The sequence below is a fragment of the Nostoc sp. genome (genome assembly GCF_036917635.1).
Taxonomy (GTDB): domain Bacteria; phylum Cyanobacteriota; class Cyanobacteriia; order Cyanobacteriales; family Nostocaceae; genus Nostoc.
This window is the reverse complement of record NZ_JBALCW010000042.1, coordinates 1-57,671: the sequence shown is the minus strand read 5'-3', so window position 1 is coordinate 57,671 and position 57,671 is coordinate 1. Positions and strand designations below refer to the sequence as shown.

Below are 57,671 nucleotides of genomic sequence, written 5' to 3'. Positions count from 1 at the left end.
AGCACCAATTCAAAGCCGTTTAGAACATTTACGCACTAAGGGATATATAGAATGGACTGAAGGCCAAGCGCGAACGATTCGGGTTTTGCGTACTGTGAAGCAAGGTGTACCAATTTTGGGGACGATCGCAGCTGGTGGTTTAATAGAACCATTTACTGATGCTGTAGATCATTTAGACTTTTCTAATTTCGAGTTACCTCCCCAAACTTATGCTTTGCGGGTAGCTGGCGATAGCATGATTGACGATTTAATTGCTGATGGCGATGTGGTATTTTTGCGTCCAGTGGCGGAACCTAATCATTTGAAAAATGGTACCATCGTCGCCGCCAGAGTAGATGGGTTTGGTACTACATTAAAACGTTTTTATCGCCAAGGCGATCGCGTTACCCTCAAACCAGCAAATCCTAAGTACAATCCCATTGAAGTCAGTGCTATGCAAATACAGGTGCAGGGTTCACTCATTGGTGTTTGGCGGGGTTACAACTGAATTTGGGCATTTGCCCAATGCTCAATGCCCATTTTTAACTGCTGTCCGTGGGTTTAAGCCCCCCGGCTCTAAAACCGGCAAGTTTTGTATTGGGGTTAAATCCCCATTACAAAACTTAATTACGAATTACGAATTACGAATTACGAATTACGAATTACGAATTATTTAATATGTACCTGACGAAAAATCCAGTGCAGCAACTGTCCACTTTCCGATTGAAATTACCAATTGCAAGGGAAATTTTGGGGAGTTATCACACGCAACCATTACCAGGATGCCCAAGAATGCCTCCATCTCTGCAATTGCGGCAATATCAGCAAAAAGCGATCGCTAGCTGGTTTACTAACAATGGTAGAGGGACGCTGAAAATGGCTACTGGTAGTGGTAAAACTATTACTGCATTAGCGATCGCTTGTGAATTATATCAGCAAATTAATTTACAAGTATTGGTGGTGGTGTGTCCCTACCGCCATCTTGTCACCCAATGGGCGCGAGAATGCGAAAAATTTAATTTGCAACCGATTTTAGCTTTTGAGAATCTACGCACTTGGCAAAGTCAACTTTCTACCCAAATTTATAATCTGCGTTCTGGTTCTCAACGGTTTGTGACTGTGATTACTACGAACTCTACTTTAATTGGAGATGGGTTTCAATCTCAACTCAAATATTTTCCCGCTAAAACTTTAATTATTGGAGATGAGGCGCATAATTTAGGCGCACCCAAGTTAGAAGAAAGTTTACCGCGCAATGTTGGATTGAGACTGGCTTTATCTGCCACGCCGGAGAGGTATTTTGATGATTTTGGGACGCAATCTCTATTTGATTATTTTGGCCCAGTTCTCCAACCAGAGTTTACATTAAGGGATGCGATCGCTCAAGGGGCTTTGGTACATTATCTCTATTATCCGGTATTGGTGGAGTTAACTGAAGCCGAAAGCATTGCCTATTTAAAGTTGACTAAAAGAATTGGGCGATCGCTATTATATAGAGATAGAGAAAATGGCGTAAATTTTGAAGACAATGAAGATTTAAAACCGTTATTGATGCAAAGGGCAAGATTAATTGGTGCAGCCGAAAATAAATTAACTGCTTTGCGGGATTTAATGGCAACTCGCCACGAAACTACTCACACTCTTTTTTATTGCAGCGATGGTTCACAAGATGCCGGACAACGTTCATCTCTACGCCAACTTAAAGCTGTTGCTAAAATTTTGGGTGTGGATTTGGGGTATAAGGTAAGCACCTATACGGCTCACACAACTTTACAAGAAAGGGAAATATTACGCCATCAATTTGAAAGTGGAGAGTTGCAAGGTTTAGTCGCAATTCGTTGTTTAGATGAAGGTGTCGATATTCCAGCAATTCAAACTGCTGTCATTTTATCAAGTTCTGGTAATCCCCGTCAATTTATCCAGCGACGGGGGCGAGTTTTACGTCCTCATCCGGGTAAGGAACGCGCCACTATATTTGACATGATTGTTTTACCACCAGATTTAGATCGAGAAACCATAGAAGTTGAGCGGAATTTGTTGAAAAAGGAATTACGCCGCTTTGTAGAGTTTGCTGATTTGGCTGATAACGCAGGTGTTGCAAGAATGAAGTTACTTGATTTACAAAAGCGGTATGGTTTATTAGATATTTGATGATTAAGGACTTCCAAATAAAAAATATCTCAAAACCAACACAAAAATCTTCTCTATTTCTCTTCTCTCTGTGTTCTCTGCGCCTCTGTGGTTCGTTAATTTGGATAATTTATTTCCTGCAAATCCCTTAACCAAAAGAATATTTGTATTTTTTTGTAAAAATTTTCGAGTTTTGAAAAAAGCGCCATTAAGTATGAAATAATATAATTATGAACTTGATCATAATGGGATGAAAGCTGCCTTAAAAATTTCATGACCATCCCATTATGATCTAGGTTGCTTAAAATTAATAATACCAGAAAACAATTAAATAATAAAGTGTTTTTTCAAAGAAAATTAGGATTTTAAAGATAAGGCAAATAATGGCTTTACCGAGGCAATTCTAGCACTAGAGAAAGTTAAAATATAGAAAAACTATATTTAAAAATCCCAGATGTCATCAGAGGCGAATATCGACGATGTGCAGGAGCCAATAACCAGCGCACCGCCGGAAGTCCGGCAAATTATTGAGCGGGTATGGAAGTTGGAAAAAGGCAGACTAGATAAAAAACTTAACAGCCATATAAACGATCATATCTTGGACATTATTAAGGAAGAGGTGCGATGAAGCTGACTTCAATTAAGCTTTGCAACTTTCGCTCCTTTTATGGTACGACACCAGAGATGATTATCGCTGGGGGAGATGCTCAGAATACGACAATTATTCATGGCAATAATGGCTCTGGTAAAACTAGCTTATTGAACGCCTTTACCTGGGTGTTGTATGATAAATTTAGTGCAGCGTTTGCATCGATAGAGCAGTTAGTAAATAAGCGAGCGATCGCCGAAACTCAAAAAGGTCAAGCTGTAGAATGTTGGGTAGAGATTGGCTGGGAACATGAAGGTAAACGCTATCGAGTTAAACGCGCCTGTCGGGGTTATAAAAACGAAGGAGATTTTGACGCTGGTAAAACTCAATTAACCATGTGGGTTGGTGGGGATGATGGGAAATGGAATATCCCAATTCAGCAACCAGACGATATAATTAATCAAATTTTACCGGCTACTTTACATCAATATTTTTTCTTTGACGGCGAACGAATTGAAGAAATAGTTCGTTCTGATAAAAAAGCTGAAATTGCCGAAGCCACAAAAATCTTCTTGGGTGTGGAAGTAATCAACCGTTCCATCAGACATTTAGGAGATGCTAAAAAAACTCTCGAAAATGACTTAAAAGCGATTGGTGATTCGGAAACGAAACAGTTATTACGACAGCAAGAAAAGATAGAACGAGAACGCGAACGCATTACCAAACGACAAACGGAAATTAAAGAAGAATTAGAATATCAACAAACTTTTAAAAAAGAGACAAGTAACCGTTTACGAGAATTGAGTGCTGCTAAGGAATTGCAAGAAAGATGGCAGAATTTAGAATCGCAGAAAACGGCGAATCAAGAAGAATATAAAAAAACCAAGGATGCGCTAAAAAAAGTTATTTCGGCGCGGGGTTATACCGTTTTACTCTCAGAAACTACATCCCAGTTTCGAGGAATTATCAATGATTTGAAGCAGCGAGGCGAGTTAACATCAGGAATTTCACGGGAATTTGTCAATGATTTACTCAATTCTCAACGCTGTATTTGTGGTGCAGAATTACACGAGGGTAATCATTCTCATACTCATGTGAGTACTTGGTTAAATAAAGCCGGTTCTTCGGCGGTGGAAGAAACTGCAATTCGCATGAGTACACAAGTAGATGAAATTGATAAACAAGCAATAGGATTTTGGGAAGAAGTTGATAGAGAACAAACTAGGATTAACCAGTTACGGCAAAGTATATCTCAAATTGAAGCCGATTTAGACAATATTCAAGAACGGTTGCGAAAAGATGCTAATGAAGAAATTAGCAGTTTGCAAAAACGGTTAGATGAAATTGAAAGTAAAATTGATGAATTAAATCGAGAACAGGGAGCAAATCAGCAACAAATTGCTCAATTGACAACTGAAATTGAAGGTTTGAATAAACAAATCGCCAAACAAAAGCTGAATGAAGATAAGCAAACTTTAGCACAGCGACGAATTAACGCTACTCAAGATGCAATTGAACGGTTAACGGAAGTTAGAAATCGTCAAGAACAACAATTTCGTCTGCAACTAGAAAAGCGAGTGCAAGAGATATTTACAGAGATTTCTGTGACTCCATATATTCCGAAAATTACTGATAAATATGAACTGATATTAGTAGAAAATACCACTGGTATAGAAGCACCAGTTGCAGCATCCACCGGGGAAAATCAAATTCTCAGTTTATCTTTTATAGCTAGCATCATTGATAAAGTACGAGAATGGAGTGAGAAGCGAAAAATGATGATGATTCCCGATAGTAGTACTTTCCCAATTGTCATGGATTCACCCTTTGGTAGTTTGGATGAGAATTCGCGGCGACACATTGCTAAGACAATTCCTAAATTGGCGAATCAGTTGATAGTTTTAGTTACTAAGACTCAGTGGCGGGGTGAAGTAGAAGCAGAAATGACAGAGAGAATTGGTAGAGAATATGTGCTTACATATTATTCATCTAAGCCGGATTGCGAACAAGATTATATTGAGTTGGGTAAAGAAAGATATCCTTTGGTGAAACAAAGTCCGAACGATTATGAATATACTGAAATTATCGCAGTTGAACGAAATGTTTAAAGGATAAATTTATGGTTGCGAGTCCAGACAGAAACTATATGTCCCCCCAGGAATATCTGGAATGGGAAGAAGGGCAAGAAATTAAATATGAATATATTGATGGTGAAGAGTTTTTAAGAAACGAACCGCAGAGGCGCAGAGGACACAGAGGGAAGAGAGGAGGGGGAGATTGAGATTATCTGTAACTAATTTAGAAGATGTTTTATGAGTATTAAAACTGAAGCGACTATTGAAGATTTGTACCAATTACCTGACAATTGTAAAGCAGAGATTGTCAATGGAAAATTGGTGCTGATGTCTCCAACTGGATTTTTACCAGGACGTGCTGGCGGTGAAATTTATGCGAGTCTACGGGATTATGAACGATTGACAAAAAGTGGTTATGCTTTACCTGATAATGTCGGTTTTATTGTCAATCTCCCTCATCGTCGTTCTTTAAGTCCTGATGCTGCATTTTATACTGGCAAACCTACAGGTGGGAAGTTCCTTAATGGTGCGCCTTTGTTTGCTGCTGAGGTGAGAAGTGAAAATGATTATGGTGATAAGGCTGAGAAAGATATGGCTAGCAAACGCCGTGATTATTTTGCGGCGGGGACTTTGGTAGTTTGGGATGTGGATGTACTCAAAGAGGAAGTTATCAGAGTATATCGCGCTAGTAATCCTGAAGAACCCCAAATTTATCGGCGTGGCGAGGTGGTTGAAGCTGAACCCGCGTTACCAGGATGGACTATGTTGGTGGATGATTTGTTTGTTTAGCGTTTGTTTAGCGATCGCTTCCCATTTAGTATTAAATAATACTTTAAAAATATTGAGATAAACATCACTTTTAGCTGTCGGTTAATATGGCAACACAGTATATATTAAAATAATGGCGGAAACTGGCAGAATCAGGGTTGCTAAAGATAAGGCTGAGTTGGTGAAAGGTTTAACATCTTCAGATGGTGGAACAGGGCCTTTTAATACTTTTGCTGATGTGATTGTGTTTGCAGCAGCTTTGGGTGCAAAGCATAAAAAACGTGTGCCTTTAGGGGAAATTTCCAAAAGGGAACCGTCACCAATCAGAATAGAATATTTTGCCTCAATGGGAAACGATATTTTAATAAAATTATTAGCAATTAATGAAACTAAAGATATAAAAACACTATCTCTTAATGAAGAAGAATATGAAAGACAACGCAATCATATATTTGAAGAATACGCTAACGGTGGACTGGAAATATTGCAAAATGAGTTGCGTGGGTCTGTAGATTACTCAGAGCGTATTTTATTATTTCTCAATTATGAGCGAACTAATATAGAGCAAGAAGATGAGGAATTTGATCTCACCAAATTCCTCTCTTGATTTTTAAGGGTTGCTTATAAGTGATGATTTATATCCATTCCAGTCGTATTTTTACTATCTTGACTGCATCTGTTACAGCATTTGCAGCAGTAGATAATTTATAAGGCTTATCTGGGTTTTTAGGTTTGGGATCTATTCTAACTACATTATCCTTCCAAACTTCGTTTTCCCTCGACCAATCTATTTGTGCTAATTGTAAAAGTTTTTCTTCATTAAAATAATTGTTTTCTGATTCGTGTATGTAGTGCAATAAACGCCCTAAAACTTCAAGCCCCACACTTACACCGAGAATACAGTCTTCTTTAAATGCAGTCACTTCATCTATTGTTAGTTCTTCAACACTTGTATCAGCAATATATTCAGTATTGCTACATTCGGAGAAAAATCGATTAAGACAAATAACTAAAGCATCAGATGCTTGATAAACATCATAATCTCGAAGTTGATTACTTGGATCGTTAGTAAAAACGCAACTTACAAACCTAGCTATAAAATTAGTTGTGTAAATCAGCTTTTGTTTAGTTGCAGGACTTGATTTAATCTTCTCTGTCTTACCGTGAAACATTGGTACTCGTTTTATTAATTCTTTAGTGATGCCAACTCGGCCAGAGAACTCACCAAATGATAATAACAATGATTTATCTAATTGCTTTGTTTGAGCCATATCTCTGAAATCTGCCTGACACTGTTGAAAATCACCCTCTAAAACTAGAGTAATTGCAAAATCATCATCACTGATTAAGTGGCTTTCAGTACTTTCTATCAATTCGTGAATTGCACGTTTACGATGTTGTCCATCAGTTATATCTAACTTTACTCCACGACGAATAACAACTAGACAAATGCCTCTACCCAGTTCAAGAATTGTTATGTCTTTTGGAGCTACGTTAGCAGTCAAAGTTCCTACAATCCAAGGTTTTTCTTTTCGGGAACGGTCAACAATATATTTTTGAATTTCATCAGCATGACCTTTAACCTCTGGGCGATTTTTACCAGAATCAGGATCATTGCCGGTGGATGGTTTGGCTTGGAGAAGACCAGAAAAGTCACTTGCAGGTACATTAATTTGTAGCATTGTCCGCTTTCCCTGCTGAAAAATCAGTCCTGGATAGCAGCGATCGCGATGATATTGTGAGAAAAATGGCTCAATAAAAGAACTAAACTGAGCTTTCATCTGAGGAGAAATGCTATTATTACCATCCTCAATTGGTTGAGACATATAAATACCTAATACATATTAGTAGATGTTAGCAAACATGATATGCAACCCTTGTAGACTCTAGCATCGGTAAAAACCACAGTGCAAAATACCTACTTAACCTTGCTAGTTCAAAATATGTGGAAGTCCTACCGCTTTCGGTTCAACAAACTCGCCATCAAAACTTATAGTTTTATCTTCCATAGTCCTAGCATCCGCCAAAGCCTTACGAAGTTCAGCACGTTCCATCTGTTCCTGAATTCCACCCAAGATGTAAACTAATAACTTCGTCGCTAAATCGCGTCCAGCAACCTGCACTCGCTTTTTATTTGGGTCATACAAAACCCCATACCAGAGAGATTGGGGATATTCCATACCACTAAAACCGCCTTGCTGGTCAAACTTCCGCAACTTCTTAAAAATATCTGCTAGGGAAAAACCTTTTTTAAAAACCAAAATTCCTAAAGCTTGCGCTAATGCAACTTGAGCAACCGGACGGAAAAGCATATTTCCTTCACCTCCATCCTTTTCAAAGCTGAAGCGCCGTAAAGTTGGTGTATCCTCGTGTTCTAAAATTTTATAACTGGAAAGACTAGCCAAATTATCAAATAGCTTGCTGAATTGCTCAATCCCCTGCTCAAGTTCTTCATCCTCTGGACGCATGGGAATTAGACCTTTCTCCAAGGGTTTCCAGTGGGGGAACTTTTGACCCAAATATCGCTCAGACATATCTTGTAGAGCTTGCAAAGTGGTTAAAACTGTAGAATTGGAGGCTACTGTTGCACTATTCCAATTAACACGGGGATTGCGTTCTTGTCGTTGTTCTAATAATGGATGTGTAACTGCAATTTTTCTAGCAACGATCGCAAAACCATCATCTTCATTCAACTGTGTTAGTTGCCCTTTAGTCAAGGGTGCAGCCATTAAGTTGACATGAACAAAAATCGATCTTACCCTCCGCCTCGCCTGGGTGCGAGTTTCCCCAGCCGCCACCGCACAGATGAACTCAATACCAATTTTTTCCTTGGGTAAATTTTGCAAGTGAGCAAGGTCTACTTGATACTTTTCTATCAAATCATTGACTGTAATAAAACTGTCATCAGCACCTTTATCTTTTTTATAACGCTGGAGTTTACGAGTTTTGATTAACTCCATCAACCCTTGAACCCCCATTAATCGATGTTGACCATCTAGTGCATAAATGGTTACATCATCCTCAGAAATATTTAGCAGACCTACCTTAGCGTCTTTATCGAGGGGTATAAAATCAGTCGTAGACTTCGTGGCGCGTCCTTCGCTATCCCACTCAGCAGCTTTAGGATTATCCACCCACGGCTGATTAATCACCACCAGCACCGGCGGAAACTTATGATTATCTCTAGCCGCCAAATACTGGACTAGCGGTGCTTGACGTGACCAATCAAGGGGACGTTGCTGAATTTCATCAATACTATCTGCGTCAATTTCGACATTATCAGTCTCAGGATTGTACTTTTTTTGAAACAGAGGTAAACCAGAAGCGAAGTGAACCCGACCCGCGAACCATTCCAAGGTAACAGAGCTAACATAAGCCTCAGTACCACCCATCTCGGTTTTTTGAACGAGAATCTGATCTTTTCTCCCTAAAAATTTCTCTAGAAGTAAAGCTAGTACCTCTTTTTCCTTGTTTTCCCGTTCCAGGTATTCTCTAGCGATGTCAGCAGTTGGGTCAGATGCACTATCTTTCATGTTAAATTTTAAAAACAGAATAGTATTATGTAGTTTAATTATCCAAAAAATTGGATATTAGTAGTAAAGTTTTTAAAAACTTTTCCAAAACCCAGGTCAGTGGGTTTTGGATGTGTAGCCGCGAATTATATTCGCCCTATTTTCCCAGATATTACGCCAGTGTTTCCAGAGATCAGGAGAAATGACTACAGCACAACAACCAGAAAATCAAGTTCAGCAAGGGAATACTGTAGCAGATTTAGTGGCAGATATCCAAGCTCTCACTACTGAAATTCAAGAATTGTATTGCTTAGATGAAATACCTTGGGTTGTGGGTTACTCAGGGGGAAAAGACAGCACCGCGATTTTGCAGCTTGTGTGGAATGCGATCGCAGCACTCCCACCTGAAAAGCAAACTAAAACAATCTACGTAATCACCACAGACACACTGGTAGAAAACCCTATCGTTGCTGCTTGGGTACGCAATTCTCTAAAACAGATGAAATCTGAAGCCCAAGCCCAAGGATTACCATTTGCACCCCATTTGCTACAGCCAGATTTTAAAGAGACATTTTGGGTAGGTTTGATTGGTAAAGGTTATCCAGCACCGCGAGGAAAATTTCGTTGGTGTACAGAACGCCTGAAAATTAATCCATCTAACCGCTTTATTCGTGATGTGATTCGAGCGAGTGGAGAAGCGATCGTTGTATTAGGGACTCGCAAAGCTGAAAGCACAAAACGTGCTAGCCGAATGAGAAAATTGGAAGCCCAACGGGTACGCGATCGCCTCAGTCCTAATATGAACTTGCCAAATTCTTTAGTTTATAGCCCTATTGAAGACTGGGAAAATGATGAAGTCTGGATTTATCTTATGCAGTGGGAAAACCCTTGGGGGTACAGCAATAAAGATTTATTCAGTATGTATCGAGGTGCTTCTGCTGATAATGAATGTCCTTTAGTTGTCGATACATCTACCCCTAGTTGTGGTAGCTCTCGTTTTGGTTGCTGGGTTTGCACGCTGGTTAGTCAAGATAAATCGCTGGCTGCGATGATTCAAAATGACGAAGAAAAAGAGTGGATGCAACCTTTACTTGATTTTCGTAAAGAATTGGATGCTGAAGAAACCCGTGATAAAAGAGATTTCCGACGTAGAAATGGTGGTGTCCAACTTTATGAACGTAACTTAGAAGATGGGATATCTATTGAACCTATCCCTGGCCCCTTTATTAAAGAAGCGCGGGAGGATTGGCTAAGAAAGTTGCTTACAGTTGAAAAAGAAATTCGTCAAACAGCGCCAGAAAATATGCGCGATATCACCCTAATTACTCTAGAAGAAATGAGCGAAATTCGCCGTATTTGGCTAGAAGAAAGACACGAATTTGATGATAGCTTACCCCGGATTTATCAAGAAGTGACTGGTGAAGAATTTCAAGATCCCCGTCCTGGTGCTGACTATAGCCTACTAGGTCGTGATGAATGGATAGTATTAGAAGAAATCTGTGAAGGTGATGCGATGCACTTGGAACTAATGGCGAAATTGTTAGACACAGAACGCCAGTATCGCAAAAAAACTCGTCGCGTGGGAATATACGATACCCTAGAAAAATGTTTTAATACGAGTTCCCGTTCGCCTGAAGATGCGATTAAAAATGCTCGTTTGAAGCGCGAATTAAGCGAAGCAGTTAGCCAAGGTGATGTTGCAAAAGTCAAGCAGATGACTTTGGGTGATGTTGCAGCAATCAATGAAGTAGATGAAGGTAAAATGGATGAACAGGTAAGTTGGGCAAGTATGAAATTTAAAAAGGAAAATTTAGAAGAATAGAAGACGGTAGTCAACAAACTACTTAAAGAACGCCTGACAGAGTTTGGTTATCTTAAAACAAGTGAGGTTCTATGATTCAAGCCATGCACAAATTAGTAACTTTTGAAGATTTTGCAGCTTGGCGGCCTGAAGGTGGAAGATACGAATTACATGATGGCGTAATTGTTGAAATGGCTCAACCAGTGGGAGATCATGAGGATGTTGTTGGTTTTTTTGCACTAGAAATATCTTCTGATATCAAGCGTCTAAATTTCCCTTATTACATTCCCAAAACTGTATTAGTCAAACCACTTGAAGGTGAATCAGCTTATTCACCAGACATATTAATAATCAATCGACAAAATCTAGTGAATGAGCCTTTATGGAAAAAACAATCAACTGTATCTCAAGCTGCATCTATTCCATTGGTTATTGAAGTTGTTAGTACTAATTGGCGGGATGATTACTACAAAAAATTAGCTGATTATGAAGCTATAGGTATTCCTGAATATTGGATTATAGATTACGCGGCTTATGGGGCTAGGAAGTTTATTGGCAATCCTAAACTGCCTACTATATCGATTTATCAATTAATTGATGGCGAGTACCAAGTTACTCAATTTAAAGGCGATACCCATATTGTCTCACCTACGTTCCCAGAATTGAATTTAACCGCCGAAGAAATTTTTCAAGCTGGAGGTGTGCAAATCTAGCTACGCTTACCAAGACAGATGGAATGGCATTTCTTAACAGCGATCGCTGTCGAACTCATGTTAATCTTAGGATGTTTTAAAAGTCGTGATTGATGTATCAAATATTTTTACCCCACCCTAACCCTCCCCTTATAAAGGGGAGGGAACTTGATTTTATTGTTTCCTCCCTTTATAAGGGGAGGGAACTTGATTTTATTGTTTCCCCCCTTTATAAGGGGAGGGAACTTGATTTTATTGTTTCCCCCCTTTATAAGGGGGGATTAAGGGGGGTAAAAAATCACACCGTATAACTTTTCAAGCACAATCTTAAAAATTAATGATATTTCTTGAACTCGTATTACAAAACTTTGGCCCCTACAGTGGGAAACAGGTAATCAATCTTAACCCAAAAATTGATGAGGAAAACTCACACCCAATTATCCTCTTAGGTGGGATGAATGGCGGCGGAAAAACTACCCTCATGGATGCCATTCGTCTCGCCCTTTACGGCCCCCGCGCCCAATGTTCTACCCGTGGTAATTTAAGTTATAGCGATTTTCTCAACCAATGTGTTAATAGCAAAACAAATCCAGTTGTAGACACCCGAATTGAATTACTTTTTGAACATATTGAAAACGATAAACCAATAAAATACCGTGTTGTCCGTAGTTGGACGAAAAACCCTAAAGACGGTAAAGATACATTAGGTATTTTAAGTGACAGTGATACATGGCCTGATGCTTTAGTTAATATCTGGGATGAATATATTGAAAATCTCCTACCTTTAGGTATTTCTAATTTATTTCTATTTGATGGTGAACAAGTTAAAGAACTTGCAGAACAGGAAACACCGCCACCAGTTGTAGTAGATGCAATTCGCGGACTTTTAGGTTTAGAATTAGCAGACCGTTTAGCGGTTGATTTAGATATCCTAGTTAACCGGAAACTTAAAGAAGTTGGTAATAGTAAGGATTTAGCAAACCTAGAAGAGATTGAAACTAGGTTAACCCAACAGCAAGAAGATTATCAAACAACAGCAGAAAAGTTAGAAATTCTCAAAAATCAGGTAGAAGATTTAGAACAAAAGCAGCAAGAAGCCTTTGATAAATTTATTTCTGAAGGTGGTAAAATTGCATCTGAACGCAATCACCTAGAACTACAACAAGGTACGAAAACTGCGGAAATTGAACAAGTACGTCAGTCAATGTGTGAATTAGCGGCTGATGTTTTACCTCTAGCATTAATTCCCAATTTGCTGAATCAGGTGCAAGCACAGGGAGAAAAAGAATTTCGCCATCAACAGGTACAATTATCTAAAGATTTGTTAATTGAACGAGATCAGCGCTTACTCGCTTGGCTAAATCAAGGGGAAATTTTGCCGATGGAAGTTGAAAAAATTAAATCTTTTCTAGTGGAAGATGTAGATAATTTATATGCAAAGACTATTCAGGTAGAAGCACCTTGGTTATTAGCCGATGATGAAACTTTAAGTCAGCTAGATAATCTTATATATCATTTACAAAATTCTCAACTTTCTGCAAAGGAGAAATTAGCTATTCTCCAAAATAAAGAAGAAGAAATTCATACTCTAGAAAGACAAGTGCAAACAGCAGCAGCACCAGAAGATTATACAAAGCTGCGTCAAGCATTAGAAACTGCACAAAATCAAGTTGTGGAAGCTAAAGCTAATTACGAAACAATCCGCCGCCGTTTAGCTGAATTAGAAACTATTATAACTAAATCAAAAAAAGAATTAAGTGATTATACTGTAGAAAATATTAAACATAAAAATAGCGAACATATTATCAACTCTGCCGCGAAAGTTCAAAACACCCTCAAGATTTTTCGGGAAAAGTTAACTCTGCGAAAACTCAATAAATTAGAGGAAGAAGTTAAAAATTGCTTTCTTTATCTTCTCCATAAATCAGACTTAGTTCATCGAATAACCATTGATACTAAAACTTTCAGCCTTTTGCTTTACGATTTAAATGGTAAACCTGTCCCTAAACATCGCCTCTCGGCTGGCGAAAAACAACTACTTGCGATCGCATTCCTCTGGGGTTTAGCCAAAGTCTCTGGACATAGACTACCAGTAGCAATAGATACACCATTAGGTAGGCTCGATTCCTCTCACCGCAGCAACTTAGTGGAACGTTACTTTCCATCAGCCAGCCATCAAGTCATTTTGTTATCTACGGATACTGAGATTGGCAAGAAGGAAGTTGAAACACTGCGAGAAAATGAAGCGATCGCCCGCGAATATCTCCTCAAATACGACTCCGCTACCCGCCAAACTACAGTGATAGAAAATCAATATTTCTGGTAGTTGCGATTTATTTCAGCCTTGAATTTACAATATATCTAACGATTTTTGGAAAGTAGATAAGCAATTATGAACTCACCACATCTACTTAAAATAGAGCGTGATATAAATAGTTTGTCATTGGTAGAACTAGAATGGCTATTGGAATACATTACAAAACAAGTGCAAGAAAAGAAGCAAGGAGCAAATAAATTTACTGATGTAAACTATATCAATCAACAACTAGCTGCAATGGCTAATGATTCAGATATTCAGGCAGAGATTGCTGCTATTAATCATGAATAGGGGTTAATGATTTTTATATCACTTTTTATAAAAACAATGGAATCGCCAATCGAAAGAATTAAACTCTCTCAAACAGCCAAAGACCAACTTACCAAACTCAAACGCAGCACCAAAATCGACCAATGGAATATTCTATGCCGTTGGGCGTTTTGTCGTTCTCTCGCAGAATCAACCACACCCTCCCCCGTCCCAATTCCCCAAGATAGCAACGTCGAAATGACTTGGCGCGTCTTTGGCGGCGAAATGTCCGATATACTCCTCCTCGCACTCAAGCAACGCTGTCACAATGACGGCTATCCCACCGACAAAGAAACCCTCGCTATCCAATTCCGCTTACATTTACATCGCGGTATTGGCTACCTAGCAGGCGATCCAAATATCAAGAAAATTGAAGATTTAATTGAACTAGCGGTCAAAAATTGACAAAATAATTCGTAACTAATACTCTGCAATTCGTAATTCTTAATTACGAATTACGAATTACGAATTACGAATTACGAATTAGTATCATGCCTGAAGCGCTAGAAATCGAGCGTCATAGAGCTGCGATCGCTCGCACTGAGATATCCCGTCCTGTACGATTGGCTATACAATGGGCAATCCTTAACCCAGACACCACCTTTTTTGATTACGGTTGCGGCTACGGTGGTGATGTCTGGCGAGTAGCAAACTTAGGTTACACCAGCGCAGGTTGGGACCCTTACTACTATCCCGATGTCCCCTGCACCCCCGCCGATGTGGTCAATTTGGGTTACATCCTCAATGTCATCGAAGATGCAGAGGAACGCCGTCAAAGTCTAATCCAAGCTTGGGAACTCACCGGGAAAGTTTTAATTGTGGCGGCTCAAATCCTAATTAACGCTCCCAGCAAAACCCAACTTGCTTACAATGATGGCATTGTGACGCGCCGCAATACTTTTCAGAAATATTATGAACAACAAGAACTCAAAACTTATATTGATGAAGTTCTAAATGTCGATGCAATACCGATCGCACTTGGCGTATACTTTGTTTTTCGAGATGAAGCTGAAAAAGAAAGTTACAAAGCTATCCGCTTCTTTTCTACCACCTCCACGCCGCGAGTCCGCATCCCCATTAAGCGGTTTGAAGATTATCAAGAACAACTCCAACCACTCATGGCTTTCTTTACCAAGCGCGGTAGACTCCCCGTAAAAGGTGAATTGGAAAATGAACCGGAATTAATCAGCGAATTTGGTAACTTCCGCCGCGCCTTTGGTGTAGTTTTGCAAGCTACTGATGAAACTGAATGGGATGCGATCGCTTATCGTCGTTCTTTGGATATCCAAGTTTACCTCGCCCTCACCCACTTCGATAAACGCCCCGCATGGCAAAAGTTAGCCCCTGAAATGCGTCACGATATCAAAGCCTTTTTCAGCAGCTACGAGGAAGCTTGTCAAGTAGCCGACCAAAAACTTTTCAGCTTGGGTAAACCTGGGGTGATAAAAACTGCTTGCGAAAAAAGCAAAATTGGTAAACATACACGTGGTGCCCTTTACGTGCATGTTTCAGCATTAGCAGCACTTGACCCCATACTGCGAATTTGTGAAGGTTGCGCTAGCCGCACCATTGGGCGTGTTGATGAAGCCACATTAATCAAATATCACACAGATAAACCACAAATATCTTATCTGTGTTACCCTGATTTCGACACTGACCCCCATCCAGCTTTAAAAGCGAGTATAACTATTGACTTAAAAACCCTCTTCGTGACTCATCGAGACTATGCAACTAGAGCAAATCCGCCGATTTTGCACCGGAAAGAAACATTTATTATTAGTAACTACCCTGGTTACGAACAATTTGCTCAACTCACCCAACAAGAAGAAAAATTAGGATTGCTCAAGGATAAAAGCGATATCGGTACGCGAGAAGGTTGGGAAAAATGCCTTGCTACACACGGGGTAGAAATCAAGGGGCATCAGGTTTATTTAATTCGTAATTCGTAATTCGTAATTCGTAATTATGTAATGCGCGTGGGGATTTAAACGCGATCGCATTACAATCAACCCATAGAGGATGGGGACTTGACTCTAATATTGACTTTTTACGGTATGTGGAAAACCTCTCTCTAAATCTCTCTCCTAAAAGGAGAGAGACTTTGAATTTTCCCCCTTCCCGCGTCGGGAAGGGGGTTAGGTTTTTCGTGGGTTTTTCCACATGGCGTGAAAAGTCAGGACTCTAAGTATTGGTTAAATCAAGAAAATCTTAGCAGATTTGTGTACTTACACGAAATTAGACAGCAGGTATGGCAAGATAACTGCAATTCAATTAAATAATAAGGAATCTGCAATACTGTGCAAGTAAATAAATCGCTGCTACGAATTTTTGGCAGCCCGAAGATGGGAGCTTTGTTATTTCTTGGCTTTTCGTCAGGGTTGCCGTTATATTTAACTAGTCAGACATTACAAGCATGGTTGACTAAAGAGGGAGTTAGCCTAGCGGCGATCGCTGCTTTTAGTTTAGTCAAGCTACCCTATTCTTTAAAATTTCTCTGGTCGCCTTTACTAGATAGATTTGTACCACCTTTTTTGGGGCGGCGTAGAGGTTGGCTGGTAATTATCCAAGTAGCCTTACTGTTAAGTATAGCTACAATGGCTCTAATGAAACCATCCCAAGGGTTACAACCTTTAATCATTGCTGCTGTAGCCGTTGCTTTTTTTAGCGCCAGTCAAGATATTTTAGTTGATGCCTACCGCACTGATGTAGTGGAAGCAGAAGAAAGAGGTGCTGGAGCATCTATTTACTTATTGGGTTATCGCATTGCCATTTTAGTAACTGGTTACGTCAGCCTATTTTTAGCAGATAGGATGCCTTGGCAAGCTGTTTACCTGTTGATGTCGCTGTTGATGGTCGTAGGCTTGATAACTTCTATTTTTGCACCAGAACCAGTCCTGCGCGATCGCCCGCCTCAAACTTTAGGAGCCGCAGTCAAATTACCCTTCATTGAATTTTTCCAACGTCAGGGCTGGCTACAAGGGCTTTTAATCCTGATATTCATTGTGATATACAAGTTGGGAGATTCTTTATTAAAGAATGTATCTACCCCATTTTTGTTAGATAAAGGTTTACATTTCACTCAAAGCGATATAGCATTTCCTGGGGCGCTGGGAATTTTCGCTACTATTATTGGCACCTTGGCAGCAGGAGCAATAATGACCAAAATTGGTGTTAATCGATCGCTTTGGATATTCGCCATATTGCAAGCTGTCGGCAACTTGGCTTTTTTTGCCTTAGCAGTAGTAGGTAAAAACTTCTATCTCATGTTAGCTGCCGTTAATATAGAACAATTCTGTGCTGGTCTAGAAACTGCTGCTTTTGTAGCATTTTTGATGAGTCTTTGTAACCAAAGCTTTTCAGCTACACAGTACGCCTTACTTTCGAGTTTGCAAGCTTTTAGTAGAGATATTGTCACTGCTCCCGCAGGTACATGGGCGCAGGCCACCGGCTGGTCTACATTCTTTCTACTGACAGCAATAGCAGCTTTGCCGGGATTACTATTATTGCCATTTTTTGCCCCTTGGAATCCCAAGCCAGTGGTAGTATTATCCAGACCAGGACTTGACGACGAAGAAGAGGATATATGGGGAATCAAGTAGTTATTGCTGTCGGCACATTTATTCTCTTACTGACTGGTTTATTACTTGGCTATGTTCTCTCGCAATTAGTTCTAGGATTTCTAGCATTTAACCTCCTAACTTTTTTCGGAACACTCAGCCTAATTTTAATTTTTGGTACACTTTATTACGTTTTATTTTGGCAGTTGCGGAGAGATCAGTCCCGACCATCAACTATAAATCAAGGGATACCAGGCCAAGCAGACGATGGTGTATCTGATAGCTATCTCAAAAACAGGCTAATCGCTAAATTATCCGGTGACACTGCGGCTGCCGAACGGTTAATTGAACAAGCAAAGGAGACTTATCCTGGGATGCCGGATAATTGGTATTGTGAGAGAGTCCTTGATGACTTAGAGCGCGATCGTCAATAGTAGGGGAGTGGGGGAGATGAGGGAGATGGGGGAGCAGGAGAAGAATAACAATGCCCCATTCCCCATCCCCCATTTCTATGCACAGAAAATTGCTAAAATAAATGAAGAATACTTCACAAATCTTCAGCTAGGTTCTCATAAAAGTTCCTAGCTTCTTGCAATTAAAATATGGCTATTTTTCGTCAATACATCGCCCCACTGCTTGCAGTATTAGTATTTTTATTTGCCCTAGTGGCAGTCAGCGCCCGGATCTTTTTACCGTCCGATATGGCAGCACCCGCGCCAATTGAAGAGGTGGGGGTAAGTTTTCAACCTAATCCAAGTGATTTACCACCAGCAGCACATAACCAAAGCTAGCTAAGTCAATAAACGTATTTAAGTGTCACAGCAACTACTACCTGGATATATTATTCGCCGTGGCTCGACTTTGGAGCGATCGCTATTGCTTAAATTCATGCAGCGAACCTACCAGGATCTCTTTCCCAATGAGAATTTTTCCCACCTAGATCAAACAGTTAAGCAATACTTTTCTAGCGATACCCCCTTGTGGTGGGTAGAAGAGGAGGGGGAGCAGGAGGAGATGAGGGAGATAAGAATAAGTAATCCCCTATGCCCTATAGCCTGCCTTTGGGTGGGTAATGCCATAGATCAAGTGCAGGGTAATCGTCATGCTCACATTTTTATCCTCTACGTTCTACCAGAACATCGGCGACGGGGTATTGGTACAGCCTTGATGCGATATGTGGAAAATTGGGCTATTCAAAGAGGCGATCGCCAGATTGGATTGCAAGTGTTTCAATCAAATAAACCCGCATTAAATCTTTACAATCAGTTAGGTTATCAAACCCAATCCCTGTGGATGGTAAAATTTCTGAGTGCAGAAAAATAAACTATAGGATAGCGGTAACATACTTAAGCGTCTGAGTTATGGCGTTTCTCGTTTGGATAAAACTCAACGAGGAAAAAGAAAAGTGTATAATTACGCAACTAATACTTATAAAGCTTTAACTTATTGGCGCGGGGGATTATGTGTTAATCCCGAAAAGGGATTGAAATCAAATTATGTATGACGAAGACGATCTAAGCCTACTCGATATTGAGGAGGAGCTAGAAAGCCCCCTAGATAAAATAGAGCCGCTAACTGCCGAATCAGTGGTGGCAAAGCCAGATCCAGAAGTGATGCTAGCCCTGCTGGAAAATCCCCAGGCCCAGCAAAGAATGTTAGCGGCGCGTGCTTTTTGTGATATAGAAGATGCGCGTGCTACCCCCCATCTGATTCGCCTATTAAGTGATACCTGTCCCTTAGTGCGGGTGAGTGCAGCTTATGGACTTGGACGCAATCCTAGTTCAGAGGCAGTGAGTCCGTTAATTGCTCAACTAAACAGTGATTGGAATGGCTATGTGCGTAAAGGCGTTGTCTGGGCTTTAGGAAACTGTCGCGATCGCCGTTCTTTACCACCCCTAGCAGATGCCCTCAGAACTGACATTTCCGCAGTGCGTTTGTGGGCTGCTAGCGCCTTAGCACAAATGGCAGAAGTGAGTTATGAAGCAGTTATAGGGGCAATACCGCCATTAATTGAAGCCTTAGTCAAAGATCCCGTAGCAGCAGTACGCAGTAACAGTGCTTGGGCAATTGGTCAACTGTGCCGCGAACTCCCTTCTAATGTAGTTTATGCCACAGCGATCGATTCTCTAATTCAAGCCTTTGCTGAAGACCAAGATTTAGGAGTCCGGGAAGACGCCAAAGCCTCACTGTTAGGAGTGGGTGATCCGCGTGGCTTGCAGCTGATTGAAACCTTAGAGCAAGAAGGGTGGTTTTGATTTATTTGGGCGATTCAATTTTGGATTTTAGACTTCGACTACGCTCAATCGAAGTCCAAAATCCAAAATCTAAAATTCTTCCTCCCCTCATCCCTAGACCTTACTGAGCTTCAGTTACAGCTTTGACCAAATTTAAGTCATAAGGACGCTCAGTATCATCCTCACCTAAATATTCACCATTTTGAATTTCCAAAATAACTAGCGGAATATGCCCAGGATTTTCTACTTTATGTAATGTTGCTGCGGGAACATAAGTTGATTCGTTTCGATTCAGTAATATTTCCGCATCGCCACAAGTTACCTTGGCTACACCTGAGACTACAACCCAATGTTCATTGCGATGATAATGGATTTGTGGTTTAATTCCGTGCCTGGGCTTAATTTCAACACGACTAATTCTATAGGTTTCTCCTTCCTCGATCACCTCTACTTCACCCCAGTATCGTGTACCTGAATGTGGAGATAATTCGTTGATATTTGACTGAGTATTATTTTCATTGGGAGTCATAATGAATTTCTCAACTAGATGAATATTAGTATTTTTAAGTAATTTACCTTAAATAGGATAAACCTGCGTAGGCAGATGCAGGCACAACATTTCTATTGATGACAACTGCTCTAACTTTACTCTAGGCAACAGATCCTATCCGTGAATTTTTAAATGTTTGAATACACCAATTGCTTAACCCCCCGTAAGTAGCTAGGCAAGATAAAACCAAACTATGTAACGAAAAGTAAAATCTCTGTATTTGGCTCGTAGTTGCGCCCTCTTGCGCTTTAGGGCAACTACGAGCCGGTGATGATTATTTGCGCCCACTTACTTATACTGAATCCGATAAATCCGATTATTGGCTTCTTCTGTTACTAGTAGACTACCATCTGGTAACACGAGTAAACCTACAGGTCGTCCCCAAGTGGTTGGTACAGAAGGATTTAGCAAAAATCCTGTGAGAAAGTCTTCGTAATAGCCAAGCGATCGCCCTTTAGCATCGAAGGGAACAAACACAATTTTATAACCAGTGCCGCGATCGCGGTTCCAAGAACCACGAAAAGCAACAAAAGCACCGTTTTGGTATTTTGCTGGAAACGTTTTACCATGATAAAACTGCAAGCCCAATGCTGCTGAGTGCGCCTGGAACAGCACATCTGGCGTTTGAGTACGGGCTGCTAAGTCGGGGCGTTTACTTTTACCTTCCGTCTCTTGGCGCGGATCTAGGTTATTTGGTGTCAGATAAGCATAAGGCCAGCCGTAAAATGCCCCTTGTTTAATGCGTGTCAGATAATCTGGAACCAAGTCATCACCGATTCCATCGCGTTCGTTGACAGTGGCGTAAAGTTCCTTAGTTACAGGATGAAAGTCTAAACCAACAGGATTACGTAAGCCAGAAGCAAAAGTTTGCTGCTGGGAACCATCCAAATTCATCACCTGTACTGAAGCCCGTGGTAGGGGTTCTTCATCTACATTACTTCCTGAACCAACTGAAACATATAATTTATTGCCATCGGGCGATACAACAACATTGCGTGTCCAATGGTTGTTATAACCTTGAGCAGGTAAGTCGGCGATCTTTTCTCCCTTATCTATAATTTTCTTTTGACCTTTCCTATAGGGAAAACGTATTACAGCATCTGTGTTACCCAGAAAAAAGGAATTACCTGTAAAAGCCATACCAAAGGGTCTATTGAGTCCGTTGTCCCTACTAGCAAAGGTTTCTCGAACGTCGGCTACACCGTCACCCTTGCTGTCACGTAACAGACGAATGCGGTTTTGTGCGGTTTCAGTCACCAAGACATCACCGCTAGGAGTTAAAGCTAGCCAGCGTGGGGCATCCAAACCTTCTGCAAAGACGTTAACTCTAAAGCCTCGTGGTACGTGCAGCACTGGATTTTGCCCAATTGGCACAACCTCAGGTCGCTTGGAGGCACTTTCTGTTGCGAAGGGTGCTGGTAAATTCTTCAGATTGATACGGATGCGCGTGGGTAAAAATGCTTCCGTTCGGACAATATTTTTTGGCTGTGTAGGATTCTGTGTCAGTTGAGCAGAAGGTACAGGTGTTTGTGGTGTGGAATTATCTGAGGAAGCGCGAGTCTGGTTACAGCCTGCTACCAAGGTCAGTAAAAAAACTGGCAGCAAGAAACGCGCAAAGACTTTCATGGCAGTAGACACTATGACACAATTTTCTTACTTTAGACTTGAGACTTAATAATTGTCGCCAGTCTAAAGTCCGATTTTTCTGAGTTACTCCCCTAATACCTAATCCCCATTCCCCAATATTCATATATATAAGCATTTATTAGCCAATAAAAATTTTTCAAATTCTGCTGCTGGCAATGGACGACTAAATAGAAAGCCTTGCATAGAATTACAATTGTGTTGGCGTAAAAAATCCAGTTCTGCTTCCGTCTCTACACCTTCAGCAACTACATCTAAATTGAGATTGTGAGCCATTTGAATTAATGCCTTAGTAATGGCTGATTTCTGGGGATCATTTGCAACATTATGGATAAAATAACGGTCGATTTTTAATGTGTTAATTGGTAAGTTTTTCAGATAAATTAAAGAAGAGTAGCCCGTACCAAAATCATCGATCGCAATTTTTACACCCAACGATTGCAATTTGTTCATAGTAGCGATCGCACTATTTACATCTTCCATAATCATACTTTCAGTGAGTTCTAGTTCTAAGTAATGTGGTTCCAAACCATTCTTATCTATAAAGTTGATTACTTTTTGAATCAAACCTGGTTGATTAAATTCAATTACTGATAAATTGACAGCAATAACTAGGGGATAAATTCCAAAATCACGCCATATTTTTATTTGTTGACAGACGCTTTTTAATACCCATTTACCCAATGGAACAATTAAACCTGTAGACTCTGCTAAGGGAATAAATTCTGTTGGGTAAATCAATCCAACTTCCGCGCTTTCCCAGCGTAATAAACTTTCAGCCGCTACTATTTTTCCAGAAGCAATATCGACTATTGGTTGATAATAAATTTCAAATTCTTCAAAATTATGTTGTTTGATAGCCCTGTGTAAGCTAATTTCTAATATCTGGATCTTTGGAGACAGGTTGTTAATTCTAGGCTGAGGAGATAAATACTTTTTTAAAGTAGCGTATTTTTCCAATCTGTTGATGATGGCGCTTAATAACTCAGCACGAGTAAAAGGCTTAGTTATATAGTCATCAGCACCCATATTCATACCTTGGCGAAAGTCAGATTTGGCAGATCTAGCCGTAAGAAAAATGAAGGGAATTGTTGCCGTTGATGGTTCTTGACGTAACGCTGTTAGTACGCCATAACCGTCAAGTTGTGGCATCATCATATCACAGAGAATTAAATCGGGAACTTCGGAGATAGCCAAATGTAGCCCGATTCTGCCATTAGCCGCACCAATAGTTTCAAAATCCTCAGCTTCTAACAGATCCAAAATATTTTCCCGGACTGCTTCTTCATCTTCTATTATTAAAATTTTTGGCATAAATTACCTCAATTTATATTTTATTTTTATGATAAAATGGCAAAATTTTTTGTACAATTCCCCCCCCCAGAGATTGGGGTAAATATTTTACCTTGATAGCGATATATCAATTTTTGTAAAATTTTCATTTATAATCCAATGTTTAGTATATTGCCGATATTAATGGTGCGAGAAAAAGATTCCAACAACGAATAGAGTTTACTAGCCCAAAAGCTAGGTCTTTTGAGTATTTCCCGCACTTGATAGTCTGTGATAGCGGCAAAATCTCTAATAAATGTTGTAGCATCTGCATAACTCTTATAGGTGTAAATTACTGCTGGGCTGGAGGAGAGTAAATATTGCAGATGTTCTTGGTTGACAAGTAGCGCCCACCATATTTATTTCCCAACATGGATGCTCAACTACATCTTGTGGCTGTAGTTCTCCCAAGTGGAGTGCTGTTTGCTTAACTTCTAGCACAATCCCCTCTGTTATCAGCAACCCGATAAATTGGAAGGAACTGTTGAAGATGGGGCGAAATCGTTTTTCACTCTCAGGAAATAATAGTTCTACCTGTACACAGGAGGTACTATCCACAGCAAGTCCAATAAGGCAAGCAGGTTCGCCCGTCGTATCTTTAGGTACTATAACGCTTACTAGTAACCATTTGTACTTGAGTAACTGGCTCTCAACGAGAATCTGATGTTTTACCTCAAAGGAACCAATACTAGTGTTACCTCTAGTTTTATCTGTCTTTTCTGGTAGTTCTTGACAGAGACTTTTAGCCATGATGAAAATCACAATGTGACCTTGCTTATTTGCAACTTGCAGTAGATACAACTGCTGGGGCAGAGGTAATAGCACTGAGACTATCTCTAAAAATATTACACATTTGATGTCATGACCAAGGTATGCATAACTTCAAAAATCTTGGCTGTTTTCAATCTAGTTCCTGAAGCTACAAGTATTACCCTATAATGCTTTGTCAAGCACTCCGCTACCTGCAAAGATGAAGAAACTAAGACATTCTTGCTTCCTGCTTCAATCAGTGCGTAGGCGTAGCCCGTCACATCGCATCTAATAGTGCTGTTTCCGACACAAGCATCCGCAACGAAGGGTCAATTATTGACTCTAAGCTTTGTAGCCTTAGCAGCTGAGATAAGGCTTGCATATATTTGTACGATAGCTATTATTAAAAATAGTTATTTAAAGCTTCTTAATTAAGTATTTTCCAATATTTTGACACCAAACAAGTAGTAATATTTAGTTTATAAACACTACAAAAAGTGTGTTAAGAATTATAAACTAGCTGATATCTAGCTAGTTGTAAATTGGGTATTGGGAAAGAGGAGGCAGAAGTTGTTTAATTTTGAATTGATTTTTGTCTCATCCTCCCCTGCCTCTTCACTAAGGATAAGGACGCAACTGCAACCGCCGTTCGCCGTAACGTAATAGCCTTTCTATAGTTACAAGCCGATTTTCCCAAACTTTGACTTGATAGGAATTTGACTTAAGCTCTTGGCTCATCAATACTCTAAATTGAGACTGGAACCGAGTTAGAGAGGCTCTCGCCACTAGTAACTTGCTAGGATTGGGGGAAGCGGCAAGCTGATTTAAAGCACTGCGTAGAACTTCTGCCTGGTTGTTAAAATCTGATATTGTCTGAGCCGGTTTTTGTGGTAGGTCATTTTGGAAAACAAATTTCCATTCCCGTTGCAGCGCGGTGTAACGAATGGCAGCAGTTTGAAAAGGCTGACGGTGAGGAATCGGTTCAGTTTTAGTGGGTGTTGTCGATTGAACCCTACCTTGGGTGTTAATAAAGAGTTTTTGTAGATCGTTGTTAAAATTCTCAGCGGCAAAGAGTGCATAACCACTAACTGGCAAGTCCCTTACCAACTGGAGTTGATCGAATGCGCCAATTGTTGGCAAAGAAAGTAAGCGAATTCCCGGTATCAACAAGGTAGATCCCAATTGTTTAGATGCGATCCAAGGTTGGGCCAGTCGTTGAAAGCGAGAAGTATCCAGAGCATAAGTCATGGGAACAATTAAATCTACATCCCCACGCCTTGCCCAATTTTCCCAGTCTTGTTGAATTTTCTGAATCCGCTCTAGTTCTGGCAAAGGAAATACTGCAACTGACAAAATCAAATTCGGTCGCTTTTGTCGCAACTGGTGTGATAATTGGGCGACAAAGCTATTAACTTGTTCGGTGCGAAATGTCGTCCACTTTTGCCATAAGTCTGCTTGATTAGGGGAAATATTCACTGGATCTACACCAGTAAGTTGCTGAAATTGCGCTCTTGCAGCTTTGCCATAGCCGTAAGTTCGACCTGCTGATGGGTCTTGGAAAGGGTAGCGAATGTAGTCTAGCTGTAGACCATCAACGTTATAGCGAGTAACAATTTCCTCATACAGCTTGAGTAAATACTCCCGCACTTGGGGGTTAGCTGGGTCGAAGAATGGCTTAGTTTGACCAACGGGAATCATGTTGCCCAGGTTATCGTAGTTTGCCCAATCGGGATGAGCCGCCAGCACTGGGCCTGGATAATTACGATTAAGGTTGAGAATTTCATTGTGACGTTGGTTACCAGCAGCAAAAGTCCAAACCCAAGCGTGTAATTCCATGTCTCGCTCATGGGCTAATTTCACCGCATTTGCTAGTGGGTCCCACCCACGAATTAGTGGGTTTTGCTCTTTTGCAACTTGGCTCGGATAAATGGTGTAGCCAGCATTAACAGTTTCAAAAAAGACAGTATTAATCCCTGCTTGAGATAGGCGATCAAAAATCTGAGCTAGTCCCGCCTTGCTACCAGCCCGAACAATCGTCCCCCGATCTAACCAAACTGCCCGAATTTCTGGTTGAGCTAGTCTTTGATTAACAGGAAACTGCTGCCACAAAGTCGTTTTAGCGGTCAGCCACTGCTGACGAGCCAGAGCATAGTTTTTTTGGGCAATCAATATGGGTAAGTTTTTGGCAATTACCCTTACCTGTGCCAAGGCTTGCTCTTTACTCATACCTAGCGCCCCCAGTTTAGTTGAGGCCAATTGCATCGGCTGCTCCTTGACAGATTGGGGAGTGTAGGTATCCAGATGTGTAGAGGACTGCTTATCTGAAGATATTACTTCACCAACATTAGCCGCATCGGATGACACTGCTAAATTAGCGCTTTCCACCCGACCTATGAGATTTTCTAGCTCTTGCTGGAGAGCGATCGCTTGGTTGTTGTCAATCGGCTCATTAGAGTTGGGTGCAACATCCAGACGCACCGCTTGTTCTAATTGGTCAATAGCCTCTTGAGAACTTGGAGGTTTGATTGTAGGAAGCGGTTTAGGTATGGGAGCAGTGGCAATTTTAGGAGGAGGGGATGAGGGGGATGAGGGAGATGAGGGGGATGAGGGAGATGAACTGCTCTCCTGCCCCCTGGGCGCAGCCGCCACTGTTGCCCTGCAGTTTGGGGAACCTCCTGGTACTTTTTTCATGCGATTCGATGGTGGTGGCGCTGTCAAATAGTGATTGAGAGCAGCTTTTAACCAGGCATTATCTAAGGCGGCGGCTGTTGCTGTGTCTGTTCCCCAGCGCCAGCCCAAAAGGGTGGAACGCTCAGTTGTTAATACTGCGGCTGGATTATCTTTAGAATTCCAAACAGCAGGGGATTCACTGCCCATATCATTAGGAATCATGACGCCGCCGCGCGCTTTGCCAAAGAGTTCAGTTTGATTTGCCCATTCTGGAATATTGGTTTTTGTGGGTTTAATTTGTTCTGTCTCACTGAGGCTGAATCCCCAATAACCTCCTAAAAGCGATCGCAATAACTGACGTACTCCCGGCGCTGACAGATTACCTACAGGACCACTGGCTATCAAACGCCCTCCCTTACTCATCCATTCTTCCAAAGCGATCGCTTGGGTTGGCGTTAATGTCTCGACATTTGGCAAAAATAATACCCCGCGATCGCCCCAATCTGCCCCACTCTTGACATCAGCTAGGGGAATTACACAATATTTCACCCCTATTGTCTGTAAGCGGTCAGTTATCCCTCTCCATTGATTTGCATTTTCTTGCCCATACACTACGCTCAATACAGGTTCTTCAGTCGCCGCCGTTACTGGCAAAATACTAAAACTATTTAAAATTAAAAAGTTAAAAGTTAAAATGAAGAATCCGGCTTTTTTTATTTGTGAATTTGCCTTTTTATGATGATATTTTTCCTGATTCTTCACTACTGACTCCTCAGCGAATTAGTTATTAGGCATTACTTCTTATTTATCATCTAGCATAACCATAAATTACCTCCGAAAAACAACTGATTTTTGACAACTAAACTTGAGCAACATTCAAAATACATGTTTTAATCAAATCTTCAACTCCTGCTACCGGAAAAATTTTTGTATTTAGTTTTCCAGCTAACTCTTCAATACTCATATCATCTAAAAATACTAGTTCCCCATTTTTTAACATGACATTCGGTAGCAAAATACCATCACCTAAATCTTGCCCTTTAAGATTTAAAAGCAAATCATGACCAGTTAGTAATCCGGTTACGCTGATAGTTTGTCCCCAATAATCACTAGATAAAGCACGCATATTGACTTCTAAACCCTCAACAGAATTTAAGCGTTTAAAAATGGGTTGAAATGCTTTTTCTACGGCGTTGCCTACTATCCAAGTGAACTTTCTTTGAGGATATACTTTTGGCGGTAGTAATTCTGCTGCAACGGTGGCAAATTGCTTGATAAATAATTGAATTGAACCAACTCCGTTATCAATTTGGGGATATTCTTCATATTCCGATTCGCTGGGTAATTCCTCACCTGCAATTAAAAACCACTCATCGGCTAACCAAACAAGGCTAGAATCGAATTTTTGGCGAAATTGCCGCGAGAGGATTTGCACTTGGGAAATCACTTCTTTTGCTTTTTCCCTAGTAACGGGTATGAGTTCGTCTTCTGGAGGGCGAAACCGTGTCAATCCAATTGGAACAACTGCCACCGATGCCACCGTAGGCACTTCACCAGTATGAAAGGATGCTAAATCTTTGAGAGTTTGTTCCAGGTGTTTGCCATCATTTATACCAGGACAAATAACTACTTGAGCATGAATTTGTAGTCGCCTTTCTTGAAACCACTTGAGTTGTTGCAAGATTTGTCCCGCACGCGGATTTTTTAGCAGTCTAATTCTCAGTTGGGCCTCCGTTGCATGAACAGAAACATACAACGGAGACAAGCGCATTTGCTCAATCCGTTGCCATTCTCTTTCTGATAAATTGGTTAGGGTAAGATAAGAACCGTACAAAAAGCTCAGACGGTAATCGTCATCTTTTAAATACAAGCTGGTGCGCTTACCTGGTGGCTGTTGGTCGATAAAGCAAAATGGACAGCGATTGTTGCACTGAATTAAGCCATCAAATAGGGCAGTTTCAAATTCTAGCCCCAAGTCTTGATCGTAATCTTTTTCGATTTCTAGGCTATGAGTTTTACCAGTCGCGTCTAAAACTTCTAATTCCAAAATTTCATCAGCACACAAAAACTGATAATCAATTAAATCACGGGGACGTGTACCATTGATAGCAACGATCGCATCCCCAGCTTCAAAGCCAATCTCTGCGGCTATTGAGTCTGGAAGAACCTTGGTAATTCGGGCAGGATTAATCGTAGTCATTGAGTATTGGGCATTGGGCATTGGGCATTGGGCATTGGGCATTGGGCATTGGACATGGGGCATTAGTCATTTGCTTCTTCACTAATGACTAATGACCAATGACTATTATGTAATTATCCTTTCCATCCTGCTGCGATCGCAGCTAAAATAGCACTCCCGAATGCTAATCTATACCAAACGAAAACTAAAGTATTTTTGGTTGCTAAGTATTTGATCAAGAATGCAATTGATAGGTAAGAAAAAATCAAGGTTGAAATAATCCCTACAATCAACAGTCCAACAATATTATCTGGCAACTCGTGGGCTTGAAATAATTTGAAGATTTTCAAACTCTTATACAGCGTTGCAATGGTAAGAGTTGGAAACCCTAACAAAAATGAGAATTTCGCCGCCGTATCACGTTGTAATCCTAAAAATAAACCAGTTGTCAACGTCGAGCCAGAACGAGAAACACCCGGAATCAAAGCAAGTGTTTGTCCCAATCCAACTAAAATACCATCCCGAATCTGCAATGAATCAAAATCTCGCTTGCGAGTGCCAATTTTTTCTGCCAAAGCTAGTATAAGTGCCATAATGATTGACATGATGGCAATAATTAATGCACTTTCTGGTATAACGTCTTTAAAAAGAAAACCGAAAAATAAGGCAGGTATTGTTCCTACTACAATACCGACAAGAATTTTCCACTCTTCACGTTGCCAGTCTTTGTCTTTTATTGCTTCGATTCCACCTTTGACAATACTATAAATCAGCGACCAAAAATAGCCCACAATTGCGATAACGCTGCCAAATTGAATTGCATCGACAAAATCTTTAGAACCTAGTTCTTTCCAGCCAAATATTTTTGTCACAATCAGAAGATGTGCAGTGCTGCTGATTGGCAAAAACTCTGTAATCCCCTGAACAATACCTAAAATAAAAGCTTGAACAAACTCCATCAATTAATACCTTTTTCCTGTTTGAGACATCATTACTTAGCCGATAATGGTGTTATTTTATATACTCTTTGCTGCACCCCAATACTGGAGAAAATTCCCCTTTATTAAATCAATAACACCATCCAAGACGCTGACCATGTTCTTACACCCACCTCAATAAGTCAACGAAATTTTGGCAATTCATCAAACTTTAATATTTAGCGGACTGATGGCATTGACTTTTTACCCGTTATATTGATCTTCCATCTCTCTGTAGTTATTTATAAATACGAACTACATAGGAGTTGTGTACATCAGGCAACTTGAGTCAATCAGTCTGGTATAGAATGTTTTGTTTGGTTTACGCCAGCGCTCCCCGAAATTTCAGTATAATTACAATACCCCAGGCAATGCCCCCAGGGGGGATTTTAAAATGTGATATATTAAAGAAAATAAAGTTTAGTAACAAATATTAAAAACTTTGATTAATAATACACTGTCCTCGTACACTGCTTCTACCCCTTCTATTGATACAGAGTTAGATTTAACTGTTACTAAGCACAAGGGTATCAGGCAATTGGAATCTACACTCTCCTGTTCTGCGTCTCTTCCCTTATCTATTTCTGCCAGACAAACTTGGTTAGTGTTTGGGGCGGCGGTATTTTTGGTAACAGTACCAGTGTTTGTAGAAGCGCCAATAGTGCGATCGCTACCAAGTCTAAGTTTAGCGCTGACAGCATTTTGGGTATGGCTAAGTTTTACCTTAATGTCACGGACTGCAACTTATGTATGGGGAGATTTGCTCTTAGGATTTAGCTGGAGTTGGTTAGCAGGAGCGATTTACTGGGGCTGGTTACGTTGGGAACCTGCATGGCATCTGCCAGTGGAGTCTATAGGGTTACCGTTTGCTTGCTGGTGTTTGGCGAAGAATTGGGGCAAAGTGGGTAACTGGTTTTATTTAGGTTCTTTACTCGGTACAGTTTTAACCGATGTATATTTTTATATAGCAGATTTGATGCCCTATTGGCGGCAAATTATGAGAGTAGATGCAGATGTAGCACCGCAAATATTACAAAATGCCCTAGTGCAAGTACAAACACCTTGGGGACAAAGTTGGGCTATAGTTCTGGCCTTAGTCCTGTTGACAGTCGGAATTTTGCCTTTAGTCCGAAAAGAAAGACACTGGTATGCCTTTAGTGGCGCAGTTTTAAGCACGATTTTGGTAGATAGCCTATTTTTGTTAGCTGCGATCGCAGCGTGAATATTAAAAAATTGTGTAATTATGAAAACCGAAAGTTTTTCCACCCCAGTCTACGGTATATCAAAAATAATGCTGTAAATGATTAATAGGTTAAGAAATATTACATAAGAGTCCATCACTATCAACTCATCCTGCTAGGGTTTTCGCTATTAGGTATCGAACCATTTCATATCTGGTTAAGAGCTAGAATCAGCCACCCCCAAAAGATTTCGTCTAGTTGAGAATGCTCAGGATCGTGGATAGAACCGTATTGCAGCTATGCAGGCACTGTTACCACGATAAAAATTTTTGGCAAAAGTACAGTCAAACCCTGTAACGGTAAATATTGTGGATATTAATACGCTGTATATTAGTTTCTGATGACTGCTGTGTTTATTAAGCTATCAGGTTTTGTCTTTGAAGTTCTGTTCGCCGAAATCCGACGCTCAGACTTCTGTGTTTGTCCTTTGTCTTTTGTCCTTGGCGCTCTGACTAATACTTCGGCTGCGCTCAGTACAAGTCAGTACAAGTGACTAATGACTAATGACTGCTATTAGCTTAAAACTTTTATTTCTGTTTGATGGAAAGAGGTAGAAAATCGTGAAAGGATTGGTGCGTTTATTAACAGTGTTTAGTTTGTTACTTAGTTGCTGGGGATGGTTGGGAACAACTCAGATAGCCCAAGCTGCTAGTTTCAACAGTTTTGCATTGCCTCAAGTCCCAATTCTGGCAATTGAGCGCCAGAATCGGGCAGATGCGAAGCTAGGAACGGAATTTGGGAAAAAAATTGATTTAAATAATACCAACGTCCGAGCTTTTCAACAGTATCCAGGGCTTTATCCCACCTTGGCTAAGAAAATCATCATAAATGCTCCCTACAAAAATGTAGAGGATGTATTGGATCTTGCAGGACTGAGCGATCGCCAGAAACAAACCCTCCAAGACAACTTAGATAAGTTCACCGTAACAGAACTAGAACCTGCCTTTAACGAGGGAGACGATCGCTTTAACAACGGCATCTACAGATAACTGCACGTTGCAGTTAATCTAGCAAATAGCAGCCCACTCATGATTCTAGAGAGTGGGAGATGATATGAGTTATGAGTTAGGAGTTATGAGTTAGGAGTTATGACTTTTTAACTCCTCACTTATAACTCCTCACTTATAACTCCTCACTTCTAACTTCTCACTTCTAACTCCCCCATTACCTTGTCTCAGATAGATATTCCTAGCCAATTTGATGTCTTAGTAGTCGGCGCTGGTGCTGCTGGACTATACACAGCGCTGTGTCTACCAGATTCCTTGCGAGTCGGCTTGATTACCAAAGAAACTGTTGCTTTATCCGCCAGTGATTGGGCGCAAGGCGGTATTGCCGCAGCAGTTGCCCCGGAAGATTCTCCCACACTACACATTGAAGATACGATCCGGGCAGGTGCAGGTTTGTGCGATCGCACTGCTGTAGAATTTCTCGCCCAACTTGCCCCTAACTGCATTCAATCTCTAGTTAACTTGGGAGTTGCTTTTGACCGTCATGGTCAAGCCTTGGCCTTAACTTTAGAAGCAGCCCATTCTCGCAACCGCGTTCTCCACGCCGCAGACACCACAGGGAGGGAAGTTACCACCACCCTCGCGGCGCAAGTATTACGTCGCCAGAATATTCAAGTCATACAGCAAGCTTTGGCTTTGAGTTTGTGGATTGAGCCTGAAACTGGTCGCTGTCAGGGAATCAGCCTATTTTATCAAGGTAACATCACATGGGTAAAGGCTGGTGCTGTGGTATTAGCAACTGGTGGTGGCGGTCAGGTATTTGCCCAAACTACTAACCCGGCGGTGAGTACGGGTGATGGAGTAGCGATCGCATATCGGGCTGGGGCTATCCTGTGCGATTTGGAATTTGTGCAATTTCACCCCACAGCCCTAACTAAACCTGGGGCGGATCGCTTTCTCATTAGCGAAGCTGTCCGCGGCGAAGGCGCACACCTTGTCGATAACGAAGGGCGGCGTTTTGCCTTTGATTACCACCCTGCGGGTGAACTCGCACCCAGAGATGTGGTCAGTAGAGCAATTTTCAGCCATTTACAACGTACCGCCGTCGATTTAGCGACTGCCCATGTCTGGTTGGATATGCGCCCCATACCTGCCGACAAGATTCGTCACCGCTTTCCCAACATCATCAAAGTTTGTCAGCATTGGGGAGTTGATGTCTTCCATGAACCAATTCCTGTGGCCCCTGCTGCCCACTACTGGATGGGTGGGATTGTCGCTGATCTAATGAATCGCACGAATATTCCTGGTTTGTACGCGGTGGGTGAAACCGCTAGTACCGGAGTGCATGGGGCAAATCGCCTTGCCAGTAATTCCCTGCTGGAATGTATTGTGTTTGGGGCCCAGATGAGCCAAATTGAGTTAGAAAATATTGGGCTGCCATCAGAAACACCAGTACTACCATTACATAAATTTAGTGCTGATGCTAGTGAGTGGCACATCCAGCAAACACAGCTAGAAGCACTCAGGGAGAAGTTACCACGTCTAGTGTGGGAAAGTGCTGGTATTTGTCGGGAACAATCAAAGTTAGAAAGTGCGATCACTACTATTGAATCTTGGCAGCAAGATTTTGCTATCCTGCCTTTAAGTCAATTCTTGCTTGCTTTACGTCCCGCAGAACCAGCTAGTTTTGATATCCCAGATGTTGAACGGCAATTGAGACTTTGGGCAGAAACCCGCAATTTATTAGATGTCGCTAATTTAATTCTCAAAAGTGCTGCTTTTAGAACCGAAAGCCGAGGTGGACACTACCGCTTAGATTATCCTCAGCCAGACCCGAACTGGCAAGTTCATGCACTTGTACAAACACATCATTGGTGGAAATCTCCACTATTATCTTGATTAAAGTTTCCCGAACAAGCTTTTAGTAAAAGCTTTTAATCCCTTCTCCTCTAGCCGCAGCGCTTGGACGGGTGATGCTCTTAAGTCCTTATCACTAGCTGTGAAAGACGAAATTTCAGTCCATTTGAGTCAACAGTAGCTCTTAGCCTATAATTTTATTACAATGGCTTTACGCATGGGGTCAATCTAAAATCCAAAATTGCTATTAGCGGGTGCCGCTACCATGCTGACTGTCGGGTCCACCATAATTTGGTGGGATATACGTGTCTTTTAAATTTTCAGAATTGACTTTGCGGGCAATCAAGGTGTTACTGCTAGTCGCCCCAAAAGCATTAGCGCTTGCAGTACTAACCATACCTGTAGAGCCTGCAATTTTTGGTATTAAAATGTAAGCACTTATACACAATATTAGAAGTTGTTTGATTCGGAAGTTAGTCTTCATGGCTTTCAGTAAATTTACAATTTTTTCATTTAAAAAAGGTTTTTATTTATTACCGTATATTTACTACCTTTTGTGAAAAAATAACTTACTTTATTAAATTAATTCAATATTGTTGCTGATGTACAAGTAATTATGATAAACCTTTATAAACTAAGCTTTATCTTTTGTTATAGAATAGTTCATCTACTTACAGTGATATTTTTAATCTGTTATTTTTACATCAGTCCAAAGTTATATCTGTTGATTAATTACTATAAGCCTTTTGTCTATAACGAGTATATATCAATAATATCTTACTATCGCTAGGTATAAACACTATATTGATTGGCGAATATTTCATAAAAACCTTAAGTAATACTTAGGTAAGTGTATATTTAAAATTTAATTTTAGCTAAAACAAAAAGAAGCCTCGATGACTAATACCTTTCTCATCTATAGGACAATACGGTTCAGATAAGCTTTTTCTCTCCCCCCGCAACGCCAGCGTCCCCTGCTCAAGAACAGCCTGCCTCAACGGATAATATTTCTTAACTGAACTGTATTGATCTATAGGACTATGATTTGATTTGGTAAAAAAACTCGCCCTCAACTCGAAAAGCGTGATTCCATACTCCCTATTCCCCACTTCCCACTTCCCACTCCCCACCTACATAGATAATTTCAAAAATCAAATATGATTCCTATATGTTCTTAGGTTTAGTCTTCAGGTAAAAAAGCTAATACAGCGTGGCGGAAGTTAAGATGGCATTCTCAATGGTTTAAATCTCTAAAGGACTTTTGACTAATTAAGCAAATTCGTAGCGATTTTTACCCAGGTGCTTGGCCCGATACATTGCTGCATCTGCTTGTTTCATTAAAGTTTCACTGTCTTGACTATTGTATGGGTAGACACTAATGCCAATACTGGCAGAGACTCGGATTGCATAGCCCTCCAAGACAACTGGCTTGCTAATACTGGTTAAAATGTTTGCGGCGATTTTAGCAGCTATTTCAACATTAGGAATTGCCCGTAAAATCACAGTAAATTCATCACCACCCAAACGACAAACTGTATCACTAGTGCGTAAAGAGCTGCTAAGTCGTCGCGCGATAGTTATTAGCAAGCGATCGCCCGCCTCGTGTCCCAGAGTATCATTGATTTGCTTAAAGCCATCTAAATCAATAAACAGCAGCCCCAGCAACAAGTTGTTATGTTGCGCCCAATGTAATGATTCGCAAAGTTGTTCAGCAAAAAATTTGCGATTGGATAGACCTGTGAGCGCGTCGTGATACGCTAAGTGACGCAAGTGGTCTTCTTTGAGTTTTAGTTCCTTGTTAGAGGACAATAGTTCAGCAGCAGTACGCTTTAGCTGTTCTTCCATGAGCTTGCGCTGAGTAATATCTCGGATGACTCCAACTAAAAATAAATTGCCAGCAGAGTCTTTATGGAGCGATCGCTTAGTGGCAATTTGATGAGTCTGACCATGTGCATTGGTAAATTCTTCTTCATGTTCCTGGCGTTTTTGAGTCCTGAACACAAGATCATCCTGTTGTCGAAACACATCGGCTTCATGTTTAGGGAAAAAGTCATAGTCTGACTTTTCGATTAACAACTTATTCGGATAACCGATAAATCGACAATACGCCTCATTTAAAACAATCCACTGGTGTTGTTCATTTTTCACAAAAATTGGATCGGGAATCGTGTTGATTACGTGATGCAAAAATTCTTTGGAACGTTTCCACTCTTCCTGGATATGGGCAATATGAGTGGTAATCCAAATAGCTGAACTGCCAAAGCTAAACAATGAGGGAATTAGCGGTATCCACCAACCACCATATAAGAAAGCAAGGTACGTACTCAGGGTCAATACCAAGCAAGAAACTAGGATGCTAAAAAGGCTCTGAGTTGCGTGGCGTATCCGCCATGTCATCACAGTTCCCAGATAAGACCAGATAAAAATCCACAAGTTTTCCCATAAGTCAGGCCAGACCTTGAGTAATGGTCGTCCTTGCAGAGCAGCTGAGATTAACTCACTAATAAAATAAGCTTGCAGTTGAATACCAGGTACAGGCTTTGCCATACCCATTAGACTGCTGGAGTAGGGAATAAATACAAAATCCTGGAGGCTGGGTGCAGTGGAGCCAATAAGTATAATCCGATCTTTGATAAACTCTTCTTGGACATTATCTGTCAGTACATCTCTTATCGATACCTGGCGAAAATTACAAAATTCTCCAGATGAACTTTGACATGTGGGTTTGGGAAAATTAGTTAAAAGTTGGTAGCCTCCAGCATCAGCTCCCACATAAGCACCATCATTAGTCTGAAAACGAGTAAATACTGCCTTACCCAATTGCAAATACTCAGGGTTGTTTTTTGCTTTGGTGGGAGTAATATTTTCTGACTTTAAATACAATAAAGCCAACTTCAGAGCAAAACTTTCGTGTACCTGATTATTAACGTGCCAATACAACAAACTGCGACGTACTTTCCCATCGAGATCATAGACCACATTGTTAAAGCCCACTTGATCCTGATTTAGCCCTAAGGGAGGTGAGACATTAACGTTTTTGTCATTTGCCAGTAGCTCAATACCAATCAAGTTGGGCATTAACTTATAAGTATTATGAAGTTCTTGATTACCAGGCTCTACTGGGAAATTTCGGTAGATATCTAAACCAATAGCACGGGGTTTGTGGGCGTTCAATTTTTGTAACAACTGGGTAATCTTCGTATCTGAAATCGGCCACGAACGTACTTCCTTTAAATAGGGTTCGTCAATCACTACGATGGTAATCCGGTCTTCTGGCGGTTCATTTGGACGTAAGCGAAAAAATTGATCCAAACCTGCCAACTCCAAAGATTGTAGTAATCCGATGGAGTGCAAAAGCAGGACGCAGACTGCAACGCTGGCCGCAGTAATCAATTCTCTGTGTCCTCGACTAAGCGATTGTTTCAGTTTAAAGATTAACTTCACAAAATGCTTGCCTAGCTGCTGATTCATTCCCATTACCTAGTAAGGAAAAATATTCTCTATTTCCTATAGCTATTAACTCTCGGACTAAAATAGCTCAACCGGGAGCTAAATAGAGTTTCTAAGAGTTTTTCAACTCAGTAAGGTTCTTCAACGCAATCTTGCTATTTCTACTGGATTACTTCCAACAGGCACACTTTTGCGTTCTCTATTGACATGATTACATTCCAAAGTGGCTTCCATCTGCTGTAAAAATAAATTAAAGTACACATTTAATTCAAGTAAATATACTCAATTTCTTTCCTTCAGCTTGAGGTGTTTGTTGATAAAAGCCGCAGGTAAATTGATAATTGGGTATTGGACAACACCTATTATCTATTGCTAAAAACAAAAAAGCCAACTGGAAACAGACTTTACTGTATTCATCCAGTTGACTATGGGATTTGAAAACCAAGTTGTCAAAAAGAGGCTTTTTAAAGACAATTACTTGAAATACTTGAAGTTCCGGGGGCCTGTGTAACTAGAAACTTTCGCTAGTTCCTCTAAGTTTTGAACTCCGCTATAGCTTTTGCCATTGACGATCCAAGTGGGGAAGCCCTCAATTTTTGCGGCTTTACACAGTTCTGTTTGAGCTTTAAGTCCATCGGGAGCGCATTCTACCTTAACATCCTTGTTGATTACTTCCTCGGCTTCTTTACCAAAAAGTAGCTTTTGTTCATGGCAGTGAGGACACCAGTAAGCAGTGTATTCCTTCGCGCCTACCTTCGCCAGATGCCGTGCTAAGGCTATTTCTGCCTCACCAGAAGTGGTGGTAACTTCCCAGCCAAAGGCGGGGTTAGGGTCTCCTTTGGAATTAAAGATAATTTTTGTGGGTTGTCCTGGAGTTTCAGATATAACATCTGATTTATTCACGCCAGCATAAACACCTAAAGTGCCAATCAGCGTCACCATCCCTACAATAATCGCTGTAAAGAAAATTTGTCCTATATCCTCCCAGGTGCGACCGATAATTGTTAGTACCAAAAGACTCACAGAGAACAAAGCTGAACCGATACAGTAAGGACAAATAGCTTTGATTTGAGATGCTAGCACGTACATTAAGTAGCCACTAAAGACAGACATGGCGATCGCACCCGCTAGCAGCAGCAACCACGTCCAATTTTCCAATTGTTTGCGGCTATTCTTTTCCCCTGAGTTGAACGCCAAGGGAGCCAAAGCAAATATCACCATACTGATGTATGCCAAAAACCCAAACAAAGCTAATGGCTGACCAAAAACTGTAGCCCAAGGGCTAGAAAGTACATCATTACAGCCCTTGACACCAGCCTGTGCTACACAAGCTGCACTGCCTCCTGTTAACTTTTCTATGGCGAGATAACCTGTTATTAAAGCACCAGATCCAGCGATCGCGGCAATCAATGGACGTGACCATTTATGAATCCAAGGAGTAGAACGACGGCGAATCATAAATATTAGGGGATGGGGAGTGGTAAAAGTTAGGAGTTAAGAGTCAAGAGTGAGGAGTTAAGAATGAGGAGTTAGGAACAATTAATTTAAAACTCCTAACTCCTAACTCTCTTTCCCCACTCCCCACTTTTTAAGAATGTAACTTTACTTGTTCTGCGGGCTTGCTTTCACTTTTGGAGTTCCAATTGCGACGCGCGGCTTCAACAAATTGACTGACGCGAATTGGGTCAATTGGTTGCTCTATACGTCCGTGGCGTTTTAGGGAACTGGAAACTATGACACCATCTGCTGCTTGCATCAATGTATCAATATTTTCCCAATTCGCCCCACTACCGATGAACACTGGCGTACCAGCTGCTGCACCACAAGCTAGTTCCAAATCTTCTAAGTTAGGTGGACTACCTGTAGCCCAACCAGACAAAATCACTCCGTCTGCTAAACCCCTTTCAATGGTGTCTTTTACGGCGACTGTGAGATTTGGAGAACTCAAAGGACGGGCGTGTTTCACCAACACATCGGCCAGGATTTTAACATCACACCCTAACTCTCGTCGATAGCGGAGTAATTGATGGGCTTCTCCCTCAATTAATCCCTGATCGGTTGCCATCACTCCTGTGAGAACGTTGACGCGGATGAATTGTGCCTGTACACAGCTAGCGATCGCCATTGCACTTTTAGCGTCGTTTCGCAAAACATTTAAGCCTACAGGCAAAGTCACCAAATTTTGTATCCGTTGCACCACAATGGTCATGGCACTCACAACCACCGGATCGACTTGGTTTTTGGTAAACGGCGCGTCAAAAAAATTCTCCACAATCAGCCCGTCAACCCCTCCACTTGCTAGGGCCACAGCTTCTTGTTCGGCGCGGTCAATTACCGCTTTTAGGCTACCTCCCCAACGAGGTGAGGTCGGCAGTGGTAGCAGGTGAACCACGCCAATAATCGGTGAGCGAGTTTTAAATAATTGATATAAGTCCACGTCTTTAAATCCGCCTCGCGGAGTCCAGAGTCCAGAATTTTTTGACTATCGACTATATGACCCTTGACTCTTGACTTTTCATTAACTAGTCAAATGTGTTTTATGATAGTCGGTTTATCGCCTCCTTCCTCAGATGGAAATTGGCCTCCAACCTCCCATAAGATATGTTAAGATAAAACTTGGCTACAAGAGGAGTTTGCCACTCACTAGACGCAAGGCAGTTTTCCGTGGTTTAGGCGTCTTGTCCGCGCCCAGTCGTAGGACTTGCCAATTACCAGGCTAGCATTACTGCTTTATCAAGCGTAGTCGCTTTCGTCGATTTCCCTGAGGGTAGCGACTTCTCACAACAAGCCCTTTGGGCGGCTTCCCGATGGGTAGGTTAACAACGCACACGCTGTGGTAATATAAAATACCAATAAGCGAATTGTTAAAAAAGATTATAAGTGTCAAATGTACCCAAAGACACTTCAATTTACCCTGGGGAACAGATTGATAGGAATATCATAACATGACCTCTATTTTTATTTATTAATAGGGTGATGAGTCCACGTCCAGTTACTAACAGTGGAGATTTGCCACTGGGCTGTTTTCATGAGGATGCTGATAGCAAAAAAGCTTAGTTTTGCGCCAGAATGTTTGACTAGAAGAAAAAAAAATGAAGATTTTTTCAAAATATGGGTGACAAGCCAACAATTGCCATTTCTCACCTGGGCTGCGAGAAAAACCGAATTGATACAGAACACATGCTGGGAATGCTCGTAGAAGCAGGCTACGGTGTAGATACAAATGAAGAGTTAGCAGATTACGTTATTGTTAATACTTGTAGTTTTATTGAAGCAGCGCGGCAAGAATCTGTCAGAACTTTGGTAGAACTGGCAGAGGCAAACAAAAAAATCGTAATCACTGGCTGTATGGCGCAACATTTCCAAGAACAACTTTTGGAAGAGTTACCGGAAGCAGTAGCGGTGGTTGGTACAGGTGATTATCACAAAATTGTAAATGTAATTGAGCGTGTTGAACTTGGCGAACGGGTTAAACAGGTTAGTATCGAACCAACCTACATAGCCGACGAAACTACACCGCGCTATCGCACTACAACCGAGGGTGTAGCTTACCTGCGGGTTGCAGAAGGATGTGATTATGGTTGTGCATTTTGTATCATTCCTCATCTTCGAGGAAACCAGCGATCGCGTACTATTGAATCTATAGTCGCCGAAGCCGAGCAGTTAGTTAGTCAAGGGGTAAAGGAAATTATTCTAATTTCCCAAATCACCACTAATTACGGTCTAGATATTTACGGTAAGCCAAAATTAGCCGAATTGCTTCGCGCTTTGGGGAAAGTAGATATACCGTGGATTAGAATGCACTACGCTTATCCCACGGGACTGACCCCAGATGTGATAGCGGCGATCCAAGAAACACCCAACGTCTTGCCTTATCTGGATTTGCCCTTGCAACATTCTCATCCAGATATTCTCCGCGCCATGAACCGTCCTTGGCAAGGACAGGTAAATGATGGGATTATAGATCGCATCAAAACGGCGCTACCAACAGCCGTACTGCGGACAACATTTATTGTTGGTTTCCCAGGAGAAACAAGCGAACATTTTGAGCATCTACTAGAGTTCGTTCAGCGACATGAATTCGATCATGTTGGCGTCTTCACCTTTTCCTCTGAGGAAGGAACCCCAGCTTACAAGTTGCCAAATCAGTTGCCCCAAGAGGTAATGGACGATCGCCGATACCAACTGATGGAACTCCAGCAACCGATTTCTCAAAATAAAAATCAACAGGAAGTAGGCAAAATTGTCGATGTCCTGATTGAGCAAGAAAATCCTGAAAGTGGTGAATTAATCGGTCGTTCAGGTAGATTTTCCCCAGAGGTTGATGGTCTGGTGTATGTCAAAGGCCAGGCAAAGTTAGGAACCATCGTGCCAATAGCGATTCACCACGCTGATACATACGACCTCTATGGTCAAGTAGTCAATAACTAAATTGTCATTTGTCTTTTGTCCAAAGTCCATTTGTTAAATGACCCTTACAGATTCATCCTTATACTAAGGTCAATGCTGCATTAATAGCAGTTTTCATGAGGGTTTACCTGAAACGCTGGCGGACTTGTTGGCATAGCCTCTCCAAGAATTGAGGCTTCGCTACCGCCCTTAGCTCACTAATGACTAATGACTAATGACTAATGACTAATAACTAATGACTAATGACTAATCCAAAATCCTTACATAAAATTTAGGACGAATTAATGACTCTTTCATTTCAAGAATTAGGCATTTCTCAAGAACGTGTCGAACAACTAGAAAAAATCGGTTTTACCGAACCCACTAACATTCAAGTGCAAGCAATCCCCCAATTGCTAGCCGGTCGTGATGTAGTAGGTCAATCTCAAACTGGAACAGGCAAAACAGCAGCATTTTCACTGCCAATTTTAGAACGGCTGGATGTTAATCAAAAAGCTGTACAAGCGATAGTTTTAACACCAACTCGTGAATTAGCAATGCAAGTTCACGATGCGATCGCCCAATTCATCGGTAATGAAGGATTGCGGGTGTTAGCAATCTACGGCGGTCAATCAATTGACCGCCAAATGTTACAACTAAAACGTGGCGTTCACATGGTTGTCGGCACTCCAGGACGAGTAATCGATTTGCTCGATCGCGGCTGTTTGAAGCTCGATCAAGTGAAGTGGTTTGTGTTGGATGAAGCTGATGAAATGTTGAGCATGGGCTTTATTGATGATGTGGTGAAAATCCTCTCGCAAGCGCCCGTAGATCGGCAAACAGCTTTATTCTCAGCAACAATGCCACCATCAATTAGGATGTTGGTGAATAAGTTCTTGCGATCGCCTGCAACTGTCACCGTTGAACAGCCAAAAGCCGCTCCCAACAAAATCAATCAAGTAGCTTACTTGATCCCCCGCCACTGGACAAAAGCCAAAGCATTACAGCCAATTCTGGAAATGGAAGATCCAGAAACAGCTTTAATCTTTGTCCGCACCAGACGCACCGCCGCAGAACTCACCAGTCAGTTACAAGGCGCTGGTCACAGTGTAGATGAATACCACGGCGACTTATCGCAACAAGCGCGGGAACGGTTATTAGTTCGTTTCCGTAACCGTCAAGTGCGCTGGGTAGTAGCAACTGATATTGCAGCCAGAGGGTTAGATGTCGATCAACTCTCCCACGTAATCAACTACGACTTACCCGATAGCGTAGAAACCTACGTCCATCGCATTGGCCGTACTGGTCGTGCTGGTAAAGAAGGAACAGCAATTTCTTTAGTACAGCCATTTGAGCGCCGCAAGCAGCAAACATTTGAACGTCATAATCGCCAAAATTGGCAATTGCTGACGATTCCCACACGCGCCCAGATTGAAGCACGACACATTCTGAAATTGCAAGAACAAGTGCGAGAAGCTTTGACAGGTGAGCGTTTGGCTTCATTCTTGCCAATTGTCAGCGAACTAATTGAAGAATACGATGCTCAAGCGATCGCCGCAGCTGCACTACAAATCGCTTACGATCAAACTCGTCCCGCTTGGTTGAGTTCAGACGTGGAAATTCCCCAAGAAGAATCCTCCGCTCCCAAGCCCAGACTTGGTAAGCGTCGTGAATCTTCGAGCGATCGCCCCCGTTCTGCATGGAAATCAGATAGCAGCAATGGAGAAGAAAGACATTCTTCTCCCAAGCCCAAACTGCGGACAAGTGGCCAGGAGTCTTCTGCATCCCCTAGTAAAAAGCTAGGTTCACCTACAGCTAGAGAATCAGCTTCTTAGTCAACAGTTAGAAGTTAATCAATTTTGGATTTTAGATTTTAGATTTTTTCTTGAATCCAAAATCCAAATCTAAAATTGGCAAAGTTAAGAGTTGAGAGTTAAGAGTCAAGATTTTGACTTTGGCTCTTGACTTTTTGGCTTTTTGGCTAATTTTTCTACCAGTTTGTAGGAAGATAAATTAAAAATGCATTCTTCGTGGTCTTATGTTCACTATTCCAGACTTAGAGCAACTACAAGCAGAGCATCCAGAATGGCAGATGGAGCTAGTAGACGGAAATATAATTGTTATGGGGCCATCAGATTATGAGTCAGAAGAAATAGGTATAGAGTTTGCACGGCAGATGGGTAATTGGGTACGCCCACAGAGGCTAGGACGGGTAACGGGTTCTAGCGCTGGTTTTATTTTACCGACATTAGAAACTGAAAACGGCAAAGAAGCTGATAACGAAAAACGAAATCTTCGCGCTCCCGATGTATCTTTTGTTAGTGCTGATCGACTTAAAATAAGCAAGCGCGACTTTGTGGAACTCGTACCTGACTTGATGGTAAAGATAAAATCTAAGTCAGACCGGATTAAACCACTAGTAGAAAAAATTCAGCTATTCCTACAACTCGGATCTAGCGTTGGTATCTTGATTGATCCTGACAAATTGACCCTTACAGTTTATCGACTCAACCAAGAACCAATAGTTTTGCAGGATAATAACAAACTGACACTACCAGACTTGTTACCAGGTTGGGAGCTAGTAGTGTCAGAAATTTGGCCTCCTGTGTTTGAGTAGTTCAAAAATACTACAGCCAAGGACGACTAACTAGTTCTAACTCTCCTATTTCATCGTCGCTCAATCTCCAACCCAAAGCACCAGCATTTTGCCGCACCTGTTCGGCTGTCTTCACCCCAGCAATGGGAATAACGTTCCCCTGAGCAATTAACCAGTTAAGAGCAACTTGAGCAGGGGTGCGATCGTATTTTTCTCCGAAGTTGCGTAGCAAAGATATAACTGGGGCAATTTTTTGCAGACCTTCTTTCTTAAATCGCGGGTCTATTTTCCGCGCACCAGTGGGGATTTCAGTACTATCAATACTGTACTTACCTGTGAGTAATCCCTGCGCTAAAGGACTATAAGCCAAAATAGTCACACCCAACTCACGGGCAGTTGCTATAATACCTTTGCTTTCAACTTGACGAGTAAGTAAAGAATAGCGCACTTGGTTCACAGCCAAAGGCACTCCCCGGGTTGCCAATATTTGATGCGCGTCTCGCATTTGCTCTGCTGAGTAATTACTCACACCAACTGTAGCAATTCTGCCCCGTTTCACTTCATCTGCTAGGGCATTCATCAGAGTTTCTTGGCTTAAAAAGAAAGCAAAAGGCCAATGCACTTGGTACAGGGCGATTCGCTCAAGTTGTAGGCGTTTGAGGCTTTCTGTTAAAGCATCAGAGACAGATTGGGCTGTAAATCGCCACGGTACGGGGCCAAATTTTGTAGCGATTTGCACAGGTTGTTGTGTCTGTTGCAGAAATTCTCCCAAAAATTTCTCGCTTTTTCCCATTCCGTAGATTTCGGCAGTATCAAAGAAGGTGATACCAGCTTCTAAGGCTGCTGTAAAGGCTTCTTGTAACTCTTCTGGCCCATAGGCACTGCCATAATTCCAAAATAGTTTATCACCCCAAGCCCAAGTGCCTATGCACAAAGGTGTAACAACTGGGCCATTTTGCCCCAATGTGATGTTTTCCACGGTTGCAAAATTTAATTTATTTACATTTCTTTACTTTTATAGTGTATCGTTAGAGGCGATCGCCACCATTTGGCCGCAACTCTTATTATGCGACGCCGAATAGCCCATCGTAGACATTGCAGTTTGTATAAAGATTTACAAATTACACCTAACAATATATCTATTCTCAGAATTCAGGGAGGCTAATAACCCCCCTTTTATAATAGTTGAGTCTATTTACTTGTATTTAAGAATTAGATGATTTATCCTGCTTGGCTTTCTTGATTAATTCCATGTAGACATTAATCTCATTAATTTCTACGTCATGCTCAACTCTGGTTACTTTCCATTTTTCCTTTTTTAGGTAAACTTCCTCTCCTACTCTGGGAGTAAATTGGAGATCATAGAACTTTTTTAGAAAATCTTTTTGATTTTCTTCCCATAATATTACTTTTGGTACTTCTTTGTTCATTGCTTATGCCTTTTTGGTTACTAGATGAAGGTAAGTAGTTTAATGACATACATACGGCAAGTTTATCTTACTAACTTAAGGGAATAGCGTAGTTAAAACCACATTTTCACATTGATATTTTTATGTGGCCTAATTGCGTCATATAAAGTTACACTGCAATACCATAAATTTAGTAAATATTACTATTAGGTTTACTTGAAAATCTTTTTTACTGATATTTTTGCTTGGATTAGACGTATATCAAATAATCTTCATTAACTAAAGCGTCTGTAGGAGGATTTTTTACGATTCCTGCCAACGATAGTAGCCTTTAACCATTTTTAGGGCGCAAATTTTCGGTTAGTGCTGCCTATACAACACTTGATGGGTTTTGCTCTGGGTGATCTTTTAAGTATTGGTCAAGTTGTGGACACAACTTATCAGGAATATAGAGCGTCCGTTTCATTTTATCAGCCTTTGGAGGTACAACTATTGTTGTAACTTAATTGTACTTGCCGAAGTGCGATCGCTATTTTTTAACTAGTTCCTGCTCAATGTAATGTTATTACTTTCTTTGTCAAGTTATAATAACCTGCCTGATTGGGAACAATAAAAATGACACCTTTGGTGCTTTTGCCCCAAAAGGCATTTTATCGAGGAAGGCAGGAGGAAAACTGCTCGACACTTACGGACTCGCTCTTGGTGGCGCTATCTGTCTTACGCTGCGATAAGACCCCCATTAAATTCTCGTTCAGGGCTGCTAAATCAGTAGGCTGGCTCCGTCAATTTTTGGATCTCCTCTATCTCGCATTACACGTGCGATCGTGCAACAGAGTTAAAAACAATCACTTTACGCTTTGTTCTTATATGCTGGTCAATTCTTTAAGTAACTTAATTAAAAATTTAAATTTTTGGCTTCTCATTGTGGCGGCATTGATGGTTTTTACAGATAAGACAGTGTTACTGTTTCATTTTGTTTTTCTCTTGCTGTCCATCGGTGCATTTTATTGGAAATTTCGGGCATTTATTCTACATACAGTTTTTTGGGTTTTGCTCGATACTGTTTATGTATTATTGGCTGTCTACTCAGGCAAGACTCAAGCAGATGAGTTAATTGAGATTCCCCTTTTGACGACGATTTTAGTCCTAATTTTTCTAATTGCTCGACAAAAATCAAAAGCGGAAAAAAAAGCGATATTGCTAAATTCCGAGCTAGATAAAAAACTCAATGAACTGACCAATGCTAATAAAAAATTATCAGAATACAACCAATACATTCAGCAGACTCAGACACAGATTATTCAAGCGGAAAAGATGTCTGGTCTAGGTTTGATGGTGGCTGGCATTGCTCATGAAATTAACAATCCAGTTAGTTTTATTTATGGCAATATCAAATATGCCAAAGAGCATATTTCTAATCTCCTAACGCTTTTGCAGTTTTACCAGGAAGAATATCAAACGCCCAGCTCCCGCATTCAAGACTATATTGAAGAAATTGACCTCAGTTACACGACTGAAGATTTATCAAAAATTCTAGTCTCTATGAACAGTGGAGCCGAACGTATTCATCAAATTGTGTTATCTTTGCGGATTTTTTCTCGCCTGGATGAATCTCAAGTTAAAGTGGTTAATCTTGATGAGGGTTTGGACAGTAGTTTAGTTATTTTAGGGCATCGAATCAAAGAGGACATCATGATTACAAGGCAATATGCAAATTTACCTTTGATTGAATGCTATCCAGCTCAGTTGAACCAGGTATTTATGAATATTCTCTGTAATGCCTTTGATGTTCTGGAAACTAACCAAAACCAACAGAATAAGTGCATTGGCATCGAGACAGAGCTTGTAGATGTCGATCGGATTCAAATCAGAATCTGGGATAACGGTTCTGGGATTCCTTTAGAAATTCAGAAAAAGATATTCGATCCGTTCTTTACGACGAAGCCCATTGGGAAAGGCACTGGGTTGGGACTCGCCACCAGTTACCAGATTATTGAAAAACATAGAGGTACTATTAGGGTTTCTTCAGTACCCCATCAAAGAACCGAGTTTGTCATCACCCTACCAGTTCATTTGAGAAATGGGCGTTGCTGAATTCAGGGATGAATATATTAGACATTTGGTAGAAATTAAATATGCATCCAGAATCCTTGTAGATACGTAGGACTGCTACGTATCTACATTCATTTTCACTTACTATGTCTATTTATGTGCTTGACTGTGCGGCGATCTGGACAGCTTGTATATCAACATTGAGGTGTTGAGCAATCTGCTCCACACTCATCCCTGTTTTTAGTAACAGAGGCACAGTAAGTTTTAACATTTCAGCTTTCTGTTCTTCTCGACCTTCTTCTCGACCTTCTTCTCGACCCTCGGCTTTCGCTTCTTGATAAACCCTTGTTTGCTCCAAAGTCAGTCCTAGCATAGCTTCAACTTCCTCTCTACTTAACGAAGAAAACTTATAAACGGCGATTGTGGTTATGATGTCTAGTATTTCGTTTTTCGGCAGCGCGTCTGTTTCCTCTAATTTTACTCGCTGAATCAATTGCTTTGCTTGCTCTGCCATCACTTCATCCGATGCTAGAGTCAACTGCATCAAGTTGATGCCTATTGGCTGCTGATTAGTCACGCCTAACTCATCTAAATAGATTCGCTGCACTTGGTCGCTGTTGAGAAATATTCGATGAGTTTTTTGATCCCTTGGTTCCAAAGAGCGTGATGAAAAAATTACCACACAGAACCAATCATCGTACTGAGAACGATTCCGGTTCAGGTACATCAACGACTCGGTAAAGAACCGATGGTAAAGGGATTCATCCTTTTGGAATTGAACTTCAGCAAAAAAGATCGCTCTAGATGTTGCATCGTCTGGAGGTAAAAACACACCATCGATGCGAAAAGCGGTTTCTTTGACTTCAAGTGATTCAAATCGATAGTTTTGCCCTTGCAGAGGAGGATGATCAATCAGTTCAAAGAGTAACCCAGGAAAGCGCTTAAAAATTTGATAGTAAATGGAGTCTCGTTTCACTACTTCATCCTAAAATTCTCTCGTTATCCGTATGCGTAGCCCGTCGTAGACATCGCGGATTACGACCAAGCGATAAAAATTAATCCTAACTCGGCGCAAGCTTATGCTAATTGGGGATTAGAACTGCTTGCTAAATAACTGCGATCGCCTCTGGCGGGCAAAACACCATCGCAACTTCTACTTTTCGTTCGCTGATTTTGAGCGGGTAGGGTTTATCTTTATTTAAATAAGAGAGAAATTAAATTCTATAAACCATACGAAAAAGTATTTATGTCAAGCGGTGAAGTATTTGATACCAAAACAAAATCCCTATCTGTACCAAGGGTAAACCTGCTGACCATGTTCCGGCTGGGTTTATTTCAGATGGGGTTGAGTATGATGTCTATTTTGACTCTGGGCGTACTCAACAGAGTCATGATTCAAGAAATAGCAATACCGGCGACACTGGTTTCAGTAGTTCTAGCACTGCCTTTACTTGTTGCTCCTTCCCGTGTCTGGTTCGGCCAAATTTCCGATGCCAAGCCCTTATGGGGATACCACCGCACAGCTTATGTTTGGGTGGGAGCGGCAATATTTGCGATCGCAGCCTTTTTAGCTATACAAGTGATATGGCAGCTTAATATTGCTGCAAATAGTACCGGTGGTTGGGCATGGACAACCCAAACAATCGGCTGGATAGCGCTTTTGTCACTAATCTTCGCTATCTACGGTCTAGGAATTTCTGTTAGCGGTACTGCTTTTGCCGCTTTGTTAGTGGATATATCTGAAGAAGATAACCGTTCTAAAGTCGTCGGTGTGGTTTGGTCAATGCTAATGGTGGGAATTATTATTGGGGCAATTATTAGTTCCAAGTTACTAGAGCCATTAACACTAGGGGTTTCTATAGCAACTTTGCAGGCGGCGGTAAATAGGCTGTTTCTCGTCGTTCCCATAATTGTATTTGGGCTGGCGATCGCAGCCACATTCGGCGTAGAAAAAAAATACTCCCAATACTTAACCCGTTCCACATTAGTAAACCGAGAAGACAGTATAACTCTGGGCAAGGCTTGGGAAATCTTGACAGTTAGCCCGCAAACAGGTATATTTTTTACCTTTTTACTGGTGATGACTCTCTGCTTGTTTATGCAAGACCCAATTTTAGAACCTTATGCAGGTCAGGTATTTAAAATGCCTTTGGCTGAAAGTACCAAACTGAATGTTTTTTATGGAACAGGTGTACTGATTGCCTACGGTGTGAGTGGTTTTTTGATTGTGCCACGTTTAGGTAAGCAAAGAACTGCAAAACTAGGCTGTATATTAGTGGCATTTTGTACAGCATTACTTGGGATATCAGGCTTCACAGCTAATCCAGCTTTCCTGAAGCTAAGTTTAATTTTGTTCGGTTTAGCCACTGGTGTCTTAACTACAGCAGCAGTGAGCTTAATGTTGGATCTCACAGCAGCAGAAGCCGCAGGTACATTTATTGGAGCCTGGGGGTTAGCGCAGTCTGTCTCTAGAGGTGTCGCAGTGGTTTTAGGTGGTACTTTATTGGATATCGGTCGCAAGCTATTACCCAATTTAGTTTTAGCTTATGGACTGGTGTTTGCCCTAGAAGCAGTGGGAATGTTGGTGTCGATTTGGTTTCTGAATCGGGTGAACATCAGAGAATTTCAAACAAGTACAAAGCAAGCGATCGCTTCGGTTTTGTCAAGCGATTTAGACTAAACTGTATAGGGCATGAGGCATGGGACAAATGACAAATGACAAATGACAAATGACTAATAACCAATGAATGATTTTTGGACAACAATTTTAGATTTTGCCCAAACTACTACTACCAGAGTGGGCAAGCAGCTAATGCTAGATTTTGGGAAAGTACAAGCTGACCAAAAAGCTGATGGTAGTTTGGTAACGCAAGCAGATAAATGGGCAGATCAGGAAATTCGGGATGCGCTCGCTTCTAATTTCTCTGGTTACGGCATTTTGACCGAAGAGAGCGATCGGTCATTTCCCGGTACTGAGTGGTGCTGGGTAATTGACCCTCTAGACGGCACAACCAACTTCACACGCGGTATTCCTCTCTGGACAATATCTCTGGGTTTACTGTATCGAGGCACACCCATTTTTGGTTATGTTTACGCACCAACCTTGAATCAAGCTTTTCATGGTTTCTGGGCAGGTTCATCTGGTTTAGCAACACCAACAGGGGCATTTCTCAACAACCACCCCATCCACACTAGTATAGATAGTCCCAGCAACAATCACTTTTTTAACCTCTGTTCCCGTAGCACCGCAGTTATGCAGAACGGCTTTCCCTGCAAAATTCGCATGTTGGGTGTGGCTAGCTATAACTTTTTAACAGTTGCCACTGGGGCTACTCTCGGTGGTATTGAGGCGACACCAAAAGTTTGGGACTTAGCGGGGGCTTGGGTAATTGTTCAGGCTGCTGGAGGGGTCTGGTTATCGCTTAAATCAGAACCATTTCCTTTGTCACCAGGAGAAGATTATAGCGATCGCTCTTTTCCCACCCTTGTAGTTAGTCGCCCCGAATTAATTCCAGTATTTCAACCTTTTCTCGAAAGCGTAAAAATTTAATATAATAATTTATTGTGTATCTGAAAACACTAATTTTGTTAAGCGGCCTAGTGAGCGGCGACATAGCCGAAATTAAAACAATTTCCACTCTTGCCGAAGGCAGGCTTTGTGCGTTCGCAATTACGTTTTGTGACAGGGATTTAGCTTAGGCATTCAATTCACGCTGCTTGATAGAAGCAGGGGACTTAAACCCCCAAACTTTGTTAAAGTTAACAAAGTCCTAGTCAGACAGAGAAATAAAGCTGATAATAATCCTGAATTTAGTGCAATAACAATGTAGCAACTAATTTAAGTACAGTTGTGACTTCCATCACGCTACTTAATTTAGTATAAATAATTTTATGTTGTCTAATCTAGATTTAATTCGAGAGTTTGTGCAAAACTCTATTCATAAAAAAGAAGTTTTGTTGTCAAATCCTGCTTTGACAGCGCAAACAGTCTATAACACTAACCAACTGATAGCAAAAGCCGAAGGTGTGATTGCCACCGTCCAACTATCTAACACACTATCTGAATTCTGGATTTCTCCAAAATCATCCCAGTGGGAATTGATAAATCAGGCATTAGCAGAATATAGTTATCTTCTCAAAGGAGAAGTAGATAGTCGGGGTTTCTATCAGTATCAATACTGTGAAGTTCCCAAAGGCTATGAGATGCACTGTACTAAATCTGTACTTCTATGGCGATCTTGGTGGAAATATCGCAAGTATGCTTCAAGACTAGGGATTCCGTTGGAACTTTTAATTAGAAAACGAGATTCATGGTATCCAATTAGAGATTTAATTATTAGCGACGGACTTCTTTATATCAAAACTTTAGGAAATGAGATAGAACTTGACTCAAATGATCTGGTTACTTGGTTAAGCAAAATAGATGTCAAAAAGAAAGAAATACCTACTACAGAGACATAGGCGTGGGTAGGGCATATATTTGTAGGCTTATACAACCGATTGATTATTTTATAAAGATTTTTGAAAATGAGATGACAACATAATTAGGCAAAGGACGTGAAGAGGAATGAAAGGACTTTGGCTCGAAAACAACCAGTTGCAACTACGCACAGATATTCCAATTCCTGAACCACCACAGGGAGAAGCCTTAGTGCGCCTTTTGCGTGCGGGTATCTGTAATACTGACTTGGAACTGCTCAGAGGCTACTATCCCTACACAGGTATTTTAGGGCATGAATTTGTTGGTGTCGTTGAACAAGGGCCACAACAGCTAGTTAAACAACGCGTAGTTGGAGAAATCAACGCTGTGTGTGGGCATTGTCGGTTTTGTCGCAGAGGACAACCAACTCACTGTCAAAATCGCACAGTTTTAGGTATTGTCAACCGGAATGGAGCCTTTGGTGAATATCTCTGTTTGCCGATGGAGAACTTACATTTAGTACCTGATAATGTGCCAACAGAAGTAGCAACATTTACCGAACCTATAGCAGCAGCTTTGGAAATTCAGCAGCAAGTGGCATTGCATCCAGATGATCGGGTACTAGTGGTTGGAGATGGCAAACTAGGGCAGTTAGTAGCCCAGACACTTGCCCTAACTGGCTGTGAACTCTTAGCCGTGGGGCGTCATCGGGACAAACTGGCTAATTTAGAGAACCGGGGGATAAAAACGAGTTTAGCCGACACTGTTACAGATGGATATTTTGATATTTCAGTAGAGTGTACTGGCAACCCAGAAGGATTTGCGATCGCCCGTCGCGCCTTACGTCCTCGTGGTACATTAGTGCTTAAAAGTACTTATACTGGCAACCTCAGCCTAGATGCTTCTTCGTTAGTAGTAGATGAAATTACCCTCATCGGCTCTCGTTGTGGCCCCTTCGCCCCAGCCCTCCAGCTACTAGCTACAGGACAAGTTGACGTGCAACCTCTGATTCATGGCAGTTACCCCCTCATTGAAGGGATTGCGGCTTTTGAACACGCTCAGAGTCGCGGTGTTTTAAAGATATTGTTAGAAATTGGTCAATAGTGATTGGGGATTGGGCAATTCAATTTTAGATTGAAATTTAATCCAAAATCTAAAATCTAAAATTCTTACTCCCCAACTAATACAGATACGGATTCGTCTTTGGTTGATAGTCCAAACAATGGATTGCTTCTTCTGTATTGGCAATAGATGGGCGTACAGTACATTTAAGACGGTAATTGTCGGTAAAAAATTGGCAACCACTACAGGGTATTTGATGCATAAGCTTTGCTGTAGTCACACTATCTCGCGCCGCCGTCCAGAGACTCAAAACAACGAGAATAGTTACAGTCCAAGCAACGACAAAGCAAATCGGGACTAAAAAAGGTTGAATCCCATGAATGAGGAAAGATAGGAGTTGAAACACGATATGTGCTGATACAAATTAGGAGCTAAAAGTATATTAACTCCTAGCTCCTACTTTATAACTTCTGACTATAGAAGTATAAATTAAACGCCAGCATGACCCAGCGCTAAACCAGTGACGAGCATTCCTAGTACAAGGAAGGGTTGGGCGCTGGCTTGGTACTTAACATCATTCTTCACGGGGTCGCGCAGGAAATACATATCCTGCAAGGTGATTTGCGGAATTATTAACAGTATTAGTATTGTTGCATACAAATTTTCATGGATGCTGACGAGATAAGCTGCGATCAATCCTTGAAAGACATCAATTGTTACTACACAAATCCATGCCGCAGTGGTGATGCCAAACATTACGGGTAGTGAATTTAATCCTAACTGGCGATCGCCTTCTACACTCTTAAAATCGTTAACAATGGCAATACCCAATCCAGCCAAGCTGTAGAACATTGTCAAAATCACGATTGTGGAATTGAGATCGCCAAACAAAGCGTGTCCTGTAGACCAAGGTAGGGTAATATAACTTGCACCCAAGGCGTAGCTACCTAGCCAACCGTTTTGCTTGAGTTTTAGGGGAGGTGCAGAATAAATGTAGGCGATGAAAGAACCGATGAGCGCGATCGCTGTAATTGTCGGGAATTCATGACCAGACCACACATCCAGCGCAAATGCCAAAGCAATACCAGCAATGAGTAATACCCAAATCTGAATAATTACCTGTGGTAGGGGAATTGCTCCAGAGGGAATCGGGCGATAGGGTTCATTAATGGCATCGATTTCGCGATCGTAGTAATCATTAAGGATTTGAGTGTAACCTGTCATCAATGGCCCAGCCAGCAGCATACAGGTTGCTACCTTCAACACATTTTCCACTGTCCAAGTGTAGTTACCAGAAGAAGCCGCACCACAGACTACGCCCCAAATTAGGGGAATCCAGGTAATCGGCTTCATTAGCTGCAAACGAATTTTCCAAATTGAAGTTTCCCCAGACGCTGCACCTTTCATCCCCAGCAGTTGCCTAGTTTTCGCACTGCGCGAGGCAGATGCGATCGCTTTTTCGCTGAGATTATTCGCCACTGAGTCTAATGCCTCAGATGGGTTGGGGTCTGGGGTGATGGGAGTTGATTCTGACATAAGGTTTACTGATTAATTGGGAATTGGGCATTGGGAATGGGGCATTGGTGATTAAGTTTTTTCCCTATTCCCCATTTCCAAGAACTATTGCAAAAGTTTTTTGTGATCTGATAGGGTATTTTGCCTTTTGCTTAGTATTCTTGAGTTTAAGAATGAAATATTGTCAAGCCAGAAAACTATCTTCGACGAAATTTAAACCAGTTACAGGAGTTAGTCGCAGAACTTATCAGTTAACTAATTCTATAGGTTTAAGTCCCCCACAACTAATGCCTACATATTGCGTTTAATTACTTATTGACAAAAAATATTATTCTAATCTATTACGGTTACTATCCGTGTATGATTTTCTGGGATGATGTTGTCTTGTACCTTCTCCTTGGAAAGAAATTACGATGTCTTTTGAGCTTCCTCGGTTGGCTACCTCTTCTACTGATGTGCTGTCTCAAACCAGCCTCGCACCTGTCTTTGACAAAGCTAATTTGACGACTTCTTTAACGGGACTGCGACGATCGAGCCAATCTCTCTTGTTTGTCGATGGATCGGTGGCTGATTATCAGCAGTTGGTAGCGGGGGTGATTCCAAACACGGAGATTCATGTGCTTGATCCAGTGCAGGATGCTGTCACCCAGATTACCAACACCCTGCTGGGGCGGCAAAATATCACCAGTTTGCATATCGTTTCCCACGGGGAAGCAGGAGGGCTAGATTTTGGCAGCAGCGCCCTTAACCTAACCGATCTACCTCAGTACGCAGCCCAGTTAAAGACCTGGAGTAGAGCGCTAACCAACGATGCGGATATTTTGCTCTACGGCTGTAACGTTGCTGAAGGCAAACTCGGTCAGACGTTTGTCCAAAGCATCAGTCAGGTTATTGGAGCCAATGTTGCTGCCTCCAATAACCTGACAGGTAAAGATGGCGACTGGAACCTGGAAGTAACCACTGGTAAGATTGAGTCGCCTCTGGCCTTTGACCCCAAAGTTACCTCTGCCTATGCCCACGATCTGAATATTCTGGGTGAAACCTTCCAAGGCAGTGATGTCGCTAACTCCTCCTGGATCTACAACACAACGGGGACGCAACCGTTCCTGACTGCCCGTTCTACAACAGCAGCATCAACAGGCGGCATACCAGGTGGTGGCTCCGATCCCGTTAATTCAGGTGCATTGCGATTAACCTCTGCTGCCCAAAAAGAGGCATCCTTTGTAGTTTACAACCGCCCCCTTAACGCCAGCAGAGGTCTCTCCATTACGTTCAACATTCATTCCTATGGAGGCAATGGTGCCGATGGCATCACCTTCTTCCTCATTGATGGCAATGCCAACCCGACTCAAGCCGGTGCAAGTGGAGGATCGCTCGGCTATTCCAGTATGGGCAGCATACCTGGTCTTGTAGGCGGCTACCTCGGCGTTGGCTTTGACGAATTTGGCAACTTCTCTAACCCCGTATATGGTGCAGGTGGTCCAGGTGCTGTAGCTGATTCTATTGCAGTTCGTGGTAATCAAGCAAACAGCTATAAGTACCTGGCGGGAACGGGAACGCTCTTGCCAAATATTGATAATAAAACATCGGGCAACCGAGCAACTGCCCAGAAAAAGGTGCAGATTGATTTGACACCTGCCGGGTTGTTATCCGTCAAAATTGATTTGAACAATGACGGAGATTTCTCAGACATTAACGAAACTCCAGCAGCACTGCAAAATTATAATGTAGTTGCCAATAATGGCGCACTGCCATCTACATTCAAGTTCGGTTTCTCGGCCTCCACTGGCGAAGAAACCAACATCCATGAAATCACAGGGCTGGATGTTGATACGTTCGGTAGTGTGCCGTATACCCCTTTGGTCAACTTTACCAGCAGCAGTGCCTCAGTCAGTGAAGGAGCAGCTAGTTTAAACCTCACTGCCCAGATTGATGTGACAACCTCAAATACTGTTACAGTGCCGGTAACACTGTCGGGAACGGCAGCGGATGGAACAGACTACACACTCTCTAACAGTTTCATCACGATTTTGCCAGGACAATTGACTGGTAGCATCACCCTGAATCCGATTGATAACTTAGTAGCCGGGTCTAATAAAACTGCTGTGGTGACAATGGGAACGCCTACGGGTGCTCAACTGAGTCCTCAGAATAATATCTTTACAGCAACGATCATAGACAACGATTACTTTCTCTTGTGGCGCAATAGTGGTACCGGGGAGAATGCTGTCTGGCAACTTAATGACTTCACCCTGAAAAGCAATTACTTTTTACCCCCCGTGACTGATCCAAACTGGGAGATTGTGAGTACAGCCGACTTCAACCATGATGGCATTACTGACATCCTTTGGCGCAACAAGGCAAGCGGCGAGAACGACATTTGGCAGATGAATAGCACTGGTTTTGAAACCGACCACTTCATTACTCAGGTGCCTGATCCAAACTGGGAGATTGTGAGTACAGCCGACTTCAACAGTGACGGTACACCTGATATCGTCTGGCGCAACAAGGCAAGCGGCGAGAACATGATTTGGCAGATGAAGGATGACTTCACCCTGGAAACCGACCACTTGATTACTCAGGTGCCTGATCCAAACTGGGAGATTGTGAGTACAGCCGACTTCAACAGTGACGGTACACCTGATATCGTCTGGCGCAACAAGGCAAG

Annotated in this window: 47 protein-coding genes and 1 pseudogene (1 of these 48 running past the window's edge); 30 read left to right on the top strand and 18 right to left on the bottom strand. The window is 41.5% G+C overall.

Annotated features, from left to right (window positions below; genetic code table 11):
- The 7 genes and pseudogenes from lexA to V7K32_RS11585 form a co-directional block, all read left to right on the top strand.
- Window positions 1-487: the 3' portion of a transcriptional repressor LexA gene (gene lexA, locus V7K32_RS11615; protein WP_334993261.1), read on the top strand. 119 nt of this gene lie to the left of the window's left edge; 487 of the gene's 606 nt are visible here — the last part of the coding sequence; the start codon falls outside the window, past its left edge; its stop codon occupies window positions 485-487.
- A gap of 170 nt (window positions 488-657) precedes the next feature.
- On the top strand, window positions 658-2,130 hold the full coding sequence (locus tag V7K32_RS11610; RefSeq protein ID WP_334993259.1) for a DNA phosphorothioation system restriction enzyme: 1,473 nt from the start codon (window positions 658-660) through the stop codon (window positions 2,128-2,130).
- 433 nt (window positions 2,131-2,563) lie between these two features.
- A complete protein-coding gene (locus V7K32_RS11605) occupies window positions 2,564-2,737 on the top strand; it encodes a hypothetical protein (RefSeq protein ID WP_334993257.1) in 174 nt (57 codons plus the stop codon).
- Window positions 2,734-4,806, top strand: a complete 2,073-nt coding sequence (locus V7K32_RS11600; RefSeq protein ID WP_334993255.1) for an AAA family ATPase — start codon at window positions 2,734-2,736, stop codon at window positions 4,804-4,806. The genes V7K32_RS11605 and V7K32_RS11600 overlap by 4 nt, the downstream gene beginning before the upstream one ends.
- Before the next feature lie 11 nt (window positions 4,807-4,817).
- Window positions 4,818-4,919, top strand: a pseudogene (locus V7K32_RS11595) (Uma2 family endonuclease); the annotation flags it as partial.
- 91 nt (window positions 4,920-5,010) lie between these two features.
- The gene (locus tag V7K32_RS11590; RefSeq protein ID WP_334993253.1) at window positions 5,011-5,562 is read left to right on the top strand and encodes a Uma2 family endonuclease; all 552 of its coding nucleotides are present in this window, start codon (window positions 5,011-5,013) and stop codon (window positions 5,560-5,562) included.
- A 112-nt stretch (window positions 5,563-5,674) separates the two neighbouring features.
- The gene (locus tag V7K32_RS11585; RefSeq protein ID WP_334993251.1) at window positions 5,675-6,148 is read left to right on the top strand and encodes a DNA phosphorothioation-associated protein 4; all 474 of its coding nucleotides are present in this window, start codon (window positions 5,675-5,677) and stop codon (window positions 6,146-6,148) included.
- Window positions 6,149-6,176: 28 nt separating this feature from the next.
- Here V7K32_RS11585 and V7K32_RS11580 read toward each other — a convergent pair whose 3' ends face one another.
- Together V7K32_RS11580 and V7K32_RS11575 are read right to left on the bottom strand one after the other, a co-directional pair.
- Window positions 6,177-7,367, bottom strand: coding sequence for a DNA sulfur modification protein DndB (locus tag V7K32_RS11580; protein WP_334993249.1), 1,191 nt, complete (start codon window positions 7,365-7,367; stop codon window positions 6,177-6,179).
- A 105-nt stretch (window positions 7,368-7,472) separates the two neighbouring features.
- The gene (locus tag V7K32_RS11575) at window positions 7,473-9,074 is read right to left on the bottom strand and encodes a DGQHR domain-containing protein (RefSeq protein ID WP_334993247.1); all 1,602 of its coding nucleotides are present in this window, start codon (window positions 9,072-9,074) and stop codon (window positions 7,473-7,475) included.
- A gap of 181 nt (window positions 9,075-9,255) precedes the next feature.
- Here V7K32_RS11575 and dndC point away from each other — a divergent pair, with 181 nt between their 5' ends.
- From dndC to V7K32_RS11520, 11 genes are all read left to right on the top strand, one after another.
- The gene (gene dndC / locus V7K32_RS11570; protein WP_334993245.1) at window positions 9,256-10,875 is read left to right on the top strand and encodes a DNA phosphorothioation system sulfurtransferase DndC; all 1,620 of its coding nucleotides are present in this window, start codon (window positions 9,256-9,258) and stop codon (window positions 10,873-10,875) included.
- Window positions 10,876-10,946: 71 nt separating this feature from the next.
- Window positions 10,947-11,567 carry a Uma2 family endonuclease gene (locus tag V7K32_RS11565; RefSeq protein WP_334993243.1) on the top strand — a complete coding sequence of 207 codons (621 nt, stop codon included), beginning with the start codon at window positions 10,947-10,949 and terminating at the stop codon, window positions 11,565-11,567.
- Window positions 11,568-11,883: 316 nt separating this feature from the next.
- On the top strand, window positions 11,884-13,872 hold the full coding sequence (dndD, locus tag V7K32_RS11560) for a DNA sulfur modification protein DndD (RefSeq protein ID WP_334993241.1): 1,989 nt from the start codon (window positions 11,884-11,886) through the stop codon (window positions 13,870-13,872).
- Between the two features lie 66 nt (window positions 13,873-13,938).
- A complete protein-coding gene (locus tag V7K32_RS11555; protein WP_334993239.1) occupies window positions 13,939-14,154 on the top strand; it encodes a hypothetical protein in 216 nt (71 codons plus the stop codon).
- A 36-nt stretch (window positions 14,155-14,190) separates the two neighbouring features.
- The gene (gene dndE, locus V7K32_RS11550) at window positions 14,191-14,577 is read left to right on the top strand and encodes a DNA sulfur modification protein DndE (RefSeq protein WP_334993237.1); all 387 of its coding nucleotides are present in this window, start codon (window positions 14,191-14,193) and stop codon (window positions 14,575-14,577) included.
- Window positions 14,578-14,663: 86 nt separating this feature from the next.
- On the top strand, window positions 14,664-16,121 hold the full coding sequence (locus V7K32_RS11545; protein WP_334993236.1) for a DNA phosphorothioation-associated putative methyltransferase: 1,458 nt from the start codon (window positions 14,664-14,666) through the stop codon (window positions 16,119-16,121).
- A 348-nt stretch (window positions 16,122-16,469) separates the two neighbouring features.
- A complete protein-coding gene (locus V7K32_RS11540) occupies window positions 16,470-17,771 on the top strand; it encodes an AmpG family muropeptide MFS transporter (RefSeq protein ID WP_334993234.1) in 1,302 nt (433 codons plus the stop codon).
- Complete coding sequence (locus V7K32_RS11535; RefSeq protein WP_334993232.1) at window positions 17,756-18,163, top strand: ABC transporter permease; 408 nt, start codon at window positions 17,756-17,758, stop codon at window positions 18,161-18,163. The genes V7K32_RS11540 and V7K32_RS11535 overlap by 16 nt, the downstream gene beginning before the upstream one ends.
- A gap of 168 nt (window positions 18,164-18,331) precedes the next feature.
- Window positions 18,332-18,520 (top strand): hypothetical protein, encoded by a 189-nt coding sequence (locus V7K32_RS11530; protein WP_334993230.1) that lies wholly within the window; start codon window positions 18,332-18,334, stop codon window positions 18,518-18,520.
- A gap of 22 nt (window positions 18,521-18,542) precedes the next feature.
- Window positions 18,543-19,052 (top strand): GNAT family N-acetyltransferase, encoded by a 510-nt coding sequence (locus V7K32_RS11525; RefSeq protein ID WP_334993228.1) that lies wholly within the window; start codon window positions 18,543-18,545, stop codon window positions 19,050-19,052.
- 173 nt (window positions 19,053-19,225) lie between these two features.
- A complete protein-coding gene (locus tag V7K32_RS11520; RefSeq protein WP_334993226.1) occupies window positions 19,226-19,984 on the top strand; it encodes a HEAT repeat domain-containing protein in 759 nt (252 codons plus the stop codon).
- Between the two features lie 100 nt (window positions 19,985-20,084).
- Here the strand turns inward: V7K32_RS11520 and V7K32_RS11515 are convergent, their stop codons facing one another.
- The 7 genes from V7K32_RS11515 to V7K32_RS11485 form a co-directional block, all read right to left on the bottom strand.
- Window positions 20,085-20,492, bottom strand: coding sequence for a phosphomannose isomerase type II C-terminal cupin domain (locus V7K32_RS11515; RefSeq protein ID WP_334880620.1), 408 nt, complete (start codon window positions 20,490-20,492; stop codon window positions 20,085-20,087).
- Between the two features lie 309 nt (window positions 20,493-20,801).
- Window positions 20,802-22,139 (bottom strand): PQQ-dependent sugar dehydrogenase, encoded by a 1,338-nt coding sequence (locus V7K32_RS11510; RefSeq protein ID WP_334993379.1) that lies wholly within the window; start codon window positions 22,137-22,139, stop codon window positions 20,802-20,804.
- A gap of 120 nt (window positions 22,140-22,259) precedes the next feature.
- Window positions 22,260-23,471: an EAL domain-containing response regulator gene (locus V7K32_RS11505; protein WP_334993224.1), complete on the bottom strand. Its 1,212-nt coding sequence runs from the start codon at window positions 23,469-23,471 to the stop codon at window positions 22,260-22,262.
- Between the two features lie 297 nt (window positions 23,472-23,768).
- Window positions 23,769-24,314, bottom strand: coding sequence for a hypothetical protein (locus V7K32_RS11500; protein ID WP_334993222.1), 546 nt, complete (start codon window positions 24,312-24,314; stop codon window positions 23,769-23,771).
- A 543-nt stretch (window positions 24,315-24,857) separates the two neighbouring features.
- Window positions 24,858-27,671 (bottom strand): glycoside hydrolase family 10 protein, encoded by a 2,814-nt coding sequence (locus V7K32_RS11495; protein ID WP_334993220.1) that lies wholly within the window; start codon window positions 27,669-27,671, stop codon window positions 24,858-24,860.
- Window positions 27,672-27,768: 97 nt separating this feature from the next.
- A complete protein-coding gene (locus tag V7K32_RS11490; RefSeq protein WP_334993377.1) occupies window positions 27,769-29,109 on the bottom strand; it encodes a TIGR03279 family radical SAM protein in 1,341 nt (446 codons plus the stop codon).
- Between the two features lie 113 nt (window positions 29,110-29,222).
- The gene (locus V7K32_RS11485) at window positions 29,223-30,047 is read right to left on the bottom strand and encodes an undecaprenyl-diphosphate phosphatase (RefSeq protein ID WP_334993218.1); all 825 of its coding nucleotides are present in this window, start codon (window positions 30,045-30,047) and stop codon (window positions 29,223-29,225) included.
- Between the two features lie 460 nt (window positions 30,048-30,507).
- Between V7K32_RS11485 and V7K32_RS11480 the strand changes: the two genes are divergently transcribed.
- From V7K32_RS11480 to nadB, 3 genes are all read left to right on the top strand, one after another.
- Window positions 30,508-31,287, top strand: coding sequence for a DUF3120 domain-containing protein (locus V7K32_RS11480; RefSeq protein ID WP_334993216.1), 780 nt, complete (start codon window positions 30,508-30,510; stop codon window positions 31,285-31,287).
- 579 nt (window positions 31,288-31,866) lie between these two features.
- Window positions 31,867-32,295, top strand: a complete 429-nt coding sequence (gene psbU, locus V7K32_RS11475) for a photosystem II complex extrinsic protein PsbU (RefSeq protein ID WP_334993214.1) — start codon at window positions 31,867-31,869, stop codon at window positions 32,293-32,295.
- A gap of 180 nt (window positions 32,296-32,475) precedes the next feature.
- Window positions 32,476-34,152: an L-aspartate oxidase gene (gene nadB, locus V7K32_RS11470; protein WP_334993212.1), complete on the top strand. Its 1,677-nt coding sequence runs from the start codon at window positions 32,476-32,478 to the stop codon at window positions 34,150-34,152.
- Between the two features lie 205 nt (window positions 34,153-34,357).
- Here nadB and V7K32_RS11465 read toward each other — a convergent pair whose 3' ends face one another.
- The 4 genes from V7K32_RS11465 to btpA all read right to left on the bottom strand — a co-directional run bounded on the left by V7K32_RS11465 (window position 34,358) and on the right by btpA (window position 39,997).
- Window positions 34,358-34,507 (bottom strand): hypothetical protein, encoded by a 150-nt coding sequence (locus tag V7K32_RS11465; protein ID WP_334993210.1) that lies wholly within the window; start codon window positions 34,505-34,507, stop codon window positions 34,358-34,360.
- An 872-nt stretch (window positions 34,508-35,379) separates the two neighbouring features.
- The gene (locus tag V7K32_RS11460) at window positions 35,380-37,581 is read right to left on the bottom strand and encodes a CHASE2 domain-containing protein (RefSeq protein WP_334993208.1); all 2,202 of its coding nucleotides are present in this window, start codon (window positions 37,579-37,581) and stop codon (window positions 35,380-35,382) included.
- Between the two features lie 453 nt (window positions 37,582-38,034).
- Window positions 38,035-39,018, bottom strand: a complete 984-nt coding sequence (locus tag V7K32_RS11455) for a vitamin K epoxide reductase family protein (RefSeq protein WP_334993206.1) — start codon at window positions 39,016-39,018, stop codon at window positions 38,035-38,037.
- A gap of 130 nt (window positions 39,019-39,148) precedes the next feature.
- Complete coding sequence (gene btpA, locus V7K32_RS11450; RefSeq protein WP_334993204.1) at window positions 39,149-39,997, bottom strand: photosystem I biogenesis protein BtpA; 849 nt, start codon at window positions 39,995-39,997, stop codon at window positions 39,149-39,151.
- Window positions 39,998-40,671: 674 nt separating this feature from the next.
- Between btpA and rimO the strand changes: the two genes are divergently transcribed.
- The 3 genes from rimO (at window position 40,672) to V7K32_RS11435 (ending at window position 44,566) form a co-directional block, all read left to right on the top strand.
- Entirely contained in the window at window positions 40,672-41,991 is a 1,320-nt protein-coding gene (gene rimO / locus V7K32_RS11445) for a 30S ribosomal protein S12 methylthiotransferase RimO (protein ID WP_334993202.1), read from the top strand.
- Between the two features lie 263 nt (window positions 41,992-42,254).
- Window positions 42,255-43,784 carry a DEAD/DEAH box helicase gene (locus V7K32_RS11440; RefSeq protein WP_334993200.1) on the top strand — a complete coding sequence of 510 codons (1,530 nt, stop codon included), beginning with the start codon at window positions 42,255-42,257 and terminating at the stop codon, window positions 43,782-43,784.
- 203 nt (window positions 43,785-43,987) lie between these two features.
- Window positions 43,988-44,566 carry a Uma2 family endonuclease gene (locus V7K32_RS11435; protein WP_334993198.1) on the top strand — a complete coding sequence of 193 codons (579 nt, stop codon included), beginning with the start codon at window positions 43,988-43,990 and terminating at the stop codon, window positions 44,564-44,566.
- Window positions 44,567-44,576: 10 nt separating this feature from the next.
- Here the strand turns inward: V7K32_RS11435 and V7K32_RS11430 are convergent, their stop codons facing one another.
- Both V7K32_RS11430 and V7K32_RS11425 read right to left on the bottom strand, forming a co-directional pair.
- The gene (locus tag V7K32_RS11430; RefSeq protein ID WP_334993196.1) at window positions 44,577-45,524 is read right to left on the bottom strand and encodes an aldo/keto reductase; all 948 of its coding nucleotides are present in this window, start codon (window positions 45,522-45,524) and stop codon (window positions 44,577-44,579) included.
- 226 nt (window positions 45,525-45,750) lie between these two features.
- Window positions 45,751-45,975, bottom strand: a complete 225-nt coding sequence (locus V7K32_RS11425; RefSeq protein WP_334993194.1) for a hypothetical protein — start codon at window positions 45,973-45,975, stop codon at window positions 45,751-45,753.
- Window positions 45,976-46,890: 915 nt separating this feature from the next.
- On the opposite strand from V7K32_RS11425, the gene V7K32_RS11420 reads away from it, so the two are divergent.
- Window positions 46,891-48,048, top strand: coding sequence for a sensor histidine kinase (locus tag V7K32_RS11420; RefSeq protein ID WP_334993192.1), 1,158 nt, complete (start codon window positions 46,891-46,893; stop codon window positions 48,046-48,048).
- 112 nt (window positions 48,049-48,160) lie between these two features.
- Here V7K32_RS11420 and V7K32_RS11415 read toward each other — a convergent pair whose 3' ends face one another.
- On the bottom strand, window positions 48,161-48,982 hold the full coding sequence (locus V7K32_RS11415) for an Rpn family recombination-promoting nuclease/putative transposase (RefSeq protein WP_334993190.1): 822 nt from the start codon (window positions 48,980-48,982) through the stop codon (window positions 48,161-48,163).
- A 270-nt stretch (window positions 48,983-49,252) separates the two neighbouring features.
- Here V7K32_RS11415 and V7K32_RS11410 point away from each other — a divergent pair, with 270 nt between their 5' ends.
- From V7K32_RS11410 to V7K32_RS11395, 4 genes are all read left to right on the top strand, one after another.
- Window positions 49,253-50,686, top strand: a complete 1,434-nt coding sequence (locus tag V7K32_RS11410; protein WP_334993188.1) for a BCD family MFS transporter — start codon at window positions 49,253-49,255, stop codon at window positions 50,684-50,686.
- Window positions 50,687-50,749: 63 nt separating this feature from the next.
- Window positions 50,750-51,556: an inositol monophosphatase family protein gene (locus tag V7K32_RS11405; RefSeq protein WP_334993186.1), complete on the top strand. Its 807-nt coding sequence runs from the start codon at window positions 50,750-50,752 to the stop codon at window positions 51,554-51,556.
- Between the two features lie 341 nt (window positions 51,557-51,897).
- Window positions 51,898-52,467, top strand: a complete 570-nt coding sequence (locus V7K32_RS11400) for a hypothetical protein (RefSeq protein ID WP_334993184.1) — start codon at window positions 51,898-51,900, stop codon at window positions 52,465-52,467.
- Window positions 52,468-52,573: 106 nt separating this feature from the next.
- Window positions 52,574-53,530 (top strand): MDR/zinc-dependent alcohol dehydrogenase-like family protein, encoded by a 957-nt coding sequence (locus tag V7K32_RS11395; RefSeq protein WP_334993182.1) that lies wholly within the window; start codon window positions 52,574-52,576, stop codon window positions 53,528-53,530.
- A 76-nt stretch (window positions 53,531-53,606) separates the two neighbouring features.
- On the opposite strand, the gene V7K32_RS11390 is transcribed toward V7K32_RS11395, so the two are convergent.
- Entirely contained in the window at window positions 53,607-53,894 is a 288-nt protein-coding gene (locus tag V7K32_RS11390; RefSeq protein WP_334993180.1) for a hypothetical protein, read from the bottom strand.
- A gap of 83 nt (window positions 53,895-53,977) precedes the next feature.
- Entirely contained in the window at window positions 53,978-55,024 is a 1,047-nt protein-coding gene (gene chlG, locus V7K32_RS11385) for a chlorophyll synthase ChlG (RefSeq protein ID WP_334993178.1), read from the bottom strand.
- A gap of 392 nt (window positions 55,025-55,416) precedes the next feature.
- Between chlG and V7K32_RS11380 the strand changes: the two genes are divergently transcribed.
- Window positions 55,417-57,671 (top strand): DUF4347 domain-containing protein (locus V7K32_RS11380; protein ID WP_334993176.1); only part of this gene is annotated, 2,255 nt, incomplete at its 3' end.

Excerpts from the sequence above, each read along its gene's own strand:
- V7K32_RS11520 (WP_334993226.1), top strand. The coding sequence starts at position 19,226 with ATGTATGACGAAGACGATCTAAGCCTACTCGATATTGAGGAGGAGCTA.
- chlG (WP_334993178.1), bottom strand. The coding sequence starts at position 55,024 with ATGTCAGAATCAACTCCCATCACCCCAGACCCCAACCCATCTGAGGCA.
- V7K32_RS11460 (WP_334993208.1), bottom strand. The coding sequence starts at position 37,581 with ATGAATCAGCAGCTAGGCAAGCATTTTGTGAAGTTAATCTTTAAACTG.
- V7K32_RS11485 (WP_334993218.1), bottom strand. The coding sequence starts at position 30,047 with ATGGAGTTTGTTCAAGCTTTTATTTTAGGTATTGTTCAGGGGATTACA.
- V7K32_RS11545 (WP_334993236.1), top strand. The coding sequence starts at position 14,664 with ATGCCTGAAGCGCTAGAAATCGAGCGTCATAGAGCTGCGATCGCTCGC.
- rimO (WP_334993202.1), top strand. The coding sequence starts at position 40,672 with ATGGGTGACAAGCCAACAATTGCCATTTCTCACCTGGGCTGCGAGAAA.
- V7K32_RS11605 (WP_334993257.1), top strand. The coding sequence starts at position 2,564 with ATGTCATCAGAGGCGAATATCGACGATGTGCAGGAGCCAATAACCAGC.
- V7K32_RS11395 (WP_334993182.1), top strand. The coding sequence starts at position 52,574 with ATGAAAGGACTTTGGCTCGAAAACAACCAGTTGCAACTACGCACAGAT.
- V7K32_RS11455 (WP_334993206.1), bottom strand. The coding sequence starts at position 39,018 with ATGATTCGCCGTCGTTCTACTCCTTGGATTCATAAATGGTCACGTCCA.
- V7K32_RS11530 (WP_334993230.1), top strand. The coding sequence starts at position 18,332 with ATGGCTATTTTTCGTCAATACATCGCCCCACTGCTTGCAGTATTAGTA.
- V7K32_RS11425 (WP_334993194.1), bottom strand. The coding sequence starts at position 45,975 with ATGAACAAAGAAGTACCAAAAGTAATATTATGGGAAGAAAATCAAAAA.
- V7K32_RS11580 (WP_334993249.1), bottom strand. The coding sequence starts at position 7,367 with ATGTCTCAACCAATTGAGGATGGTAATAATAGCATTTCTCCTCAGATG.
- V7K32_RS11555 (WP_334993239.1), top strand. The coding sequence starts at position 13,939 with ATGAACTCACCACATCTACTTAAAATAGAGCGTGATATAAATAGTTTG.
- V7K32_RS11400 (WP_334993184.1), top strand. The coding sequence starts at position 51,898 with ATGTTGTCTAATCTAGATTTAATTCGAGAGTTTGTGCAAAACTCTATT.
- V7K32_RS11565 (WP_334993243.1), top strand. The coding sequence starts at position 10,947 with ATGATTCAAGCCATGCACAAATTAGTAACTTTTGAAGATTTTGCAGCT.
- V7K32_RS11465 (WP_334993210.1), bottom strand. The coding sequence starts at position 34,507 with ATGGTTAGTACTGCAAGCGCTAATGCTTTTGGGGCGACTAGCAGTAAC.
- dndD (WP_334993241.1), top strand. The coding sequence starts at position 11,884 with ATGATATTTCTTGAACTCGTATTACAAAACTTTGGCCCCTACAGTGGG.
- V7K32_RS11575 (WP_334993247.1), bottom strand. The coding sequence starts at position 9,074 with ATGAAAGATAGTGCATCTGACCCAACTGCTGACATCGCTAGAGAATAC.
- V7K32_RS11490 (WP_334993377.1), bottom strand. The coding sequence starts at position 29,109 with ATGACTACGATTAATCCTGCCCGAATTACCAAGGTTCTTCCAGACTCA.
- V7K32_RS11420 (WP_334993192.1), top strand. The coding sequence starts at position 46,891 with ATGGTTTTTACAGATAAGACAGTGTTACTGTTTCATTTTGTTTTTCTC.
- V7K32_RS11405 (WP_334993186.1), top strand. The coding sequence starts at position 50,750 with ATGAATGATTTTTGGACAACAATTTTAGATTTTGCCCAAACTACTACT.
- V7K32_RS11585 (WP_334993251.1), top strand. The coding sequence starts at position 5,675 with ATGGCGGAAACTGGCAGAATCAGGGTTGCTAAAGATAAGGCTGAGTTG.
- V7K32_RS11515 (WP_334880620.1), bottom strand. The coding sequence starts at position 20,492 with ATGACTCCCAATGAAAATAATACTCAGTCAAATATCAACGAATTATCT.
- V7K32_RS11590 (WP_334993253.1), top strand. The coding sequence starts at position 5,011 with ATGAGTATTAAAACTGAAGCGACTATTGAAGATTTGTACCAATTACCT.
- V7K32_RS11440 (WP_334993200.1), top strand. The coding sequence starts at position 42,255 with ATGACTCTTTCATTTCAAGAATTAGGCATTTCTCAAGAACGTGTCGAA.
- dndC (WP_334993245.1), top strand. The coding sequence starts at position 9,256 with ATGACTACAGCACAACAACCAGAAAATCAAGTTCAGCAAGGGAATACT.
- V7K32_RS11435 (WP_334993198.1), top strand. The coding sequence starts at position 43,988 with ATGTTCACTATTCCAGACTTAGAGCAACTACAAGCAGAGCATCCAGAA.
- dndE (WP_334993237.1), top strand. The coding sequence starts at position 14,191 with ATGGAATCGCCAATCGAAAGAATTAAACTCTCTCAAACAGCCAAAGAC.
- V7K32_RS11510 (WP_334993379.1), bottom strand. The coding sequence starts at position 22,139 with ATGAAAGTCTTTGCGCGTTTCTTGCTGCCAGTTTTTTTACTGACCTTG.
- V7K32_RS11535 (WP_334993232.1), top strand. The coding sequence starts at position 17,756 with ATGGGGAATCAAGTAGTTATTGCTGTCGGCACATTTATTCTCTTACTG.
- V7K32_RS11410 (WP_334993188.1), top strand. The coding sequence starts at position 49,253 with ATGTCAAGCGGTGAAGTATTTGATACCAAAACAAAATCCCTATCTGTA.
- V7K32_RS11600 (WP_334993255.1), top strand. The coding sequence starts at position 2,734 with ATGAAGCTGACTTCAATTAAGCTTTGCAACTTTCGCTCCTTTTATGGT.
- V7K32_RS11505 (WP_334993224.1), bottom strand. The coding sequence starts at position 23,471 with ATGCCAAAAATTTTAATAATAGAAGATGAAGAAGCAGTCCGGGAAAAT.
- V7K32_RS11610 (WP_334993259.1), top strand. The coding sequence starts at position 658 with ATGTACCTGACGAAAAATCCAGTGCAGCAACTGTCCACTTTCCGATTG.